Source organism: Streptomyces sp. NPDC092369 (assembly GCF_044755245.1).
Lineage (GTDB): Bacteria > Actinomycetota > Actinomycetes > Streptomycetales > Streptomycetaceae > Streptomyces.
The window spans coordinates 1-57,671 of sequence record NZ_JBIVQP010000007.1 but is presented as its reverse complement, the minus strand read 5'-3'; the positions used below and the strand labels follow the sequence as shown (position 1 = coordinate 57,671).

46 protein-coding genes (1 of these 46 running past the window's edge) are annotated in these 57,671 nt (G+C 70.7%); 30 read left to right on the top strand and 16 right to left on the bottom strand.

The features are described from left to right. Positions 1-522: the 5' portion of a DUF305 domain-containing protein gene (locus tag ACIQI8_RS35345; protein ID WP_402359881.1), read on the bottom strand. 129 nt of this gene lie to the left of the window's left edge; only the first 522 of its 651 coding nucleotides appear in the window; its start codon is at positions 520-522; its stop codon lies beyond the left edge, outside the window. Positions 523-714: 192 nt separating this feature from the next. Between ACIQI8_RS35345 and ACIQI8_RS35340 the strand changes: the two genes are divergently transcribed. Next, complete coding sequence (locus ACIQI8_RS35340; RefSeq protein ID WP_402359878.1) at positions 715-2,217, top strand: LVIVD repeat-containing protein; 1,503 nt, start codon at positions 715-717, stop codon at positions 2,215-2,217. Here the strand turns inward: ACIQI8_RS35340 and ACIQI8_RS35335 are convergent. Next, positions 2,205-2,909, bottom strand: a complete 705-nt coding sequence (locus ACIQI8_RS35335) for a TetR/AcrR family transcriptional regulator (RefSeq protein ID WP_402359875.1) — start codon at positions 2,907-2,909, stop codon at positions 2,205-2,207. The genes ACIQI8_RS35340 and ACIQI8_RS35335 overlap by 13 nt on opposite strands. A 254-nt stretch (positions 2,910-3,163) precedes the next feature. Between ACIQI8_RS35335 and ACIQI8_RS35330 the strand changes: the two genes are divergently transcribed. Beyond that, positions 3,164-3,412 (top strand): DUF2630 family protein, encoded by a 249-nt coding sequence (locus tag ACIQI8_RS35330; protein ID WP_124000994.1) that lies wholly within the window; start codon positions 3,164-3,166, stop codon positions 3,410-3,412. A 57-nt stretch (positions 3,413-3,469) separates the two neighbouring features. Here ACIQI8_RS35330 and ACIQI8_RS35325 read toward each other — a convergent pair whose 3' ends face one another. The 4 genes from ACIQI8_RS35325 to ACIQI8_RS35310 all read right to left on the bottom strand — a co-directional run bounded on the left by ACIQI8_RS35325 (position 3,470) and on the right by ACIQI8_RS35310 (position 6,554). Beyond that, positions 3,470-4,159: an HAD family hydrolase gene (locus ACIQI8_RS35325; RefSeq protein ID WP_402359871.1), complete on the bottom strand. Its 690-nt coding sequence runs from the start codon at positions 4,157-4,159 to the stop codon at positions 3,470-3,472. 9 nt (positions 4,160-4,168) lie between these two features. Next, positions 4,169-4,888: a phosphatase PAP2 family protein gene (locus ACIQI8_RS35320; protein WP_402359868.1), complete on the bottom strand. Its 720-nt coding sequence runs from the start codon at positions 4,886-4,888 to the stop codon at positions 4,169-4,171. Between the two features lie 93 nt (positions 4,889-4,981). Next, positions 4,982-5,917, bottom strand: coding sequence for a M56 family metallopeptidase (locus ACIQI8_RS35315; RefSeq protein WP_402359865.1), 936 nt, complete (start codon positions 5,915-5,917; stop codon positions 4,982-4,984). A gap of 94 nt (positions 5,918-6,011) precedes the next feature. After that, complete coding sequence (locus tag ACIQI8_RS35310; RefSeq protein ID WP_402359862.1) at positions 6,012-6,554, bottom strand: DUF5134 domain-containing protein; 543 nt, start codon at positions 6,552-6,554, stop codon at positions 6,012-6,014. Positions 6,555-6,743: 189 nt separating this feature from the next. On the opposite strand from ACIQI8_RS35310, the gene ACIQI8_RS35305 reads away from it, so the two are divergent. The 4 genes from ACIQI8_RS35305 (at position 6,744) to ACIQI8_RS35290 (ending at position 12,708) form a co-directional block, all read left to right on the top strand. Beyond that, on the top strand, positions 6,744-8,402 hold the full coding sequence (locus ACIQI8_RS35305; RefSeq protein WP_402359859.1) for an FUSC family protein: 1,659 nt from the start codon (positions 6,744-6,746) through the stop codon (positions 8,400-8,402). Positions 8,403-8,429: 27 nt separating this feature from the next. Continuing rightward, positions 8,430-8,972 carry a MarR family winged helix-turn-helix transcriptional regulator gene (locus ACIQI8_RS35300; RefSeq protein WP_402359856.1) on the top strand — a complete coding sequence of 181 codons (543 nt, stop codon included), beginning with the start codon at positions 8,430-8,432 and terminating at the stop codon, positions 8,970-8,972. Between the two features lie 139 nt (positions 8,973-9,111). Then, on the top strand, positions 9,112-11,673 hold the full coding sequence (locus ACIQI8_RS35295; protein ID WP_402359853.1) for a cellulosome protein: 2,562 nt from the start codon (positions 9,112-9,114) through the stop codon (positions 11,671-11,673). Positions 11,674-11,793: 120 nt separating this feature from the next. Beyond that, positions 11,794-12,708 (top strand): GNAT family N-acetyltransferase, encoded by a 915-nt coding sequence (locus tag ACIQI8_RS35290; protein WP_402359850.1) that lies wholly within the window; start codon positions 11,794-11,796, stop codon positions 12,706-12,708. A gap of 2 nt (positions 12,709-12,710) precedes the next feature. Here ACIQI8_RS35290 and ACIQI8_RS35285 read toward each other — a convergent pair whose 3' ends face one another. After that, the gene (locus ACIQI8_RS35285; RefSeq protein ID WP_402359847.1) at positions 12,711-13,103 is read right to left on the bottom strand and encodes a VOC family protein; all 393 of its coding nucleotides are present in this window, start codon (positions 13,101-13,103) and stop codon (positions 12,711-12,713) included. 69 nt (positions 13,104-13,172) lie between these two features. On the opposite strand from ACIQI8_RS35285, the gene ACIQI8_RS35280 reads away from it, so the two are divergent. Next, complete coding sequence (locus ACIQI8_RS35280) at positions 13,173-13,712, top strand: GNAT family N-acetyltransferase (RefSeq protein ID WP_402359844.1); 540 nt, start codon at positions 13,173-13,175, stop codon at positions 13,710-13,712. Between the two features lie 3 nt (positions 13,713-13,715). On the opposite strand, the gene ACIQI8_RS35275 is transcribed toward ACIQI8_RS35280, so the two are convergent. Beyond that, positions 13,716-14,399: a glycerophosphodiester phosphodiesterase gene (locus ACIQI8_RS35275; RefSeq protein ID WP_401726252.1), complete on the bottom strand. Its 684-nt coding sequence runs from the start codon at positions 14,397-14,399 to the stop codon at positions 13,716-13,718. Between the two features lie 344 nt (positions 14,400-14,743). Between ACIQI8_RS35275 and ACIQI8_RS35270 the strand changes: the two genes are divergently transcribed. The 5 genes from ACIQI8_RS35270 (at position 14,744) to ACIQI8_RS35250 (ending at position 19,362) form a co-directional block, all read left to right on the top strand. Further along, positions 14,744-16,141 (top strand): DUF6421 family protein, encoded by a 1,398-nt coding sequence (locus ACIQI8_RS35270; protein ID WP_402359841.1) that lies wholly within the window; start codon positions 14,744-14,746, stop codon positions 16,139-16,141. A gap of 41 nt (positions 16,142-16,182) precedes the next feature. Then, positions 16,183-16,929: an SDR family NAD(P)-dependent oxidoreductase gene (locus tag ACIQI8_RS35265; protein WP_402361317.1), complete on the top strand. Its 747-nt coding sequence runs from the start codon at positions 16,183-16,185 to the stop codon at positions 16,927-16,929. Beyond that, positions 16,926-17,996 carry a threonine aldolase family protein gene (locus ACIQI8_RS35260; protein ID WP_402359838.1) on the top strand — a complete coding sequence of 357 codons (1,071 nt, stop codon included), beginning with the start codon at positions 16,926-16,928 and terminating at the stop codon, positions 17,994-17,996. The genes ACIQI8_RS35265 and ACIQI8_RS35260 overlap by 4 nt, the downstream gene beginning before the upstream one ends. An 86-nt stretch (positions 17,997-18,082) precedes the next feature. Further along, positions 18,083-18,655, top strand: coding sequence for a transglutaminase family protein (locus tag ACIQI8_RS35255; RefSeq protein ID WP_402359835.1), 573 nt, complete (start codon positions 18,083-18,085; stop codon positions 18,653-18,655). 8 nt (positions 18,656-18,663) lie between these two features. After that, positions 18,664-19,362, top strand: a complete 699-nt coding sequence (locus ACIQI8_RS35250; RefSeq protein ID WP_402359832.1) for a B3/4 domain-containing protein — start codon at positions 18,664-18,666, stop codon at positions 19,360-19,362. A 53-nt stretch (positions 19,363-19,415) separates the two neighbouring features. On the opposite strand, the gene ACIQI8_RS35245 is transcribed toward ACIQI8_RS35250, so the two are convergent. Together ACIQI8_RS35245 and ACIQI8_RS35240 are read right to left on the bottom strand one after the other, a co-directional pair. Next, on the bottom strand, positions 19,416-20,144 hold the full coding sequence (locus ACIQI8_RS35245) for a lysophospholipid acyltransferase family protein (protein ID WP_402359829.1): 729 nt from the start codon (positions 20,142-20,144) through the stop codon (positions 19,416-19,418). Between the two features lie 201 nt (positions 20,145-20,345). Continuing rightward, positions 20,346-20,762 (bottom strand): DUF4395 domain-containing protein, encoded by a 417-nt coding sequence (locus ACIQI8_RS35240; RefSeq protein WP_402359826.1) that lies wholly within the window; start codon positions 20,760-20,762, stop codon positions 20,346-20,348. Positions 20,763-20,837: 75 nt separating this feature from the next. On the opposite strand from ACIQI8_RS35240, the gene ACIQI8_RS35235 reads away from it, so the two are divergent. From ACIQI8_RS35235 to ACIQI8_RS35220, 4 genes are all read left to right on the top strand, one after another. After that, positions 20,838-21,251: a TlpA family protein disulfide reductase gene (locus tag ACIQI8_RS35235; RefSeq protein WP_402361314.1), complete on the top strand. Its 414-nt coding sequence runs from the start codon at positions 20,838-20,840 to the stop codon at positions 21,249-21,251. Positions 21,252-21,460: 209 nt separating this feature from the next. Continuing rightward, the gene (locus tag ACIQI8_RS35230; protein WP_402359823.1) at positions 21,461-21,976 is read left to right on the top strand and encodes a flavin reductase family protein; all 516 of its coding nucleotides are present in this window, start codon (positions 21,461-21,463) and stop codon (positions 21,974-21,976) included. 250 nt (positions 21,977-22,226) lie between these two features. Beyond that, complete coding sequence (locus ACIQI8_RS35225; protein ID WP_402359820.1) at positions 22,227-23,015, top strand: electron transfer flavoprotein subunit beta/FixA family protein; 789 nt, start codon at positions 22,227-22,229, stop codon at positions 23,013-23,015. Between the two features lie 55 nt (positions 23,016-23,070). Beyond that, entirely contained in the window at positions 23,071-24,033 is a 963-nt protein-coding gene (locus tag ACIQI8_RS35220; RefSeq protein WP_402359817.1) for an electron transfer flavoprotein subunit alpha/FixB family protein, read from the top strand. An 82-nt stretch (positions 24,034-24,115) separates the two neighbouring features. Here the strand turns inward: ACIQI8_RS35220 and ACIQI8_RS35215 are convergent, their stop codons facing one another. Further along, entirely contained in the window at positions 24,116-25,045 is a 930-nt protein-coding gene (locus tag ACIQI8_RS35215; protein WP_402359814.1) for an endonuclease/exonuclease/phosphatase family protein, read from the bottom strand. 284 nt (positions 25,046-25,329) lie between these two features. On the opposite strand from ACIQI8_RS35215, the gene ACIQI8_RS35210 reads away from it, so the two are divergent. Both ACIQI8_RS35210 and ACIQI8_RS35205 read left to right on the top strand, forming a co-directional pair. Further along, positions 25,330-26,634, top strand: coding sequence for a DUF6986 family protein (locus ACIQI8_RS35210; RefSeq protein WP_402359811.1), 1,305 nt, complete (start codon positions 25,330-25,332; stop codon positions 26,632-26,634). 95 nt (positions 26,635-26,729) lie between these two features. After that, positions 26,730-28,685, top strand: a complete 1,956-nt coding sequence (locus ACIQI8_RS35205) for a protein kinase (RefSeq protein ID WP_402359808.1) — start codon at positions 26,730-26,732, stop codon at positions 28,683-28,685. Here ACIQI8_RS35205 and ACIQI8_RS35200 read toward each other — a convergent pair. Both ACIQI8_RS35200 and ACIQI8_RS35195 read right to left on the bottom strand, forming a co-directional pair. Beyond that, complete coding sequence (locus tag ACIQI8_RS35200) at positions 28,631-29,449, bottom strand: hypothetical protein (protein ID WP_402359805.1); 819 nt, start codon at positions 29,447-29,449, stop codon at positions 28,631-28,633. The genes ACIQI8_RS35205 and ACIQI8_RS35200 overlap by 55 nt on opposite strands. Before the next feature lie 7 nt (positions 29,450-29,456). Next, positions 29,457-30,536 carry a LacI family DNA-binding transcriptional regulator gene (locus ACIQI8_RS35195; RefSeq protein ID WP_402359802.1) on the bottom strand — a complete coding sequence of 360 codons (1,080 nt, stop codon included), beginning with the start codon at positions 30,534-30,536 and terminating at the stop codon, positions 29,457-29,459. 207 nt (positions 30,537-30,743) lie between these two features. Between ACIQI8_RS35195 and ACIQI8_RS35190 the strand changes: the two genes are divergently transcribed. Continuing rightward, the gene (locus ACIQI8_RS35190; RefSeq protein WP_402359799.1) at positions 30,744-31,691 is read left to right on the top strand and encodes an ROK family protein; all 948 of its coding nucleotides are present in this window, start codon (positions 30,744-30,746) and stop codon (positions 31,689-31,691) included. A 46-nt stretch (positions 31,692-31,737) separates the two neighbouring features. On the opposite strand, the gene ACIQI8_RS35185 is transcribed toward ACIQI8_RS35190, so the two are convergent. Further along, positions 31,738-33,735, bottom strand: coding sequence for an NPCBM/NEW2 domain-containing protein (locus ACIQI8_RS35185; RefSeq protein WP_402361311.1), 1,998 nt, complete (start codon positions 33,733-33,735; stop codon positions 31,738-31,740). Positions 33,736-34,023: 288 nt separating this feature from the next. Here ACIQI8_RS35185 and ACIQI8_RS35180 point away from each other — a divergent pair, with 288 nt between their 5' ends. Further along, entirely contained in the window at positions 34,024-34,236 is a 213-nt protein-coding gene (locus tag ACIQI8_RS35180; protein WP_402359796.1) for a hypothetical protein, read from the top strand. Between the two features lie 150 nt (positions 34,237-34,386). Continuing rightward, positions 34,387-35,427, top strand: a complete 1,041-nt coding sequence (locus tag ACIQI8_RS35175) for an NUDIX domain-containing protein (RefSeq protein ID WP_402359793.1) — start codon at positions 34,387-34,389, stop codon at positions 35,425-35,427. 30 nt (positions 35,428-35,457) lie between these two features. Here the strand turns inward: ACIQI8_RS35175 and ACIQI8_RS35170 are convergent, their stop codons facing one another. Beyond that, positions 35,458-36,813, bottom strand: coding sequence for a dipeptidase (locus ACIQI8_RS35170; RefSeq protein WP_402359791.1), 1,356 nt, complete (start codon positions 36,811-36,813; stop codon positions 35,458-35,460). Positions 36,814-36,947: 134 nt separating this feature from the next. On the opposite strand from ACIQI8_RS35170, the gene ACIQI8_RS35165 reads away from it, so the two are divergent. Further along, positions 36,948-38,276 (top strand): geranylgeranyl reductase family protein, encoded by a 1,329-nt coding sequence (locus ACIQI8_RS35165; RefSeq protein ID WP_402359789.1) that lies wholly within the window; start codon positions 36,948-36,950, stop codon positions 38,274-38,276. Positions 38,277-38,289: 13 nt separating this feature from the next. On the opposite strand, the gene ACIQI8_RS35160 is transcribed toward ACIQI8_RS35165, so the two are convergent. Further along, positions 38,290-38,763: a nitroreductase/quinone reductase family protein gene (locus tag ACIQI8_RS35160; RefSeq protein WP_402359786.1), complete on the bottom strand. Its 474-nt coding sequence runs from the start codon at positions 38,761-38,763 to the stop codon at positions 38,290-38,292. A gap of 168 nt (positions 38,764-38,931) precedes the next feature. On the opposite strand from ACIQI8_RS35160, the gene ACIQI8_RS35155 reads away from it, so the two are divergent. The 8 genes from ACIQI8_RS35155 to ACIQI8_RS35120 form a co-directional block, all read left to right on the top strand. Beyond that, on the top strand, positions 38,932-39,642 hold the full coding sequence (locus ACIQI8_RS35155; RefSeq protein WP_402359783.1) for a TetR/AcrR family transcriptional regulator: 711 nt from the start codon (positions 38,932-38,934) through the stop codon (positions 39,640-39,642). Between the two features lie 165 nt (positions 39,643-39,807). Further along, positions 39,808-41,043, top strand: a complete 1,236-nt coding sequence (locus ACIQI8_RS35150; protein ID WP_402359780.1) for a sensor histidine kinase — start codon at positions 39,808-39,810, stop codon at positions 41,041-41,043. Further along, positions 41,040-41,705 carry a response regulator gene (locus ACIQI8_RS35145; protein ID WP_402359777.1) on the top strand — a complete coding sequence of 222 codons (666 nt, stop codon included), beginning with the start codon at positions 41,040-41,042 and terminating at the stop codon, positions 41,703-41,705. The genes ACIQI8_RS35150 and ACIQI8_RS35145 overlap by 4 nt, the downstream gene beginning before the upstream one ends. 238 nt (positions 41,706-41,943) lie before the next feature. Next, on the top strand, positions 41,944-42,249 hold the full coding sequence (locus ACIQI8_RS35140; RefSeq protein ID WP_402359774.1) for an MbtH family protein: 306 nt from the start codon (positions 41,944-41,946) through the stop codon (positions 42,247-42,249). 31 nt (positions 42,250-42,280) lie between these two features. Further along, complete coding sequence (locus tag ACIQI8_RS35135) at positions 42,281-44,332, top strand: ABC transporter ATP-binding protein (RefSeq protein WP_402361308.1); 2,052 nt, start codon at positions 42,281-42,283, stop codon at positions 44,330-44,332. A gap of 369 nt (positions 44,333-44,701) precedes the next feature. Beyond that, positions 44,702-45,355 (top strand): response regulator transcription factor, encoded by a 654-nt coding sequence (locus tag ACIQI8_RS35130; protein WP_402359771.1) that lies wholly within the window; start codon positions 44,702-44,704, stop codon positions 45,353-45,355. A 1-nt stretch (position 45,356) separates the two neighbouring features. Continuing rightward, positions 45,357-46,643: a sensor histidine kinase gene (locus ACIQI8_RS35125; RefSeq protein WP_402359768.1), complete on the top strand. Its 1,287-nt coding sequence runs from the start codon at positions 45,357-45,359 to the stop codon at positions 46,641-46,643. A 335-nt stretch (positions 46,644-46,978) separates the two neighbouring features. Next, the coding region (locus ACIQI8_RS35120; protein WP_402359766.1) for an amino acid adenylation domain-containing protein at positions 46,979-57,671 on the top strand (10,693 nt) is incomplete at its 3' end.

Genomic DNA, 57,671 nt, shown 5'->3' with positions numbered 1-57,671 from the left:
ATGGGTGATCATCAGGGTGAGGAAGAGCTGATCGAAGGCTTTGCCGCGAGCCGCGCGCAGGTTCTTCAACTGGGCCTCGGTCGCCATGCCGGGCATCGCGGCGTGATCGTGCGCGCCGCCCGTCCCGCTCTTGCCGTGCGTCTTGAGCCAGGCCCGCATGGTGGAGATCTCCGGGCCCTGGGACGCGGCGATCCGCGCGGCCAGCTTCTCGACCTGGGTCGACTCGGCCCGGTCGGCGACGAGTTCGGTCATCTCCAGGGCCTGGGAGTGGTGCTGGATCATCATCCGCGCGTACGTGACGTCGGCCGAGTTCGGCGAGTCGTCCTCGGCACGCTGCTCTTCGGCGTCCGCGGCGGACAGGGTCCGGTTCTCCTCGCCCGGCTTGCCCGGCGCGATCACCGAAGGGCCGCTCGCCGCGGGTGACTTGGCGTCCGAGCCGGAGCCCGAGTCGCAGCCGGCGACCGCGAGCAGGGCCAGAGCGGCCAGCGCGGCCGGGACGAGGGACGCTCGGCGGATGGGCACAACGACCTCCTGTGGCAGGTGTGTTGGGGGACACCTCGTGAGTGCTGATGAACGTCCTAGCACGCTTCCGCGGTGGGATGATCAAAAACCTTCATTACGAGTACGTTGCCCACTGTTGATATGTGCATGGTGAAGACGATACTTCGGAGGTGCGTGAACCGTTCCGACACGAACGGAACCAGGGAGGAAACAGTGATCCTGTTCAACGATTCCCGAACGCGGCTCAGACGCGTGGGAGTTGCCACGGCCGCCGCCGGACTGCTCGCGGCGCTGCTGACCGCGGTCCCGGCCGCCGCGACCCCCGACCCGGGGGACGGCACGGCCACCGGGAAGGAGGTGTCCAACAGCGCGCAGGCCGAGGCGCGGGCCGCCATCGCGAGCGGGGAGATACCCGGCCAGGACGAGATCGTCCACTCGGCCAACATCAAGCCCCTGGCGAACATCCCCAAAGAGGCCTTCACCGGCCTGAATTCGGACCTCGCCTTCCAGGGCAAGTACGCCTTCGCCGGCAACTACGACGGCTTCCGCATCTTCGACATCAGCAACCCGAAGGCTCCGAGGACCGTCGCGCAGGTGCTCTGCCCGGGTTCGCAGAACGACATCTCCGTCTCCGGCGACCTGCTCTTCCTCTCCACCGACTCCTCGCGCAGCGACAGCAGTTGCAACAGCACCACGCAGCCCGCGACCGAGAAGTCCTCCTGGGAGGGCATGAAGGTCTTCGACATCAGCGACAAGCGCAACCCGCGGTACGTCGCCGCCGTCGAGACCGCCTGCGGCTCGCACACCCACACGCTGGTGCCCGAGCGCAAGAACGTCTACGTGTACGTCTCGTCGTACTCGCCGAGCGCCACCTACCCCGACTGCCAGCCGCCGCACGACGGCATCTCGGTCATCAAGGTGCCGCGCAAGCACCCCGAGAAGGCGGCGGTCGTCGGCTTCCCGGTACTCTTCCCCGGTGAAGGCCCCGACGGCGGCGGCAACCCGGGCGGACCCACCAACCCGGGCGTCTCCAAGACCACCGGCTGCCACGACATCACGGTCCTGCCGTCCAAGGACCTGGCGGCCGGGGCGTGCATGGGCGACGGCATCCTGTTCTCCATCAAGGACCCCGAGAACCCGAAGGTGATCGACCAGGTCCAGGACAACGTCAACTTCGCCTTCTGGCACTCGGCCACCTTCAACCAGAAGGCCAACAAGGTCGTCTTCACCGACGAGTTGGGCGGCGGCGGTGCGGCCACCTGCAACGCGGCCATCGGCCCGAACCGCGGCGCCGACGGCATCTACGACATCGTCGGCAAGGGCGACAAGCGCAAGCTGGTCTTCCGCAGCTACTACAAGATCCCGCGTGCCCAGGCAGACACCGAGAACTGCGTGGCCCACAACGGCTCGCTGATCCCGGTCAAGGGCAAGGACCTCATGGTCCAGGCCTGGTACCAGGGCGGCGTCTCCGTCTGGGACTTCACGGACTCCTCCGCCCCGAAGGAGATCGCCTACTTCGAGCGCGGCCCGCTGAGCACGCAGACCCTCCAGGTCGGCGGCTCGTGGTCGGCGTATTACTACAACGGCTACATCTACTCCAACGACATCGCCAAGGGCTTCGACGTGCTCAAGCTCAGCGACCGGCGCACGGACCAGGCGAGCCGGGTCAGGCTGGACGAGCTCAACGTCCAGTCGCAGCCGGACTATTTCGACTGACCTGACCGTCCCGACGGGTCGGTCCGCCCGGCCGGCCCGTCGCCGGTAGCGAAGAAGCGTGAAAGATCGGTCTCGCACGTCCCGCCGGACGCCTCCTGGGCGTCCGGCGGGAACCCCATCTCCCAGTCCAGCCGATAGCGCTTGAACAACTCGGCCCGCAGAGTGGTGAGTTGCATCGGCACGTTCGGCAGCACCATCGCGTAGACGGACCCCATGAGCAGGGACCGCAGCATCGGGTAGTCCGTGTCGACGTTCCGCGAACCGTGCCGGGCGACGGTGTCCCGCAGCAGCTCGGCGAGCCGCTTCTGCTCCGGGCACTGCACGAAACCCTCCGACTGCAGCAGCCCCGCCATGTGCTGGCGCATCAGCACCGGCCGGTCCCGCGCCAGCCCCAGCACCGCGTCGATGGCCCGCGCCATCCGCTCCCGCCCGTCCTCGGTGCGCGGCTCGCGCTCCAGCCCCTCCTGCAGCGTGCGGTGCATCACCCGGTGCACGGCGGACTGGACGAGCTGGCGCTTGCCCGGGAAGTAGTACGACACCAGACCACGCGCCGAACCGGCTCTGTCCGCGATGTCGGCGAGTGTCGTCGCCTCGTACCCGCGCTCGCCGACCACCTCCAGAGCGGCCTGCAGGAGCCGCTCCCGGGAACGTCTCCGCAACTCTTCATTGACCGAGGCGCTGCGCGGGGACATGCTGTAACTCCTGTGTTGACTGGTTGCCAGCCAACTATACTCAGCACGTCCCGTCCGGCGCCTGGAAAGGCCTGGTCAGGGCAGCCGTCCGTCTGGGGCGACGCGGGGGATCGTCTCAGGCGGGCGGCCTCTTCGCTCCGATGGTGTCCTGAGGCTACTTCCGGGACGGGTCGTGACCTGCGGAACTTCTGTCGCACGGCTTCCGAACCGTCCCTAGAGTGGGCACGAGTGCCGAGTTGAGGAGTGTGCGGGAGATGGAACAGGACCAGCAGATCCTGGCCAGGATCACGGCGATGGTCGAGGACGAGCACAAGCTCCGCGCCGCCCTCGCGTCCGGCGAGATCGACGACACGACGGAACACCAGCGGCTCGGCGAGCTGGAGCGCGAGCTCGACCGCTGCTGGGACCTGCTGCGGCAGCGGCGCGCCAAGACGGAGTACGGGGAGAACCCGGACGAGGCGAGCGCGCGCCCGGCCTCGCAGGTGGAGGGCTACCAGGGCTGACCGCCCCGTCGGGCGCGGTCCCGGGCCGTCCGCGGCCGCACCCGACGCCCGCCGGGCTCAGCCCACCAGCCCCAGCACCGGACGCAGCCCCTCCGGCCGCCGCTCCACCGGCAGGTGATCCACCAGGTGGACCCGGCAGCCCAGGGCCGCCGCACCGCCGTCTGCCTCCGGGCTGTCGCCGACCATGAGCGTGTCCTCGGGGGCGACGCCGAGCGCGTCACAGGCAAGGGCGAACAGCCGGGTGTCCGGCTTCTGGATGCCGTGCTCGTACGACAGCACGTACGCGCCCACGTACCGGTCGAGGCCGTGCGCCCGGAAGACCGGCCGCAGGTCCCACCCGATGTTGCTGACCACCCCGACGGCGATCTCACGTTCCCGCAGCGCGCGCAGTACTTCGACGGCATCGGGATACGGCGACCAGGCGACCGGCGCCATGTGCCGCTCGTAGAGCGCGTCGTACAACTCGGGGTCGGGGAGCGGCACGTGCCGGGCGGCGGCGGTGTACGCGGCCCGGTGCAGCTCCGCGCTCTCGTCCCGGACCCGCCACAACTCACCCAGTTCCGCGGGCAGTCGCTCGGGCTGCGCTCCTCCGGGTTGTGCCCCCGCCACCTCCAGCGCCTTCGCGGCCTGCGTCAACTCCGCTTCCGGGAGCGGGATTCCGGCCTCGTCCACCACGGCACGCAGCCAGGAGTCGGTGGGCTCGATGCGGAAGAGGGTGCCGGAGAAATCGAAGAGGACCGCGGTCATGCGTGGATCTTACGGGGCGGGATTCCGGCGCGCGGCGGGATCATCGCCGTAGGAACCGGTCGGACGCCCCGGTCCCCACCGCTCGTGCACCCCCACCGCGACCGCCACCACCGTCGCCCCCAGCAGCCACCCGCCCAGCACGTCCGACGGCCAGTGCACGCCGAGCCAGATCCGGGTCAGGCCGACGCCGAGGACGGAGACGATGGCCGTCACCAGGGCCGTACGCCACAGGGCTCGGCCCGGGGCGTGGCGGTGCAGGAGCCACAGCAGAAGGCCGCAGGAGACCGCGGCGGTCATGGCGTGGCCCGACGGATAGGCCGCGTAGTGGGCGGAGTCGACAGGGTCGGGCCAGACGGGGCGCGGGCGGTCGAGGGCGGCCTTGAGGGACTGCTGCAGCACGGTGCCCAGGGCGCAGGTCGCCGTCAGCCAGAGCGCTGTCCACCAGGCCGAGCGGCGCCATACCAACCAGACCACGACCGCCGCGCACACGGCACGCATGGTCCAGGGGTCCCAGACCCAGTCCGTGAGGATCCGGAAGGCATCGGTCACGCCTCGTTCGTCCACCGCCCAGCCGTGGGTGGCGCGGGCGATGTCGTCGTCGAGGCCGGTCAGGGGGTGCCACTCGACCGCGACCAGGGCCAGCAGCAGCGCGGAGCACAGGGCCAGGGCGGTGGCGCTGCGGACGGCGGTGCTGTGCCGGGGCGGGGAGTCGACGGGCAGGGTGTGCATACACCGATCCTCGCCGACGGGTGGGGCGGGATGCCAATGCCGGGGCTGTGCCGGTCTCTGTTCCCGAAGGTGTCCCTGGGCCCGTTGCCGCGGTTATCCCAGCGCCCGCAGCCCCGGTACGAACGCCACCAGTACCGGCACCACGGGCACCAGCGCGGCCGTCGCCGTCAGGCCCAGCCGGCGGGCCGCGGTGAGGCGGTCGGGCGGGGCGAGGAGTCGGTCGACGCGGTACGGGACGTGGGCGTGCGGGGTGGGCGAGGGGCCGAACACGCCCCGGTCCTCGTTGAGTTCGACGAGCGCGAGCGCGGTCGTGAGGCGGCCGTGGCGGCGGGAGGCCATGTCGTCGGCGGAGAGTTCGACCAGGCGGTGCATCTCGTCGCGGAACGCGGCGAACACCGGCACTTGCGGGAACCCGCCGGCCAGCGCCCCTGAGCAGTGCAACAGCCAGTCGTGCCGGGCCAGTTCGTGCCACCGCTCGTGCGCGAGGACGGCGTCCAGCTGCCGCCCCTTGAGCCGCCGCAGCGCTTCGGTGGTCACGACGAGTCCCGGCGTCGCACCCGGCAGCCACCACGCGTCCGCGCGCTCGCCCTCCAGTACCACCAGCCGACCCCGTATCGGCTCCTCGCCCGGCAACAGCGGTGCCCGCACGAGGAGTTCGGTCCGGTGTCGCCGACGGCGCGCCCGCGCCCGCAGGACCTCACGGACCAGCATCGCCGCGCTCCATGCCCCGGCGCACGCCAGCGTGACCGCGGTCGCCGCCGCCCAGGGGCCCGTGGCCCCCAGCGCGTACGCCTCCATCACACCCCGTGGGGCGCCGGCGAACACATGGCCGCGCACCGCCTGCCAGGCCGCCGCCGCGCTCAGCGTCATGGACAGCGCACAGCAGAGCAGTACGGCCGCCACCACGCACTGCCACACCCACAGGGCCACCACGGGTTCACGGTCCGGCCAGTCGGCCCGGGCGAGCAGCCTCGGGGCGACCACGGCGGCCAGAGCGCCGAGCAGCAACAGTGCTGCGGGGACCATCATGGCGATCACCCTATGAGCGCGAGGCCGCTCGGCACACGGTCCCGCACGTCAAAGTGACGCAGGCAACGGCGCTGTGCCCCCGGCGGCAGGGGCGTCAGAGGGTGAGCAGCATCGCCACCATCCCGATCCCCATCGACAGCCGGCACGCCCGCGCCAACTCCGGCCGGTCGCCCCAGCCGACGCTTCCGCCACCGGCGGTCACGGGTATCAGGCGGACGCCGGAGAGCAGCACGTACCCGGTGAAGTAGAGGAGCAACACCCCGGTCACCAAAGGGACTCCGGACGAGACGCCGTGCTCGGCGTGGTGTCCGGGGGAGACGGTCATCACGACCGCCATGTAGACCATGGCCGAGACGCCCACCAGATGATGCAGGTGGTGCGGGCTCGTACGCGCCGCCCACAGCGCGCGCAGCCCGGCGGCGCCGAAAACCGCGGCGTAGAGGGGCCAGGTCCAGGACGGCGGGCTGAACACGGCCGCCGGTACGGCCATCGCGGCCATCCCGAAGCCCATCAGCGCCTCGCCGCCCGCGGCCCTGCGTTGCTCCTCGACCCTGCTGCGCATCCGCAGCAGACAGTAGGCCCCGGTCGCCGCGCACAGCGCGACCAGCAGCCAGCCGGACGAAGCCGGTCCGTGCACGCGCACCTCCTCGCTCGACGGTGTCGGACAGTCCGTCGATGCCCACGACACGCAGCGCGCACGCGAGCGCAAGGGTGTACACGGGGAGCATTCGCCGGAGCGCGGCGGGTGGGGGAGAGGTGGTGGGGCTGCCCGGGGCGCCTCCACCTCTATCGTTTACGAGTAAAACACCTGCTAAGGTAATTCTTCATGAGCAGTGCGCCCCCCGCCCCCGCCGCCCCGCGCGTCCGCCCTCTCCCGCTGGTCGGCGTGTTGCGCATGGGCCGCCCCTCGGACATCTGGTTCAAGCCCGCACTGAGCGTCATCGCCTCGGCGGCCCCGCCCAACCTGACCCTCATGGCGCTGGGCCGGCTGGATCTGGCGATGTACACGATGGCCGGGTCGCTCTGCGCCCTGTACGCGCACAACCGTCCGTACGCCGCCCGGGCCCGCGCCCTGGCCTGGGTGGTGCTCGGGATGCTCGCCGGCCTCGCCGTCGCCCTCACCACGGCCTCCCTCACCGGCAGTGCCCTCGTGCTGGTCGCCGTCGGCGCCCTGCTGGCCGCCGCGCAGAAGGCGGTGTGCGACGCGACCCGCATCGGGCCGCCCGCCCATGTGATCTTCACCTTCATCTCCTCGGCCGCCCTCTTCGCCCCGCAGAGTCTCGGCCGAGTCCCCGGTCACCTGGCCCTGGCTGCGGCGGCCGGCGCCTGGGCCTGGCTCGTCGGCATGGCGCCGGTCCTGCTGCGCCCCCACGGACCGGAACGCCGAGCCACGGCACAGGCGCTCAACACGGTTGCCGCGTACGTCGCCGGCCGCGCCACCGCCGTCACGGGCGACGGCCACGACCGCCCCCGAGCCGCGGCAGCCGCCGCCATCCAGGCGGCCTGGCAGTCCGTCCTCGCCACCGGCCCCCGCTCCGCCCGCACCCGGCATGCCTTCGAACGCCTCCTCGTCCGCGCCGAGCTTGCCTTCGCCGCGCCCGCCGACACCGACCCGGAGCGGCTGCGGACCTGGGCACGCGAACTGTGCGGCAGCGGACCCGTCCCCATGGCTGCGACCCCTGAAGCGTCCGACGAACTCCTCGGCGCCGAGGCCGAACTCGCCGCCCCCGCACGCCCGTTGTGGGACCGCCTCGGCCCCCTGGCCCCGCTCGCCGTACGCACCGCGCTCGGCTGCGCCCTGGCCGGATACGTCTCCCTCGCCCTCGGTGTCGGCCGCCCCTACTGGGCGTTGGTGACCGCCGCTTCCCTCTACCAGGCCAACATCGCCCTTACCTGGACGCGCGGTGTCCAGCGGGTCGTCGGCAACCTCGCCGGTGTCCTCGTCTTCGCCGCCGTCGTCCCGCTCGCCCACCTCGCCCCGGCCGCCCTCGTCCTGAGCGTCCTCGCCTTCAACTTCGGTGCCGAGGCGCTGATGAGCCGCAACTACTGGCTCGGCAGCGTCTGCGTGACCCCGATGGCGCTGCTCGTCACCGAGTTCGCCGGATTCGAGGAGCCCGGGCGGCTGATCACCGAGCGGGTCGTCGACACGCTCGTGGGGGCGCTGGTCGGCTTCGTGGCCGCCGTCGCCGTGACCAACCGGCGCGCGGGCGACCGCGTCGAGAACGCGCTGGCCGCCGTGGAGGGCGCCGGCGAACGCGCCGCCCGTCTTCTCGCGACGCCCAACCCCGCCCCTGCGGCCCTGGAGTCCGCCCGTCGCGGCCTTGCCGCCGCCCTGGTCGACCTGCGCGCCACGTTCGACGCGGCGTCCGGCGAGTGGTGGCAGCGGGCCCTGCCCCAGGAGCGGGTCGTGCGCGCCGAACAGGCCGGACACCGTACCCTCGCCGAGACGGCACGGCGCCCGGGGACGGCACCTGGACGCGCGTAGGAGCACGACCTCGGAGGGCGTACGACCATGACGGCAAGCAACCGGGAGACGGACTCGCGCGCCCAGGGCGGCGACACCGTCTCCGGGGTCGTCCGGCAGTGGCAGGCCGTCCACCCCGGCCTCGACACCGGGCCCATGGAGATCATCGGCCGGGTCAACCGCTGCGCCGCCCTCCTTCAGCAGGCCGAGGACGCGCCGCTGCGCCGGGCGGGCCTCAGCCGCCCCGAGTTCGAGCTGCTCGGCGCGCTGCGGCGCACCGGCCACGAGCTGACCCCCGGCGAACTGGCCCGCGAGACCTTCTCCTCGGGCGCCGCCGTCACCAAACGCCTCAAGCAGCTCACCGAGCGCGGCCTGGTCGAGCGCCGCGGCGACAGCCGGGACCGGCGCGTCGCCCACCTCCGCCTCACCGACGCGGGTCGCGACCTCGTCGACGCGATCCTGCCCGAACAACTCGCCTACGAGACCGCCGTACTGTCCGTCCTCGACCCCCAGGGCCAGGGCGAACTCGCCGGACTGCTGCGCGAGTTGCTCGGACGGCTTGAGGGCAGCGCGGGCGCGCTGCGGGTCTGAGCGTCCGCGCGCCGACCTGGTTCCCGAACGCCCCCAAGCCTCCCCGCCATTGACGTGATCGACAAGCTGTCTCTACCTTCGAGCAGGTCGGTTCGGATCATCGACCGGTGTACGGGATGTCGAACGAAGGAGGGGTGCCGTGGCAGTGGACCGGCTCACCGTCGACCTGGGCACGCGGACGGGCCCCTTCCACGGCGGTGCCAGTGGCACGCTCTACGGGCTGTACGGCGACGGAGTGCCGAGCCGCGCCGTCGTCGAGGGCATGTACGTCCGCACGGTCACCACCAAGGCCCAGGACGGCGTCCAGCACCCCGGCGCCGACGCCCTGGAGATCCTGCCGTCCTTCGTCGCGGCCGGCGGCCGGGACGTCTACGTCTATCTCACCGACATCCACCGCGGCTTCCCCTACGAGTGGCCGGGCGCCACCGGCGAGGAACGGCTCGCCGCCTACCTGGAGAGCATCCGCCGTCAGGTCGGACAGGTGCTGACGCTGGGCGCGCTCAAGTCCCATGTCGTGTACGTCCCGTTCAACGAGCCCGAGGGCAACATGTTCGGCACGGGGGAGTGGAGCTACGACCAGGTCTCCTGGCGCACCGAGCCGCAGCCCTACTTCGCGGCCTGGCAGCAGGCGTACCACCTCATCAAGGGCCTGGACCCCGAGGCGCGTGTCGCCGGGCCCAACACCTGCGAGCTGTACCCCGAGGTGCGCACCTTCCTGGAGTTCGCCAAGGAACAGGGCGTGCTTCCCGATGTGATGACCTGGCACGAGCTGTCCTCGCCGGACGAGGTCCGTAGGAACGTCGCCAAGTACCGGGAGCTGGAACGGGAGTTGGGCATCGGCCCGCTGCCGGTCAACCTCAACGAGTACGCGCACAACTACCACTTGTCCGTCCCCGGGCAGATGATCCAGTGGATCGCCGCCGTCGAGGAGTCCAAGGTCGACGCCGACATGGCGTACTGGAACATCGCCGGCAACCTCAACGACTCCGCCGTCGAGGCCAACAAGGGCAACGGCCAGTGGTGGTTGTTCAACGCCTACGGGCAGTTGACCGGGAACACCGTGCGCGTGACCGCGCGGCATCCCAACGTGCAGTACACCCTCCAGGGCGTCGCCGCGCTCGACCGGGAGAAGCGGCAGTCCAGGGTGCTCTTCGGCGGGGCGGCGGGCGCGGCAGAGCTGGTCGTCGAGGGGATCGACGCGGAGCTCTTCGGGCCGACCGTCCACGCGCGGCTGCTGGAGATCCCCTGGAGCGGCCAAGTCGGCGCCTCCGAAGCGCCGTTGCGACTGCTGGACGGTGAACTGCCCGTCGTGGACGCCACGGTGACCCTGTCCCTGGCCGACCTCGACGCGATGTCCGCCTACCAACTGATCCTTGCCCCCGGTGGCAACGGAGCCGCACCCCTGCCGCCGTCACTCGTCTGGCGACGGACGTACGAGGCCGAGGACGCGACCTACACGGGCTCCGGCTACTCAAGGAACGGTCCCGAGGGATCCCCGTCCGACGTCGACAGGTTCGCCACGTCCGGTGGCCATCACGTGGGCGGCCTGCGCACCGACTCCGACGGCGTGCTGAGCTTCGACGTCGAGGTCCCGCGCGAGGGCACGTACGAGGTGCGCGTCTTCGCCAACTCCCACAACCTGGCCGACCTGGTGCGGGAGCACGGACCCACCAACGTCTTCCTGCGCGTGGACGGCGAACGACCGCGCGAACTGCTGCTGCCGCTCGGCTACAAGTGGGCGGTGTGGGGCCACACCGACACCGAGGTCGATCTCACGGCGGGCCCGCACCGCATCACGCTCGCGGCCCGGGACCCCGAACTCGGTGCGACCGAGGGCGACGCCGTCATCGACAAGCTCGACCTGCTCCTGCGCGAGGACCGGGACTGGGACGTGTACGACGCCGAGTACGCGGCGCTCGATGCGGGCGCCCGCATCGACTACGACCACCTGGGTGCTTCGGGCCCCGGCACCGTCGTGCTCCCGCGCGGCGGCACCGTCACCTTCTGGGTGCACGCGGCCGACGACGGCGAGGCAACGGTGACCGTCGACCTGCTGGGCCCCGGAGAGGGCCAACTCACGGTCAACGGCGAGGAACTGGGCCCGGTCCGGCGCGGTCCGGTCCCCCTCTTCCTGGCCGGAGGGATCAACAAGGTGACGGTGACCGGGGGTTCGGAGCGCCTGGTCGTCGACCGGCTCAGGATCGGACCCTCGCGCGGACTGCTGCCCACGACGGTGTACGCGGCCGAGGAAGGCGTCCTCACCGGCACCGTGAAGGCGGCCGCACACTCCCGCGCGACCGGTGGCAAGGCCGTCGACGGCATCGGCGCGGGCCCCGGCAACGCGCTCACGCTGACCGTGACAGCCGCACGCGCCGGTCGGCACGCCCTCACGATCCGCTACTCCAACGGCGAACAGGCCCCCGCGACCCACTACAACCCGGACCCGATCTGCCGTCACGCCGACATCTCGGTCAACTTCGCCGACGAGGCCGCACCGCACCGCGTTCTGTTCCCCACCACCTTCCACTTCAACGACTTCCGGCACCTCTCCGTCCCCGTCACCCTCCACGAAGGCACCAACACCCTCACCTTCACCGCCGACGAACTCCCCGACTTCGACGGCCGATCGACCAACCCGTACGGCCAACGCTCGGCCTACGCCCCGGTCATCGACCAGGTCACGGTGACACCGCTCGCCTGACCCACCGGCCCGGCCCGGCCGGCGAACTCCCTCGCGCCAGGCCCCGACACCGGCGTACCCTCACCCCGTACCGCATCGCATGGCGGCCTCCAGCCCATCAGCCTGACCCGGAGGTCCCGCATGCCCGCGCCCACCGTGCGCCCCTTCCACCGCGCCGACCGCGACCAACTCACCGATCTGGTCAACGCTCATGTCTCCGCCGTCCTGCCCGGTGTCTCCGTATCGGTGAACACCGTCCTCAGCGGACTGGAGCGGCAGCCCGGCGAGTTCATCACCGATCCGTGGGTGAGCGAGCGGGCGACCCTCGTCGTCGAGTCGCGGCGCCATGTCGTGGGCGCCGCCCACCTGTTGCGCTACCGCGCCGACGACGAGGTCGGCGAGACCTGTCGGGACGCCGGCGAGATCGACTGGTTCGTCTGCCATCCGCCGGCCTCCTTCCGGCCGGACGCCGAGCGGGCCGCCGACCAGCTGATGACCGCGTGCCTGGCCCAACTGGCCAGGTGGGACGTGCGCGTTCGGTACGCCGACGGTTCCGTGCCCGCCCCCGCCGTCTACGGGCTGCCGCGCAACTGGCCGCATGTCCGGGCCGTGTACGAGCGGGCGGGCTTCCGGCACGTCGGCGACACGGAGGTCGTCCTGATCGCCCGGGTGGCCGACCTGCCGGCGTCCGCGGCCGAGCCCGGGACGACGTACGAGCGCACCTTGGGGGAGTGCGGAACCCGCATCACGGCGTACGCCGACGACCGCGCGCTGGGGTTCATCGAGGTGGACACGGTCCACGCCCGTCCCGAGCGGCACGCGCGCGTGGCCGGTCTCGCCGACATCGGCAATCTGTACGTCGCACCAGGCGCGCACGGCACGGGTCTGGAGCGCCGGCTGCTTGGCGAGGCCGCCGACTGGCTTCGGCTGAGCGGCGCGGACCGACTCCTCGCCTACGAGGCGGCCACCGACCGGGCGGCACTCGACCTGCTGCGTACCGCCGGATTCCGGGAGCTCACCCGTACCGACCGGCACTGGGAGCACCGACCGGGGTGAGGTCAGATCCCGGGCCGGGAACGGATCGGATGGTCGGCCGGTACCTCCACCAGCACGATCGGAGTCCCGTCCGGGTCCTCGATCCACATCTCGATCAGCCCCCAGGGCTCCTTCACCGGCGGCCGGACGACGGCGACCCCCTTGGCCCGCAGCTCCTCGTGCGCCGCCGCCGCGTCCGCGACCTGGAGCCACAGCCGCACGGCCGGGGAGGGCGGGGTCTCGGAGCGGCCCGAGACCTCCAGGAAGCCGCCGCCGAGGAAGTAGACGGTGCCGCGTTCGGGGCCCGTGCCGAACTCGCGGTAGACGGCGAGGCCCAGCTGATCGCCGTAGAAGACCCGGGAGCGCTCGGGGTCGGTGGGGCGGAGGAGGATTCTGCTGCTCAGTACATGCACCATGCACCCTGACCCTAGTGGCGGCGTTAGGCTCGTCCCTGCCCGCGCCGCGCCACCGATCGGAGCCGCCCCATGGACACCGCCGCCACCGGACTGACCTTCCGTGACGCCACGGACGCCGACGTAGACGCCCTGGTCGCGCTGATCGAGTCGGCCTACCGCGGCGACGACAGCCGGGTCGGGTGGACCACCGAGGCGGACATCCTGGAGGGGCAGCGCACCGACCCGGAGGGAGTGCTCGCCGTCATCCAGAAGGCCGACGGCCGGTTGCTCACGGTCGAGCGGGAGGGCGCGATCATCGCGTGCTGCCAGCTCGAACACCGCGGTGACCACGCCTACTTCGGGATGTTCGCGGTCAGCCCGAAGCAGCAGGGCGGCGGACTCGGCAAGGTGATCATCGCCGAGGCGGAGCGCGTGGCCCGCGAGACGTGGGGCGTCACGGAGATGCACATGACGGTGATCTCCGTGCGCGACGACCTGATCGCCTGGTACGAGCGCCGCGGCTACCGCCGTACGGGACGGATGACGCCGTTCCCGTACGGCGACGAGCGGTTCGGTGTGCCGCAGCGTGACGACCTGCAGTTCGAGCTGCTGGTCAAGGAGTTGGCGTGACGTTCATGCGGTGAAGCGGCCGGTGCGCTTGATCTCGGGGTAGTCGGTGGTCGCGCCGTCCAGCTCCAGGGCGCGCACCAGTCGCAGATGGTCCTGCGTGTTCACCACCCAGCCGATGATCCTCAGGTCCGCCTTGCGGGCCTCCTCGACGACCTCCAGGGTGACCCGGCGGATGTTGAGGCAGAGGGTCGTCGCCCCGGCGTCGACGGCCCGGGTGACGATGTCGGGTCCGAAGCGGCTGCCGATCAGGGCCGTGCGTACGCCGGGCACCAGCCGGCCGATCTCGGCGACGGCCTCGTCGTGGAACGAGGACACCTCGACGCGGCCGGCCAGATCCCGCGCCAGCAGCACCTCGGCCAGCGCCCGCGCCGCCGCCACGTCCTTGATCTCGGCCTGCAGCGGCGCCTTGACGGCGTCCAGGACCTCCTCGAAGACCGGGACGCGCTCACCGCGGCCCGCGTCCAGGGTGCGCAGCTCGGCGAGGGTCTTCTCGGCGATCGGACCGGTGCCGTCGGTCGTACGGTCGACATCGGTGTCGTGCATGACGACGAGGGCGCCGTCCTTGCTCAGGTGCAGGTCGAGTTCGATGACGTCGAGACCGCCCTGTTGGGCGGCGACGAAGGAACGAAGGGTGTTCTCGGGTTCGACACCCATGATCCCGCGGTGACCGATGGTAAGGAAGTTCAAGGTTCAACTCGCTTCCGTCGACGGCGGCTCAAAGCCCGCGCGGACCGGAGCGGACGGCCGCGCGGGCAGATCCGCAGCCTAATGGCCAGGCCCCGCGATGTACCCGTGCGTACACAGGAGATCGGGGTGACCGCGAGAGGCGCGGATTGACCGATGGCCGGTTTCGGCATCCGGCTCCCCGGGTAGCGGCGCGAGGTCCCTTCGGTGGCCTGGGAGGCTTCCGGCGGGAAAAAGTTCTGTTACGAACAAGGGCGGCAGGATAATCTCCCAAGATCCCCCTTGCTGGGAGGAAGCTCGTATGTATACGGTTTCCATACGCGAGGTTCTCCCGTGGAGGATGGGGCATGACGGAAATTCTTGTGCAGGCGGCCGAGGGAGAGCGGATCACTCCCGCGACCAGGGTGGTCGAGCACCCGGCGTGGCCGGTGCTCAAGGACGCCGTGGAGCGGATCCGGCCATGGCAGTCCAAGGACGGCTCGATCGACTTCGAGGCCGAGGGCGCGCCGGCCCGCGCGGACGCGGAGGACGCCGTACGACGGGTCGTGGCCGCGGTGGACGAGCTGTCCCCGCTGCTTCCGCACGACCGCGCCTATCACGAGGCCCTGGCCGCCGACCTGCGCCGCTGGGCCGACGGCGGTTTCCAGGTGCCCGACTTCCTCGACTCGCTGCTGGCCTTCCAGCCCGCGGCCAACCGTGCGGACGGTCTGCAGCACCTGGTCGTCTTCCCGATGTACACGCAGAACGGCAACCCGGACCGCAACCTGGAAGCCGTCGTGCTGCGCATGGTCTGGCCGGACTGGCTGGCCGAGCTGGAGCGCACGCGGTATGACAACGCGCTGTTCTGCGGCATCACGTTCGAGGACTTCACGGCCGGCTACGACACCAACTCCGCCGTTCTCTTCCCGGAGACGATCGCCGTGCGCCAGGCGCCGGAACGGTTCTCCTGGGGTGGCATCTTCTGCGACCGCGAGGCCGCCCGCTTCCGCCGGGTCACCGAGGCCGCCGTCGACATCCTGGGCGTCGAACTGCCCGCGGACGTCGCCGCGATGGTGCACGACCAGAAGCGCTGCGAGGAGGCCTTCGTCCTGTGGGACATGGTCCACGACCGCACCCACAGCCACGGCGACCTGCCCTTCGACCCGTTCATGATCAAGCAGCGCCAGCCGTTCTGGATGTACGGCCTCGAAGAGCTGCGCTGCGACCTCACCGCCTTCAAGGAGGCCGTCAAGCTGTCGGCCGACGGTGTCCCGCAGGCCCGTGACGTGCAGTACGCGGTCCTCTTCGACCGCATGTTCCGCTTCCCCGTCACCGGCGAGCGCGTGCGCAACTACGACGGTCTCGGCGGTCAGCTCCTCTTCGCCTACCTGCACAAGCACGACGTCGTGCGCTGGACCGACAACAAGCTGCACATCGACTGGCAGCGCGCCCCCGAGGTCACCAACCGGCTGTGCGCCGAGATCGAGGACCTCTACCGCGCCGGCATCGACCGCCCCAAGCTCGTCCACTGGTTCAAGGCCTACGAACTGGTCTCCACCTATCTCGCCCCGCACCCGGGCTCCCGCTGGGCCAAGGGCCCCGACGCCCTGGACCTGAGCCTGCCGCCGCGGAAACTCGTGGATGACGTGCTTCCGGACGAGTTTCCCCTGAGCATGTTCTATGAGGCCCTCTCCAAGAAGCTGAAGAACGTGATCGCCGAGACCAAGGGCATCACCGCGGAGAGCGCCGAGCGGATCGCCGCGTGAGCGACCGCACCACCAGAACCACTGCTCAGGAGGCGAAGAACATGGGGAACGGCGCTCTCAGCGGTGCGGTGATCGCGGTGGCCGGCGCGGGCGGACCCGCGGGCAGGGCGGCACTGCTGCGCCTGGCCGAGGCCGGCGCGACCGTCGTCGGCGCGGACAACGACCCGCAGCGGCTCGCGGAGGCCGTGGACGCGGCCCGCTACGCCTCCGGCGGAGCCACTGTCACGGGCGAGCCGGTCGACCTGCTGAACCTGGAGTCCACCCGCGACTGGGCCACCCACATCGAGAAGGAGTTCGGCCGCGTCGACGGCCTGGTCCACCTCGTCGGCGGCTGGCGCGGCAGCGAGACCTTCATCAAGACCAGCCTCGACGACTGGGACTTCCTCGAACTGCTGCTGATCCGCACGGTGCAGCACACCTCCCTGGCCTTCTACGACGGCCTGCAGCGCAGCGACCGCGGCCGGTACGTGCTGATCAGCGCCGCCGGCGCGACGAACCCGACCGCGGGCAACGCCTCGTACGCCGCCGCCAAGGCCGCCGCCGAGGCCTGGACGCTCGCGCTCGCGGACGCCTTCCGCAAGGCGGGGGGCACCGACGAGCCGGCCTCCGCGGCTGCGATCCTGGTGGTGAAGGCGTTGGTGCACGAGGCGATGCGCGCCGAGCGGCCCAACGCGAAGTTCGCGGGCTTCACGGACGTCAAGGACCTGGCCGACGCCATCGTCGGCGTCTGGAGCGAGCCCGCCGCCGAAGTGAACGGAAAGCGCCTGTGGCTGACCGAGCAGCCGTGAACCCTCCCCGCACCGACGCGCGTCGCCACCACGACCCGGAGACCCGCGGCTTCGCCAGCGACAACTACGCGGGCGCCCACCCGGAGGTACTGGCAGCCCTGACCCTCGCCAACGGCGGCCACCAGGTCGCGTACGGCGAGGACGACTACACCGACAACCTCCAGGCGATCATCCGCAGCCACTTCGGAGCCACCGCGGAGGCCTTCCCGGTCTTCAACGGCACCGGCGCCAACGTCGTCGCGCTCCAGGCGGTCACCGACCGCTGGGGCGCGGTGATCTGCGCCGAGAGCGCGCACATCAACGTCGACGAGGGTGGCGCCCCCGAGCGCATGGGCGGCCTCAAACTGCTCACGGTGCCCACGCCCGACGGCAAGCTCACGCCCGAACTGATCGACAGGCAGGCGTACGGCTGGGACGACGAGCACCGTGCGATGCCGCAGGTCGTCTCGATCACGCAGAGCACCGAACTCGGCACGCTCTACACGCCGGACGAGATCCGCGCCATCTGCGACCACGCCCACGCGCACGGCATGAAGGTGCACCTGGACGGCTCCCGCATAGCCAACGCGGCGGCCTCCCTGGACGTCCCGATGCGGACGTTCACCAACGCGGTCGGCGTCGACATCCTCTCCCTGGGCGGGACGAAGAACGGTGCGATCTTCGGCGAGGCGGTCGTCGTCATCAACCAGGACGCCGTCAGCCACATGAAGCACCTGCGCAAGCTGTCCATGCAACTCGCCTCCAAGATGCGCTTCGTATCAGTGCAGTTGGAGGCCCTGCTCGCCAAGGACCTCTGGCTGCGGAACGCCCGCCACGCCAACGAGATGGCCCAGCGCCTGGCCGAGGGCGTCCGCTCGGTGCATGGCGTGGAGATCCTCTATCCGGTGCAGGCCAACGGCGTCTTCGCGCAGCTCCCGAACGACGTCAGTGAACGGCTGCAGCAGCGGTTCAGGTTCTACTTCTGGGACGAGGCCGCGGGGGTCGTGCGCTGGATGTGCGCGTTCGACACCACGGAGGACGACGTGGACGCGTTCCTGGCGGCGCTCAAGGAGGAGATGGCGCGGTAGCCGTACCGAGGACCTGGATGAATAAGTATGCGGTCAACTGAAAAGTCATTGACGCTCAGGTGATCGCTTTCCTATGCTCTGCAGGCATGGAGCTGATCCAGAACACTCCCGATCTGTCCGCGTACTTGGCCGCTGACGAGGTCATCGACCATGAGCATCCGCTGGTGCGTGAGACGGCGGCGCGCTTGGCCGGGAAGGCTGCGGACTCGTATGCCTATGCGCGGCTCGCCTTCGAGTTCGTGCGGGACGCGATCCCGCACTCGCAGGACTCCGGTGATCCTCGGGTCACCTGGCGCGCCTCCGACGTCCTGGAGCAGGGCACCGGCATCTGCTTCGCCAAGTCGCACGCCCTGGCCGCACTGCTGCGGGCCGAGGACATTCCGACGGCGCTGTGCTACCAGAAGTTCGACGTGGTCCACGGCCTGGTCGCCGTGCGCTTCAACGGTGCCTGGCACCGGCAGGACCCTCGGGGGAACAAGCCGGGCGTGGATGCGCAGTTCTCCCTGGACGGTGAACGGCTGGCCTTCGCGCCCGACCCCGAGTTCAATGAGCTGGACTATCCGGTACTGTACGCTGAACCGCATCCGGTCGTGCTGAACGCCCTCAGGGCCGCCCCCGACCGGCCCCACCTGTGGAAGACGCTCCCGACCGCACTCTGAGGCAAGCCATGACCCTCTCGCTGACCGTGTCCCCCGACGTCCGCGCCCTCGCCCCCGGCTTCACCCATGTCGCGATCGAGGCGCACGGACTCGTCAACGGCCCCAGCACCGAGGAGAGTTCGGCCCTCCTCGACGACGCGGCCCGCCGCCTCGCCGCCCGTCTGGAGGGCCGCGCCCCGCACGAGGACCCGCACATGGCCGCCTGGCGCGAGGTCTACACGGCGTTCGGCTCGAAGCCCTCGCGCACCCGCAACTCGGCGGAGGCGCTGGCCAAGCGAGCCCTGTCGGAAGCCGGCCTGCCCCGGATCAACGTGCTCGTCGACCTCTACAACGCCATCAGCGTCGCCCACCTGATCCCCGTCGGAGGCGAGGACCTCGACCGGATCAAGGGCGGCATGCACCTCGTACGGGCCGCCGGGGACGAGGACTTCGTGACCGTGGCCGGGGGTGAGGAGACTGTCGAGCATCCCGACGCGGGCGAAGTGGTGTGGCGCGACGAGACCGGCGTGACCTGCCGCCGCTGGAACTGGCGCCAGGGCCCCCGCACCCGCCTCACCGAGGAGACCGTCTCGGCGCTCTTCCTGCTGGAGAGCCTGGCCCCGATGCCGGTCACCGAGGTCGAGGCGGCGGGCGCCGAACTCGCCGAGCTGCTGGGCAAGTTCAGCCCGGGGGCACGGATCGACGTGCGTCCGGCGACCGGGGCCTGAACCGGGCCGATCGGCGGAGGCGTGCCGACAGACGTCGGACCGACGGTCCTACGTCAGTGGGCCTCCGCCGCCTTCACTTCTTCCGGCGTAGGAGCCGTGCCGCCCAGATGGGCCGGCATCCACCAGGTGTCGTTGGCGTCCTTCGGACGGACGGGGTAGGCGCGCTGGGCGGCCTCCAGGAGTTCCTGGACGCGCTCGCGCAGTTGGCGGGTGATGGCGCCCGCGTACTTGTCGCGGGAGGCCTCGATCGCCTCGCCCACGCGGATCGTGATCGGGATGTGGCTGCGCTTGAAGTTGCGCGGCTGGCCCTTGGTCCACAGGCGCTGCGTGCCCCACACGGCCATTGGGATCAGCGGTACGCCGGCTTCCTGCGCCATGCGAGCGGCACCCGACTTGAAGCTCTTGAGCGTGAACGACGGAGAGATCGTGGCCTCCGGGAAGACCCCGATGACCTCGCCGGACCTCAACGACTCCAGCGCGTGCGCGTAGGCCGTCTCGCCCTGCTTGCGGTCCACCGGGATGTGCTTCATGCCGCGCATCAGCGGGCCGGAGATCCTGTGCCGGAAGACGGACTCCTTCGCCATGAAGCGAACGAGACGTTTCTGCGGGAGGGCCGCCAGGCCGTCGAAGACGAAGTCCAGGTAGCTGATGTGGTTGCTCACCAGCACGGCGCCGCCCGAGCGCGGGATGTTCTCCGAACCCTGGCAGTCGATCTTCAGGTCCCACGCCTTGAACAACGCCTGGGCGAAACCGATGACGGGACGGTAGACAAGCTCTGCCATGGACGGAGTGGACCCTTCCTTCTCGGCCAGGGGAGTGAGCTCCCGGCGGGAAAGCTACGCAGCCGTAGGTTTACGGCATCTCGCAGATCGTGCCCCAAGAACGGCCGGGGAGCCACCCCCAGTGCCTGTGAACCGCGAGATCCTCGTCACGTCGGCGCCCAGTGATCCACCTCGGGCTTTTAAGTGCCCTTTACTTCCTCATCACTCCGCGCGGGCGGTCACGCGGCGCAGGACCAGGTACATCTCGCAGCCCAGGCAGTACCCGAACGCGCTGTTGAGGAAAGCCGCCGCCAGCGCGGCCCCCGTCGCCGCCAGTCCGAGCCACTGCGGACCCAGCGTGAAACCGACCAGCCCGACGACCGCGAAGCCCAGTCCGACCGCCTGCGCGAACCGCGGCGGCTCCGGCGGCTCGAACTCGGTCGGCGGCCCGATCCGGGGGCGTACGGCCTTCCGGAACACCCAGCCGTAGGGCGACCGTCCCACCCCGCCCGCCGCGCCGAGCGCGAACGCGAGTGTCTGCCAGGCGAGCAGCCAGACGTTCCCGGTGATCAGCACGACCGCCAGCACCACGGTCGTCAGAGCCGCGCCGAAACGGGGGCCCCGCACATCGATGTCCATGAATCAAGCATTCCGTACAGGGAACGATTTCAGCCAGCGGGAATCTTTGCAGTCTCGTGAATGCTTGTGCAGGTGATGACCGGACTCGTGGTGTGCGTGGCGGTGCTCGCGATGGCGAGCGCCTACGGAGTGCTGCATCGGCGGCGGAGCGGGAGGGTACGGGTGCGCGGGCGCGACGACGGAAAGCGGCTCGGCGCGGGCGAGTTGGGCGCGGACCTCGGCGAGCGCGCCACGCTCGTCCAGTTCTCCAGCGCCTTCTGCGCGCCCTGCCGGGCGACCCGGCGGGTTTTGGGCGAGGTCGCCCAACTGGTACCGGGCGTGACCCACGTCGAGATCGACGCCGAGGACCACCTGGACCTCGTCCGTGAACTCGACATCCTCAAGACCCCGACCGTCCTGGTCCTCGACGCCGGCGGCCGGATCGTCCGGCGTGCCACCGGCCAGCCGCGCAAGGCCGACGTCATCGCGGCACTGGGGGAGGCGGTTTGACGACTGTGTCGCGGACGGTGAGGCATCTCCCATATGCCGGAACGTACTTGACTGTGCGTACCACCTATCGTCAGCCTGACCGTATGCCTTCGGAACTCCTTCTCTTCGAGCGGGTCCACGTGGACCTCGCCCGCACCGCGAGTGCGCGCTGTCCGGGCTGCTGAGCAGCCACGGACCCGCTCGCCCCTCTTCCCAGAAGGAACAACTCCATGACGGCCACGCCCGACCTCGGCGCCCGTACCCCTCAACTCGCCTCTCCCGACCTGCTGCGGTCCGTCTTCCGCCGGCATGCGGCAGGCGTCGCCGTGATCACCGCAGCGGGTGACACCGGCCCGGTCGGCTTCACCGCAACCTCGCTCTCCTCCGTCTCCGCAGAACCTCCTCTGCTCTCCTTCGGCATCAGCACCGGCGCCTCCAGCTGGCCGGCGATATCGGCCACCGAGCACATCGGCGTCCACATACTCGGGGAGCACCAGCAGGAGTTGGCGGCCACCTTCGCCAGGAGCGGCGCCGACCGCTTCGGGGCGCCCACCGTCTGGCGTGAGGGTCCCGAAGGAGTTCCCGTCCTGGACGACGTGCTGGCCTGGCTCGTGTGCCGGGTCCACGCGCGCGTGCCCGCGGGGGACCACCGTGTCGTCCTCGCCGAGGTCGTGCTCGGCGACCCCGCCGGTCCCGGGCGCCCGCTCCTCTACCACCAGGGGCGCTTCAGCGGCCTGCGGGACTGAAGTCCCTGCCGCCGCCCGGCCGTCGTCGCGCCCCGGTCCGCCGCCGTTCTGCGGAGCCGTCGAGTTCCGATTACGCTGCGTTGCACAGGTCACAGTTCAAAGCGCTTGCTTAGCGGGCAGGAACTGGGTGTACTGGCGAGTAATATTTCGTTCGGAGCGCAGGCCGCCCCGACCGGGATCGGCCGCTTGAGGCGCCTATGCTGCCTTCAAGAGGCAGCCGAAAAAAAGACGAAGCAGTAGGAGAGCCGGCGTGAGCTTGAGGATCGTTGTCACTGTGAAGTACGTGCCCGACGCCACTGGCGACCGGCACTTCGCCGATGACCTGACCGTCGACCGGGACGACGTGGACGGTCTGCTCTCCGAACTGGATGAGTACGCGGTCGAGCAGGCGCTGCAGATCTCGGAGAACTCCGACGACGACGTGGAGATCACCGTCCTGACGGTGGGTCCCGAGGACGCCAAGGACGCGCTGCGTAAGGCGCTTTCCATGGGCGCCGACAAGGCGATCCACGTCGAGGACGACGACCTGCACGGCACGGACGCGATCGGTACCTCGCTGGTGCTGGCGAAGGCGATCGAGAAGACCGGCTTCGACCTGGTCGTCTCCGGCATGGCCTCCACCGATGGCACCGCGGGCATCGTCCCGGCCCTGCTCGCCGAGCGCCTGGGCGTCCCGCAGGTCACCCTGCTGTCCGAGGTCACGGTCGAGGACGGCGTCGTCAAGGGCCGCCGTGACGGCGACACCGCCTCCGAGCAGCTGGAGGCCTCCCTCCCCGCGGTCGTGTCGGTCACCGACCAGTCGGGCGAGGCGCGTTACCCCTCCTTCAAGGGCATCATGGCCGCCAAGAAGAAGCCGGTCGAGGCCTGGGACCTGTCCGACCTGGAGATCGAGACGGACGAGGTCGGCCTCGAAGGCGCCTGGACCGCCGTGGACTCCGCGGCCCAGCGCCCGGCGCGCACCGCGGGCACGATCGTCAAGGACGAGGGCGAGGGCGGCAAGCAGCTCGCCGAGTTCCTCGCGGGCCAGAAGTTCATCTAAGGCCCAACTCGCTTTCCTCCCCTCAGACTTCGCAAGCACGCAGGAGATCATCCCCATGGCTGAAGTTCTCGTCTACGTCGATCACGTGGACGGTGCCGTCCGCAAGCCCACCCTGGAGCTGCTGACCCTGGCCCGCCGCATCGGCGAGCCCGTCGCGGTCGCGCTCGGCGCGGGTGCCGCCGACACCGCCGCCACGCTCGCCGAGCACGGCGCGGTGAAGGTGCTGACCCACGACGCCGCTGAGTACGCCGACTACCTCGTCGTCCCCAAGGTCGACGCCCTCCAGGCCGCCGTCGCGGCCGTCTCCCCGGCCGCCGTGCTGGTGCCGTCCTCCGCGGAGGGCAAGGAGGTCGCCGCCCGTCTCGCGCTGCGCATCAAGTCCGGCATCCTCACCGACGCCGTCGACCTCGAAGCAGGCGACGAGGGACCGGTGGCCACCCAGTCGGTGTTCGCCGCCTCCTTCACCACCAAGACCCGTGTCAGCCAGGGCACCCCGGTCATCACCGTCAAGCCCAACTCCGCCGCCGTCGAGGCCGCTCCGGCCGCCGGCGCGGTCGAGGCCCTGGACGTCACCTTCTCCGAGCAGGCGACCGGCACCAAGGTCACCGCCCGCACCCCGCGCGAGTCGACCGGGCGTCCGGAGCTGACCGAGGCCGCGATCGTGGTCTCCGGTGGCCGAGGCGTCAACGGCGCCGACAACTTCGCGATCATCGAGGCCCTCGCCGACTCCCTCGGCGCGGCCGTCGGCGCCTCGCGCGCCGCGGTGGACGCCGGCTGGTACCCGCACACCAACCAGGTCGGCCAGACCGGCAAGAGCGTGTCCCCGCAGCTGTACATCGCCAACGGCATCTCGGGCGCGATCCAGCACCGGGCCGGCATGCAGACCTCGAAGACGATCGTGGCGGTCAACAAGGACGCCGAGGCCCCGATCTTCGACCTCGTCGACTACGGCGTCGTCGGCGACCTCTTCGACGTCGTCCCCCAGCTGACCGAAGAGATCAACTCCCGCAAGGGCTGAGCCGGTCGGGGCCGACCCCCTGATCCGTGCGACGGCTGTACGAGGCCCCCGCGACCGTGCCGACGGTCGCGGGGGCCTCTGCTCATGCCAGGGTGAGCGAGACCTGCACGGGCAGGTGGTCGCTGGGGAACTGGCCGTTGAGGGAGAAGGTGTTGATCGTCGCCCGGTTCGTCCGTACCCCAGGTGAGGTCAGGATCCAGTCGATGCGGTCGCCGTTGGGTCTGGGCTCGCTGAAGCTGTGGAACGTCCCGTACAGGGGGCTGCGTTGTTCCGCCACGTCCCAGGTGTCGACGAGCCCGGAGCCCACCAAGGTGTCGTAGGCGGGGTTCTTGTGCGCGGCGACATTGAAGTCGCCGGTGACCACCACGGGCAGGGCGCGGTCGAGCTGTGCGATCCGCTGGGTCATCAGCGCGGCGCTGCGTTCGCGCGCGTACTGGCTCACGTGGTCGAAGTGGGTGTTGAGGACGTAGAACTCCCGTCCCTCGTCGGCGAGATCGCGGAAGCGGACCCAGGTGACGATGCGGGGGAAGGCGGCGCCCCAGGTGTTCGAGCGGATGGTCTCCGGGGTGTCGGAGAGCCAGAAGGTGTAGTGCTCGAGCGGGAGCAGGCGCCGGAGGTCGTAGTAGATCGCCGTGGACTCGTCGCGGCTGCCTCCCTCGCGGCCGGTGCCGACCCACTCGTAGTAGCGGCCCAGGTCGGCGTCGATGTCGCGCAGTTGCTGGTAGAGGCCTTCCTGGGTGCCGATGATCTGGGGGCGCGCGCGGTGCAGCAGTTCGCGCATCACCGGCCTGCGGTCCTTCCAGCTGTTGGGCTCCGAGGTGCTGGCGAAGCGCAGGTTGAAGGTCATGACGTCGAGGAGAGGTGCCGGGCGTGCTCGGCGCAGTCGCGGCCCGGCGGTGGCCGGCGACGCCGATGACGCGGGGATCGCGGCGCTGGAGAGGGGCACGGTGACCGCCGCGGCCAGCACGGCTTTCAGGCCCAGACGGCGGGTGACTCGGCGGGGGCTCGGCACGGAGGCTCCTTCGGTGGCAAAAGGCCGGACGAGTCGTGCGTACGGGTAGGGCGAGTCGTGCGTACCGGTAGGCGAGGCGTGCGGGTGCGGGCTTGCGTGCGCGGTGGGTCGTGCGTGCACAAGGGTGGTACCCGGGGGTGATACCCACGGATGAGATCGGCGTGAACATGCCGGGATGGCCGCGTGGCTCCTCGTGGACACGGTGTTGACCATCCCGAAGGTGCCCCGATAACTTCATTCAACGGATTGTTGATTCCGTACAGTGGAAAACAGGAGGGTGCGGGATGGGTCAGGGCCAGCAGGAGAACGTGTCGACGAGCCTCGCGGGCGCCGTCAGTGAGGAGATCAGCGCCTCCCTCGTCCCGGTCGACGCCGAACTGGAGCGCCGCTACCCCGGAGACCCCGGCACCCGCCAGCCCGTCCACACCGTGTACGTGCCCGGTGACGTCTTCGCCGCCGACACCATCCGCTCCTGGGGCGACCGGGCGCTCGCCGCCCTCGACGAACACGCCCCCGACGCCGCCTCCTTCGCCGCGGTCCTCGGTCTGAGCGACGAGCTCGCCGAGCCCGTCCACGCGCGCGTGCGGGCCAAGTTGGAGCGCGAGCCCATCGAAGACCTGCGCGTCGACTTCGAGGACGGCTACGGCCCCCGGCCGGACGCCGAGGAGGACGAGGCGGCGGCCCGCGCGGCCCGGCTGATCGCGGAGGCGTACGCGAAGGGGACCGCGGCGCCGTACATGGGCATCCGTATGAAGTGCATGGAGGCGTCGGTGCGGGACCGGGGCATCCGCACCCTCGACATCTTCCTCACCGGCCTGATCGAAGCCGGCGGTCTGCCCGACGGGCTGGTCCTCACGCTGCCCAAGGTGACCTACCCGGAGCAGGTCACCGCCATGGTGCGGCTCCTGGAGGCCTTCGAGAAGGCGCGCGGTCTGGAGCCCGGGCGGATCGGCTTCGAGATCCAGATCGAGACCAGCCAGTCCATCCTCGCCACCGACGGCACCGCCACCGTCGCCCGCATGATCCAGGCCGCCGAGGGCCGCGCCACCGGACTGCACTACGGCACCTTCGACTACAGCGCCTGCCTCGGTGTCTCCGCCGCCTACCAGGCCAGCGACCACCCGGCCGCCGATCATGCCAAGGCGATCATGCAGGTCGCGGCGGCGGGCACGGGCGTGCGGGTCTCGGACGGCTCGACCAACGTGCTGCCCGTGGGGTCGACCGAGAAGGTCCACGACGCCTGGCGGCTGCACTACGGGCTGACCCGACGGGCCCTCGCCCGCGCGTACTACCAAGGCTGGGACATGCACCCCGGCCACATCCCGACCCGCTACGCGGCCGTCTTCGCCTTCTACCGCGAGGGCTTCGAGCAGGCCGCCCTGCGCCTCACCCGGTACGTCAACCGGGCCGGCGGTGACGTCATGGACGAGCCCGCGACCGCCAAGGCCCTCGGCGGCTATCTGCTGCGCGGTCTGGACTGCGGCGCCCTCGACATCGCCGAGGTGTCCCGCGCGACCGGGCTGACCCGGGCCGACCTGGAAGGCTTCGCCGCGCCGCGCCGCGGCGACCTGACGGTCTCGGCCAAGTAGCGGCCCTGTCACAGCCGTCACCTGCGGCTGGCGTTGTCACCCGCGCCCCGTAGTCTGTACCGCACGCATTGACGTGTCACAGGAACGGGGCAGCGGTGTCTTCGGGGGACTCCTTCAACGGAAATGGTCAGACGGACGGAATAGGCCGGCTGCTCGCCGGGCGCTATCGCATCGTCGCCCAGCTCGGGCGCGGCGGCATGGGCGTCGTCTGGCGGGCGATCGACGAGGTCCTGGGCCGCGAGGTCGCGGTCAAGGAACTGCGCACGTACAGCGACGCGGACGCGCCCGAACTCGCCGATCTGCGGCTGCGGATGCAGCGCGAGGCCCGTGCGGCGGCCCGGATGCGGCATCCGGGAGTCATCGCGGTGCACGACGTGGCGGAGGTCGACGGCCGCCCGCTGATCGTCATGGAGCTGGTGGACGGCCCGTCCCTGGACGACGTCCTGCGCGACCGCGGCACCCTGGACCCGCGTGAGGCGGCCGGGATCGGTGCCAAGGTGATGGACGCGCTGGCCGCCGCCCATCGTGCGGGCGTCCTGCACCGCGATGTGAAGCCCGGCAACATCCTCCTCGAGCGCTCGGGCCGCGTCGTGCTCACCGACTTCGGCATCGCGACCATGGACGACCCGGGCGACGGCTCGGCCACCCACCTCACCCGCAGCGGCGAACTCGTGGGCTCCCTCGACTACTTGGCCCCCGAGCGCGCCCAGGGCTCCGACCCGGGACCGGCCTCCGACGTATGGGCCCTGGGCGCCACGCTGTACGCGGCGGTCGAGGGCGCCTCGCCCTTCCGCCGTACGTCGACGTACTCGACGCTCACGGCCATCGTCGACGAGGCTCTTCCCGAGTCCCGCGCCGCGGGTCCGCTGCGTCCCGTCCTGCGACAGCTCCTGGCCAAGCGCCCCGAGGACCGCCCGACTGCCGAGGCGGCCCGCCACCTGCTCCAGGCGGTGGCGGACACGGTCCCCACGGACGTCCGGACGACGACCCTGCGGGAGAGCGGCGCGCCCGCGGCACCGCCGCGCGCGGAGACCGAGGTCAGCCTTCCCTCGGTGCCGCCGGGGTTCGGGCCGGTGGAGCCGGTGGCGGGACAGGACGTCGACACGGGCGTCTCGACGGACTCCGGGGCGCACGGGCAAGTGGGCCCGGCAGGTGGGCAGTTCGGCCCGGCCGCCGCGGGATTCGGCGCCGGGGAGCAGGCCGACCACGGCTTCGGGACGCCGGAGTCCGGGGCGCTGACCCCGGCGGCCGGCGGAGCGCCTGTGCCGGGCTTCGGGCCTGTGGTCCCGGGGCCCCCGGACTCCTCCGAGACCGGCACCATGGCCCCCGCTTCCGCCCGCCGCCGCAGGGGCAAGGTCCTGCTCGCGGCCGTCGCCGTCACGCTCGTCGTCGCGGGGGCCGGCACCTCCGTCGCCCTGTTGAACAGCAACAGCGACGACAAGAAGCAGACGCAGTCGGGTGCGTCCGTCGACGCGGACGGCACCCCCGCCTCGGCCGTGACCGGCAGTCCCGACGCCGCCCGCTCGGCCGACGACAAGCCCAGCGAGCAGGGCGACAAGGGCTCGCCGAGCGCGTCCAAGGGACCCGGTGGGAAGTCCGACGGAACTCCCACCCACTCCGGCACCACCCCGGCTCCGAGCAAGACCTCCGGGAGCGGCGGCACGACAGGCGGCGGCTCCGGCGGCGGCGGGACCACGGGCGGCGGCTCCGGCGACGGTGGTACGACGGGCACGGGCGGCACCACCGGCGGGAGCGACCCCACCGAGGACCCGGCCTGCACCTCCATAGGCGGCGGAAAGTACAACTGCACGGTCTGGCGCACCACCAAGTCCTACACGGCCTCCGGCACCGAGGTCGGCGTCCTCGGCTCGGGCACCAACTACTTCTTCTGCCAGGCGAACCTGGGCCGCCGCGAGACGTACGGCGAGTGGACCAACGTCTGGTGGGCGAAGACGGACGACGACAGCGGCAACACGAACGTGTACGTCAGCGACGTCTACATCAAGGGCGGGGACAACGACTCGCCCGTCCCGGGGCTCCCGATCTGCTGATCCGGTAGGAACCTCTCCAGGCCGGAGACCGTCACCCGCTTCTCCCGCGCGAACAGGCGCGTGCCCCGCTCGCACAGCCGGCGGTCGGCACGCGCCCGCGCGCAGAACTCCTCGGGTGTGACACCGAACAGCTCCCTCAACCGCGCTGATCCCACGAGGAGTTCGGTGAGCAGCTCCCGCTGGCCCGGGTGCGGGCGGGGGGTGCCGGTGCCGTCGTGCAGGACTCCGCGCCGGTTGACGTAGGCGTACGCGCCGGCCAGCTCCGTGCCGTCCGGCTGCTCGATCCGTACCGTCGGCGAAGGCAGCCAGGCCCGGCGGTAGTTGCCGTCGGGCAGCGGCACCCCTTCGCTGGCGTCCACGACCGCGAGTTGCTCGCCGTCGAGCCAGATCACGAACAACTCCCGTACCGCGCCCGGGGCTTCGACAGGTGACGCCGACACGTAGCCCATGCGGCTGACGTGTGCGGAGACCCCCACGTCGAGGCCTGTGACCCGGGTCCGCACCATCGGGATGGGCGAGGTGATCCCGTACTCGGCCATTTTGTGGCGGAGTTGACCCGGGCAGGCGTTGGAGCCGACGGCCAGGACGGGCGCGCGGTTCTCGTGCACCAGGCGGTCGAGCGGCAGGAAGGGGGTGCCTTCGAGCGGCACGAAGCGGTCGCCGTCGAGCAGGCCCGACTCCGTCGGCCACGCCCCCGGATAGAGCAGCGGACGGTCGCGCGGGGCCTCCGCCAGGCCCAGTGCCTCCAGTGTGCGGTCGGGCATGCGCGCCTCAGACCGACGGGGGCACTTCGCCCGAGCCGCGGGCGATCAGGCGGGTCGGCAGTTCGATGCGCTCGGGGGCGATGAGGGTGCCGTCCAGCTGGCGGAAGAGGCGCTCGGCGGCCGTGCGGCCGAGGGCGGCCGCGTCCTGGGCGATGACGGTGACGCCCGGCTGGAGCAGGTCGGCGAGCTCGAAGTCGTCGAAGCCGACCAGGGCCACCGGACGGCTGTGCTCGGCGAGCACGCGGACCACGGTGACCGTCACGCGGTTGTTGCCCGCGAAGATCGCGGTGACGGGATCGGGACCGGAGAGCATCTCCTCGGCCGCCCGGCGCACCCGCTGCGGGTCTGTCACGCCCAGGGACATCCAGGAGTCCTCGACCTGCGTCCCCGCGTCCTCCAGGGCCGCCCGGTAGCCGCGCAGGCGCTCGGCGGCCGTGTGGATGCGGGGCATGTCACCGATGAAGCCGATCCGGCGGTGGCCGTGCGCGACGAGGTGGGCGACGCCGTCGCGGGCGCCGCCGAAGTTGTCGGAGAGGACCACGTCGGCGTCGATCCGCCCGGCCGGACGGTCCACGAAGACCGTGGCGACGCCCGCCTTGAGTTCGGGCTCCAGATAGCGGTGGTCGTCACCGGCCGGGATCACCACCAGGCCGTCCACCCGTCGCGCGCACAGCGCGAGGGCCAACTCCTGCTCGCGGTCCGGGTCTTCGGCGCTGGAGCCGTTGATCAGCAGGGCGCCGTGCGCACGGGCCACTTCCTCGACCGCGCGGCTGAGCGGGCCGTAGAACGGGTCGGCGAGGTCCTCCAGGACCAGACCGATGCTCGCGGTGCGGCCCTTGCGCAGCACGCGCGCGCTGTCGTTGCGCCGGAAGCCCAGCGCGTCGATGGCCTCCTGGACCCGGCGCTCGGTCTCCGGGGTGACGCCGGGCTCGCCGTTGACCACGCGGGACACGGTCTTCAGGCCGACGCCGGCCCGTGCGGCCACGTCCTTCATGGTGGGACGATTGCCGTAACGAGTGGCGTTGAGGTGGTCTGAGCGACGGGCGGTCTCTGGCACGATGCGCTGTCCTGTCCTTGTTCGTCCCATGGGGATGCGTCGGACCATGAGGTTGTATGAGGATGTGGCGTCGAGCATAGAGCCTGGACAACGTTGTCATATGCGAGAGAGACTGTCCACCGCAAACTCCGGCCTGCGCCCCCACCGCGAGACCGGACCGCACTTCTCCGTGGTTGAAAGGGGAACTTTCCCTGGGCCGACGGAGACCCAATTGGTTGACGGGGAGATCCGACACTGATGCACACCGACTTCGTGGCCGCGCTCGACATCGGCGGCACCAAGATCGCCGGGGGGCTGGTGGACGGCCACGGCCGGATCGCGGTGCGTGCCCAGCGCGCGACGCCCGCGCAGGACGACGGCGAGACCGTGATGGGAGCCGTGGCGGAGGTCCTCGGCGAACTCACCGCCGCACCCGAGTGGGCACGCGCCACGGCGCTCGGTATCGGCAGCGCGGGCCCGGTGGACGCCAAGGCGGGCACCGTCAGCCCGGTGAACGTGCCGGGCTGGCGCGACTTCCCTCTGGTCCGTCGGGTCCAGGAGGCGGCCGGCGGGCTGCCGGTCGAGCTGATCGGCGACGGTGTGGCGATCACGGCGGCCGAGCACTGGCAGGGCGCGGCCCGCGGCCACGACAACGCGCTGTGCATGGTGGTCTCCACCGGCGTCGGCGGCGGCCTGGTCCTCAACGGCCAGCTGCACCCGGGCCCGACCGGGAACGCGGGCCACATCGGCCACATCAGCGTCGACCTCGACGGCGACCTGTGCCCGTGCGGCTCGCGCGGCTGCGTGGAGCGCATCGCGAGCGGCCCCAACATCGCGCGGCGGGCCCTGGAGAACGGCTGGCGGCCGGGCCCCGACGGAGACACATCGGCCGCCGCGGTGGCCGCCGCCGCCCGCACCGGCGACCCGGTCGCGGTGGCCTCCTTCGACCGGGCCGCCCAGGCGCTGGCCGCCGGCATCGCGGCCACGGCGACCCTGGTGGAGATCGACATCGCGGTGATCGGCGGGGGCGTGGGCAAGGCGGGCGACGTACTGTTCACGCCGCTGCGCAAGGCCCTGGGCGACTACGCGACGCTCTCCTTCGTGCAGGGCCTGCAGATCACGCCGGCCCAGATGGGCACGGACGCCGGTCTGGTGGGAGCGGCCGCGGCCGCGCTCGCCCGGCGGGCGGACGCGGCCACGGTCTGAGGGCCCTGGGCAGGAACGTTCCCGTGCTGCTGGGCCCCGCGGGGGCTCAGCAGCTCAGCTGCGCCCCCGCCCAGTCCGCGTGGTCGGAGTCGTACCCGTCCCCGCCGTTGGTGACGACCAGGTGGATCACCTCGGCGCCGGTCACGTCCGCGGTGATCGGCTGGGCGGGCATCGCGTTGGTGAGGGTGCCGGTCGAGGCGACCTTGGTGCCGTCGGCCCAGATCTCGAAGGCGACGGAGCCGTTGGCGCCCTTCTCGTCGTCGACGCCGACGTCCGCGGTGACCTTCTCGCACGCCTTGCCGGTGTAGAACTCGACGTCGCTGTCGGCGTGTACGCCGAGTCCCTTGGCGTACACGACTCCGCCGAGGGTGATCGGATGGCCGTCGCCCGCGTCGCTCTCGCCGTTGCTGGTGTTGCGCTCCACCGGCCCCCAGCCACTGGTGGCCGACAGCCACGGCAGATCCCCGAGCCCGGACGTACCCGCGGGCGGCGCCACGACCACGGTCGTGGTCACCGGCAGGACGCTGTCGACGCGCTTGCCGCTCGGCGAGCGGTAACTCGCCTTCAACTTCAGGTCGTACGACCCTGTCGGCGTCCCCTGCGGCGCGGTGAGCGACCATTTGCTGCGCAGCGAGCGGCCCGTCCTCAGCTCCTTGGCCTTGGTCGACGAGGTCGCCTTGATCTTCCAGCCCGCGGGTCCCGTCAGCGCCACCGAGACGTGCTCGGCCGACGTGCGGCCGAGGTCGGTGACCGTGGAGGTCAGCGAGACCTTCTTGCCCGCCTCGACCAACGGACTGCCGCCCAGGCCGAGTTCGACGGCCGGCGGGTTGGTGGCCCACTTGCGGTCGGCGGAGATCCGCAGCAGGACCGTGCCGTGCGCCGGGACGGTGGCCGCGATGGTGCCCGCGGTGTTGAAGCTCTTGTGCTGCCACAGGTCGCGCTGCGTGTAGGCGTGGGCGCGGGGCAGGCCGACGGCGGTGGCGGTCGTGGCGATGCGCTGGGCGCTGCCCGACTCGTTGAAGAGCGCGACCGCGCGGCTGCCGTCCTTCATCTGCTTGCTGACGACCCAGCGCCCGCCCTCGGAGGAGACGACCGTGCCCTGCTTGCCCAGCGGGTCCTGGTCGACCGCGACGACCTCCTTGTTGTCGAGGATGTCGAAGGTCGCCTGGGTCGCCTTGCGCAGGTCCGAGCCGATGAGCAGCGGGGCCGCCATGATCGACCACATCGAGAAGTGCGTGCGGTACTCGGTGTCGGTCATGCCGCCGTTGCCGACCTCCAGCATGTCCGGGTCGTTCCAGTGCCCGGGTCCCGCGTACTGCGCGAGTGGCAGGTTCTGCTTGAGGATCGACACCATCGAGCCCCAGTTGTCGCTGATGTCACCGGTCGTACGCCACAGGTGGCCCACGTCCGCCGCCCACTCCCAGGGCTTGTTCTCGCCCCATTCACAGAGGCTGTAGACGATGGGGCGGCCGGTCGCCTTCAGCGCGTCGCGCATGGTGTTGTAGCGCAGCTTGGCGTCCACGCCCTGGTTGTTGCAGTTGTCGTACTTGAGATAGTCCACGCCCCAGTCGGCGAACTGCTGGGCGTCGCTGTACTCATGGCCGAGCGCACCGGGGAATCCCGCGTCGTTGCACGTCTTCGTGCCGGCGCTGGTGTAGATCCCGAGCTTGAGCCCCTTGGAGTGCACATAGTCGGCAACGGCCTTGATCCCGTGGGGGAACCGCACCGGATCCGGTACGAGCTTGCCGTTCGCGTCCCTGCTCGGCAGCGCCCAGCAGTCGTCCAGGTTGACGTACTGGTAACCGGCGTCCTTGAGACCCTTCGCGACGAACAGGTCGGCGATTCCCTCCACCATGGCCTCGTTGAACTCCGGGCGGCAGTTCGTGGAGTTCCAGTTGTTGAAGCCCATCGGCGGGGTGAGGGCGAGGCCGTCGGCGAGGGCCGGCGCGGCAGGCCGGGCGGGAGGCTCGGCGGCGGGTGCGGCCACGGCCGGCGCGGCGAGCCCCGCCGCGCACAGGAGGCCCGCCGTGAGCGCTCCGACCATTCTTCGTCGGGTGGTGCGGGTGTCGAGGTGATGCATCGTTGCAGTCCTCCGAACGCGCGAAAGATGGGATGACGTCATGTTCGTGTCATCCATGCGCGTTTACGGTAGGACGTGTCCGACTGTGTTGGAAGAGGTGCGGTAACGGTAGTTCGGGTTGATGGTCCGGACCGGAAGCGCGTAGAACATCGGAGCTTCTCGGGGTTTTCTGTGAACCGCCAGTCAGCAGGCGACACGGGGTGCGTGATCCCGGTGCGTGACCCCTGCCCGGTCCGCGCAGTTGAACCGGGCATGAAGAAGCGCAGCATGCTCGCCATCGCCTCCCTCGCCACCGGGTTCGTCGTCGCCGCGATCAGCCCGTCGCACCAGGGCGACCACCAGGTACTCGGTGACCAACAGTCACTGGGTGGCCTCAGCGTCGACGACACCCTCGGCGCGGTCGCCGGCACCATCAGCAAGGACAGCTTCGCGGACGCCGACAAGACCCTGGGGCAGAACGGCTGACGTCACCTTCCGTCCCGACAGGGCGCCGATGTCCCCACCGTGACGGTGGGCATCGGCGCCCCTCTTCGTGCGCCCTCAACTGCGGCTGGTTTCCGTGGCAGGGTGAAACGGGCAAGCCTCAGGGGGCCAATAGAAGAGGGGGAACTGTCCGTGATCGTCTGGATCAACGGAGCGTTCGGTGCCGGGAAGACCGCCACCGCACGGGAACTGATCGACCTGATCCCGAACAGCACGCTCTTCGACCCCGAGGTCATCGGCGCGGCGATGACGCACCTGCTGCCGCCCAAGCACCTCGCCGAGGTCGGCGACTTCCAGGACCTGCCGATCTGGCGACGCCTCGTGATCGACACGGCGGCCGCGATGCTCGCCGAACTCGGCGGCACCCTCGTGGTCCCGATGACCCTCCTGCGCCAGGAGTACCGCGACGAGATCTTCGGCGGTCTGGCCGCGCGCCGCATCGCCGTCCAGCACGTCCTGCTGGCTCCGGCGGAAACGATCCTGCGGGAGCGAATAGCCGGGCGGGAGGTCCCACCCGACCTCCCCGACGGCGAGCTGCGGCAACGTCAGTGGGCCTACGACCACATCGAGCCGTACCGCGCCGCCCTCGCCTCCTGGCTCACCGCCGACGCCCACCCCGTCGACTCCGGGACCCTCACCCCGTACGAGACCGCCCTGCGGATCGCGGAGGCGTGCGGGCGTGGGGAGGTGCCGGTCTGCGACATCGTGCAGACGCCCGAGCCCACCGCCGAGACGCTCGCCGCCGGGGTGCTGCTCTTCGACGAACAGGACCGGGTGCTGCTCGTCGACCCCACCTACAAGGCCGGCTGGGAGTTCCCCGGCGGTGTCGTCGAACCCGGCGAGGCCCCCGCCCGCGCCGGCATGCGCGAGGTCACCGAGGAGACCGGCATCCGCCTCGCCGACGTACCGCATCTCCTCGTCGTCGACTGGGAGGCTCCCGCACCGCCGGGCTTCGGCGGACTGCGTCTCCTGTACGACGGTGGGCGCCTCGACTCCGCGGAGGCGGCCCGCCTGCTGCTGCCGGGACCCGAACTGCGCGAGTGGCGCTTCGTCACCGAGGAGGAGGCGGCGGACCTGCTCCCGCCGGTCCGCTACGAGCGGCTGCGCTGGGCGCTGCGGGCCCGGGAGCGGGGCGCCGCGCTCTATCTGGAGCGCGGCATCCCCACGCCGTGACGCCGCCGACCTGCCGGAATGCGAAGGGAGTCAGCTCGCCGCGTAGTTCCGCAGGAACAGCGCCTCCGCCACCGACAGCCGCTCCAACTCCTCGGGGGACACACTCTCGTTGACCGCGTGGATCTGTGCCTCCGGCTCGCTGAGACCGATCAGGAGGATCTCCGCGCTCGGGTAGAGCGAGGCGAGGGTGTTGCACAGCGGGATGGAGCCGCCCTGGCCGGCGTACTGCATCTCCTGGCCGGGGTAGGCGACCGCCATCGCCTCGGCCATCGCCGCGTACGCCGGGCTGGTCGTGTCGGCGCTGAACGCCTGGCCCTGGCCGGTCTGTTCGATGTGCACCCGGGCGCCCCACGGCGTGTGCGCCTCCAGGTGGGCCTGAAGCAGCTTGGTCGCCTCGGCGGCGTCCACGCCCGGCGGCACCCGCAGGCTCACCAGCGCACGTGCGCTCGCCTGCACGGACGGCGTCGCACCGACGACCGGCGGACAGTCGATGCCGAGGACGGTGACGGCCGGGCGCGCCCAGATACGGTCGGCGACCGTGCCCGAACCGATCAGCTGTACGCCGTCCAGCACCTTCGCGTCCTGCCGGAACTGCTCCTCCTCGTACTGAAGACCCTCCCAACCGGCCGCGGGGGCAAGCCCGTCGACGGTCGTCGAACCGTCCTCGGCGCGCAGCGAGTCCAGTACGCGGATCAGGGCGCCCAGCGCGTCCGGGGCGGCGCCGCCGAACTGGCCGGAGTGGAGGTTGCCTTCGAGGGTGTCGATCCGCAGGCGCAGGAGCGTCATGCCACGCAGGGTGGTGGTGACCGTGGGCAGACCGACCCGGAAGTTGCCCGCGTCGCCGATCACGATCGTGTCGGCCGCCAGCAACTCCGGGTGCTCCTCGGCGTACCGCTCCAGACCGCCGGTGCCCTGCTCCTCCGAGCCCTCGGCGATGAACTTCACGTGGACCGGGGCACCGCCGTCGGCCTTGAGGGCCCGCAGCGCGAGCAGGTGCATGATGACGCCGCCCTTGCAGTCGGCCGCGCCGCGCCCGTACCAGCGGCCGTCGCGCTCGGTCAGCTCGAAGGGGGGAGTGGTCCAGCCGCTCTCGTCGAGCGGGGGCTGCACGTCGTAGTGGGCGTAGAGCAGGACCGTCTTCGCGCCCTCGGGGCCGGGCAGATATCCGTAGACCGACTGCGTGCCGTCGGGGGTGTCGAGCAGGGCCACGTCCTGGAAACCCTCGGCGCGCAGGGCGTCGGCGACCCAGGTCGCGGCGCCCTCGCTCTCGCTCCTGGGGAACTGGTCGAAGTCGGCCACCGATTTGAACGCCACCAGTTCGGCGAGCTCCGCCTGGGCCCTCGGCATCAGCGAGGCGACGGTCTCGGCGACCGGATTCGACGACATGGGCACGCTCCTTGTGGGTGCGACGTTGTACTGGTGAAGTGCTGTGATCCTCCCACAGCGGTCCGCGGCGACGCCCGCCGTAGGATGCGGGAGACAGGTGCGGCAGGCGGCGTGATCGGGAGTAACGGACCATCGTGAGCAGCGAGAACTCTTCGGCGGACGACGGACAGCGGGTGTGGGACGTCGTCGTGGTGGGTGCGGGGCCCGCGGGGGCCTCCGCCGCGTACGCGGCCGCGGTGGCGGGGCGGAGCGTGCTGTTGCTGGAGAAGGCGGAGCTGCCCCGGTACAAAACGTGCGGCGGGGGCATCATCGGACCCTCCCGCGACTGTCTGCCACCGGGCTTCGAACTCCCGCTGCGCGACCGCGTGCACGCGGTGACGTTCTCCAACAACGGTCGCTTCACGCGCACCCGCCGCTCCAGGCAGATGATGTTCGGGCTGATCAACCGGCCCGAATTCGACCAGCAGTTGGTCGAGCACGCGCAGAAGGCGGGCGCGGAGCTGCGTACGGGCGCCACCGTGCAACGCGTCGAGCAGCACGGCTCGTCCGTGCCGGACCGGCGTACGGTCGCCGTCGTGCTGCAGGGCGGCGAGACGCTCCTCGCCCGTGCTGTGGTCGGCGCGGACGGCAGCGCCAGCCGCATAGGAGCGCACGTCGGCGTGAAGCTCGACCAGGTGGACCTCGGCCTGGAGGCGGAGATCCCGGTACCCGAGACCGTCGCCGAGGACTGGAAGGGGCGGGTGCTCATCGACTGGGGCCCGATGCCCGGCAGTTACGGCTGGGTCTTCCCCAAGGGCAACACGCTGACGGTGGGCGTGATCTCGGCGCGAGGTGAAGGCGCGGCGACCAAGCGGTACTTGGAGGACTTCATCGCCCGGCTCGGCCTCGCCGGGTTCGAACCGAGCATCTCCTCCGGGCACTTGACGCGCTGCCGGGCCGACGACTCGCCGCTCTCGCGCGGACGGGTGCTGGTCTGCGGGGACGCGGCGGGGCTGCTGGAGCCGTGGACGCGCGAGGGCATCTCCTTCGCGCTGCGCTCGGGGCGGCTCGCGGGGGAGTGGGCCGTGCGGATCGCCGAGGCGCACGACGCCGTGGACGCCCGGCGCCAGGCGCTGAACTACGCGTTCGCGATCAAGGCGGGCCTCGGGGTGGAGATGAGCGTCGGCAAGCGGATGCTGGCCATCTTCGAGCGCCGTCCGGGCCTGTTCCACGCGGCCCTCACCGGCTTCCGACCGGCGTGGAACGCGTTCCGGGAGATCACCCAGGGCAAGACCTCCCTCGCCGAGCTCATGCGCTCGCACCCCATGGCCCAGCGCGCCCTGACCGCGCTCGACAAGCGTCCTGTGGAGGGCGGTTCGGTCGACGCGGGCGGGGAAGCGGGCGCGGCGGGAGAGGCCGGCGCGGTCGGTGGCACCGGTGGTGTCGGTGGAACCGGTGCGGTCGGCGAGGGCGGTTCCTCCTGACCGTGCGGTGGGGTCACTTCGCGACCGTGATGCGGAAGACAGGGTGATCCGGCGCGGCCGCGATGATCTCCTCGTCGGTGGACTTCGCGGTGACGCCCTGGAAGTACTGGTTGACCTCCCAGCCCCACTTCTCCAGGTAGGTCCGCAGGATCGGGAGCTTCTCGGCATCGGGCAGCTCCTGCGCGGTGAACGTGCGGATCCTGCGCCCGACGCGCAGCTCGCCGCCGCCGGCGACCCGCATGTTCCGCACCCACTGGGAGTGGCCGCGGGCCGAGACGATGTACTGCGTGCCCGCGTAGATGTGCGGGTTCACCGGGACGCGCTGCATCCGGCCGCTCTTGCGACCGCGCACCGACATCTCGGCGGAGCCCATGAGGCTGATTCCGTGCCGGGCCATCCAGCCCAGGACGCTGTTGAAGCGGACGGTCAGCGGGCTGCCCTTGAGGTAGTACGGCGCGGGCGAGGATGCGGACGCGGACTCGGACATGGTGGTCTCCCCTCAGCGGGAGAGCGTCGCTCACTTTTGTGAGCACTGCTCTCGCTTGTGGTGTCAGTCTGCATCGGATCAGCGATCCAAAGCAAGAGCGGTGCTCTCTTTTTAGCGCGGCGCTCACATCTGTGTGCAGTGCTCCACTTTCATGGCACACTCGCGAGCATGAGCACCGCACAGGGCGCCCGTGCCAGGGCCAGGATCGAAGTCACCGCGGCCATCAAGGACGAGGCCCGCAGACAGCTCGCCGCCGAAGGCGCCGCCAAGCTGTCGCTGCGCGCCGTGGCCCGCGAGCTGGGCATGGTCTCCTCCGCGCTCTACCGCTACTTCCCCAGCCGCGACGACCTGCTCACCGCCCTCATCATCGACGCGTACGACTCCGTGGGAGAGGCGGCGGAGGCGGCGCGCGACGCGGCGGCGGCGGCGGAGGAGGCGGGGGGCGACGTGGCCGGTCCCGTGGGGCGGTGGGTCGCGGCGTGTGAGGCCGTGCGCCGCTGGGCCCTCGCGCATCCGCACGAATACGCGCTGATCTACGGTTCGCCCGTCCCCGGGTACGTCGCCCCCGACACAACCGTCCCGCCCGCCTCCAGGGTCGGCCTGGTCCTGATCGGCATCGTCCGCGACGCCCTCCGGGGTCCCGGACTGACCATGCCCCCGTTGTCCGAGGAACTGCGCCCCGAGGCCGAGCGGTTGGCCGCCGACATCGCCCCCGACCTCCCGCCGGCCGTGGCGACGGCTCTGGTCGCGGCCTGGGCGCAGCTGTTCGGGCTGATCGGGTTCGAGCTGTTCGGCCAGTTCCACCGGGTGGTGGAGGACCGGGAGGCGTTCTTCCGGCACGGGGCGGGCCGGCTCGCCGCGAGTGTGGGGTTGCGCTGACGCGGGGCCAGGCTCTCGGCGAACCTGGTCCGGGCTCTCGGCGACCCCGGACCAGGTCTCGGCGACACCTCGGCCGCCGACGGCTGACGTACTTCCCCGGGAGTACCCGTGATCACCACGCCTGGCGGACGCCGGGCCGGGACGGTGACGTCTAGCGTGGCGGGCATGGAAGAGCAGCGTGTGCGCGGGGGCGGCCCGCCCCAGTGGTGGCGGCACGGGCCGCCGTGGCCGAACCGCTGGAACGAGGAGCAGCGCGGCGCCCGCTGGCCGTGGCGCTCCACCCTGGTGCTCACCGTCTTCGTGCTCGCCGGGTCGAACTACGCGGCCCACCAGCAGGTGCACGAGCGGGCCGAGCTCAACGCCTTCGCGCGCGTCCTGCTGATCGTCGGCTCGGGACTGCTGCTGTGGCGGCAGCGGCATCCCGTGGCCGTCGTCTTCGGCACGTCCGCCGCCGCCATGGTCTACCTGGGCGCCGGTTTTCCGTACGGACCGGTCTTCCTCACCGTCGCCCTGGCCTGCTTCAGCGCCGTCGTCGCCGGGTACCGGCGGGCCGCCTGGGGCGCGGTCGGGATGCTGTGGGCGGGGCACGTGCTCATGGCCCACTGGCTCTACCGCTGGCTGCCGCCGTCCGGAGACGCTGCGGCGCGCTGGGGACAGGAGGTCGTCATCGCCACCTGGGTGGTGGCGATCGTGGCGGTCGCCGAGCTGGCCAGGACGCGGCGCGAGCAGTGGGTCCGCGAACGCGCCGAGCGGGCGCAGGCGGCGAAGCGCCGGGCCGACGAGGAGCGGCTGAGGATGGCCCGCGAACTGCACGACGTCCTCGCGCACAGCATCTCCGTCATCAACGTCCAGGCGGGCGTGGGACTTGCCCTGCTGGACACCGATCCCGAGCAGGCGCGCACCGCGCTGACCACCATCAAGGCGGCGAGCAAGGAGGCGCTGGGCGAGGTCCGCCAGGTGCTCGACACACTCCGCACGCCGGGGGACGCGCCGCGCGCACCGGCGCCCGGCCTGAGCCGCCTGCCCGAACTGGTCGAGCAGGCCGGGAGCGCGGGCCTGACGGTGGACGTCGAGGGCAAGCCGCCCCGCCTCGCGCCCGGCACGGACCTGGCCGCCTTCCGGATCATCCAGGAGGCGCTCACCAATGTCGTACGCCACTCGGGCTCGCGCCACGCGCGCGTGCACCTCGTCCACGACGCGCGGGAGCTACGGCTGCGGATCGACGACGACGGGCCCGCGACCGGTGCCGACGCGGGCGGCGGCGGCAATGGGCTGGCCGGAATGCGGGAACGGGCCGTCGCTCTGGGTGGCACGATCGAGGCGGGCCCGCGCCCTGACGGAGGGTTCCGGGTGCTCGCCGTACTGCCGTTGAAGGTGAAGGCCAAGGAGGACGACCGGTGATCCGCGTACTGCTCGCCGACGACCAGTCACTCGTGCGGGCCGGCTTCCGGGCGTTGCTCGACGCGCAGCCGGACATCGAGGTGGCGGGGGAGGCCTCCGACGGTGAGGAGGCGGTGCGGAAGGTGCGTGAACTGCGCCCCGACGTCGTCCTGATGGACATCCGTATGCCGCTGCTCGACGGACTGGCGGCGACCCGCCGCATCACCGACGACGGCGCTCTCGAAGGCGTCAAGGTGGTCATGCTCACCACCTTCGAACTCGACGAGTACGTCTTCGAGGCGATCCGTTCGGGTGCCTCCGGCTTCCTGGTGAAGGACACCGAGCCGGAGGAACTCCTGCGTGCGGTACGGGCGGTGGTCGAGGGCGACGCGCTTCTGTCACCCGGAGTCACCCGCCGCCTGATCGCCGAGTTCGCGGCCCGCTCCAAGGAACCCGCCGCCGCGGACGCCCTCGGTCAACTCACCGAGCGGGAGCGGGAGGTGATGGCCCTGGTGGGCATCGGTCTCTCCAACGAGGAGATCGCCCGCCGCCTGGTCGTCAGCCCCCTCACCGCGAAGACCCACGTCAGCCGCACGATGGTGAAGCTGGGCGCCCGCGACAGGGCCCAACTGGTCGTCCTGGCCTACGAGTCGGGGTTGGTGCGCCCGGGCTGGCTGGGCTGACCAGTCTCCCGGAAAAGGGCGCCGGCCGAAAGTCCCTGTCCGACTGTCCAAGTGTGCGTATCCGGCACTTGGACAGGCTCCGGAAATCATTTCCCGCACCCTTTGGATGCGATCCGAATGTCCTTTGCGCGACCCGTAATCGGTGACGCGTGACCTCGGTTTGTCCAACCTTGTGTGCCCTGTGACCCGCGACTACCTTGAGCGAGTCCAGGCAGGCCCCAATTGATTGGGAGTGGTCATGGCAAACCCGTTCGACAATGAGGACGGATCGTTCTTCGTGCTGGTGAACGACGAGAACCAGCATTCCCTATGGCCCGCCTTCGCTGAAGTGCCGAACGGCTGGCGAGTGGTGTTCGGTGAGAGTCCGCGGAAGGACTGCATCGATTACGTCGAGAAGAACTGGACGGACCTGCGTCCCCAAAGTCTCATCGACGCCATGAACAAGGACGCCGCGAACAAGGACGCCGCGAACAAGCAGAACGTCGCGGGCGAGCAGAGCACCGCGAACACCCAGGACGTCGAGTCCGCTCAAGCCGCCCGTTGACGGCGCGGAACAAGAGGAGATTCCCGTGGCCATGATCGGCGGCTCCGGGCCGGTGACTTTCGGCGGCGTGGGGCCGGACCCGTCCGGAGCCAAACAACGCGTCAAACCCGGCACGGCCAAACGCATTCTGCCCTACACCAGGCCGTACCGCTTCAGCATCGGTCTGCTCCTGGTCATCACGACCCTGAACGCCGCCATCACCGTGGCTCCCCCCGTGATGTTCAAGTACCTCATCGACGACGGCATCGCCAAACGCGACACCTCCCTCGTGATGTGGCTCGCCCTCGCGATCGGTGCGCTCGCGGTGGTCGGACTGGTCGTGGGGTGGGCGGAGACCTGGTATTCGGCCCGGGTCAGTGAGGGCCTCATCTACGAACTGCGCACCGAGGTCTTCGACCATGTGCAGCGCCAGCCTCTGGCGTTCTTCACCCGGGCCCAGACCGGCGCCCTGGTCAGCCGGCTCAACACCGACGTCGTCGGAGCCCAACGAGCCCTGACCACCCTGCTGTCGACCGTCGTCTCCGCCGGACTGACCCTGGCGTTCGTCCTGGTGACGATGTTCCTGCTGTCCTGGAAGATCACCCTGATCGGCCTGGTGATCGTGCCGCTGTTCATCCTTCCCGGCAAGATCATCGGGCGCAGGCTGCAACGCCTCATGCGAGCCCACATGCAGGTCAACGCCGAGATGGGCTCGTTGATGAACGAGCGGTTCAACGTGACCGGGGCTCTCCTTGCCAAGCTCTACGGCCGCCCCGCCACCGAGGCCGGCCTCTACGCGGAGCAGGCGGGCCGGGGCCGTGACCTCGGCATCCAGACCGCGGTCCACGGCAAGATGCTCTTCCTGTCGATGATGCTCCTGGGCTCACTGGCCACGGCCGCGGTCTACGGAGTCGGCGGAAAGCTCGTCATCGAAGGGTCCTTCTACATCGGCACCCTCGTGGCTCTCGCGACGCTGCTCACCCGCCTGATGACCCCGATCACCCAACTCTCCAACGCCCAGGCCGACGTGATGACCGCCCTGGTCAGCTTCGACCGGCTGTTCGAGGTCCTCGACCTCAAGCCGCTCATCTCCGAGAAGCCGGGAGCCAAGTCGCTGCCCGCCTTCGGCAGCGGCAGCGACAACGGCGACGGCACCGCACCGGCCATCGAGTTCGACGACGTCTCCTTCCGCTATCCCCGCGCCCGCGAGGTCTCCCTCGCCTCGCTGGAGTCGATCGCCCTGCCCTCGCCGGAACGCGTGGACGACTCCTGGACCCTGCGGAACCTCAGCTTCACCGTGCCGGCCGGCAAACTCACCGCGCTGGTCGGACCCTCCGGCGCGGGCAAGACCACGATCACGCACCTGGTACCGCGCCTGTACGACCCCGTCGAGGGGACCGTCCGCATCGGCGGCCAGGACCTGCGCGACCTCACCCTGGCATCGCTGCACGAGACCGTCGGCATGGTCACCCAGGACGCGCACATGTTCCACATGACCATCCGTCAGAACCTGCTCTACGCCCGCCCCGACGCCACCGAGGTCATGCTCGTCGAGGCATGCCGGGCCGCACAGATCTGGGACCTGATCCAGGCGCTGCCCGACGGATTCGACACCGTCGTCGGCGACCGCGGATACCGCCTCTCCGGCGGCGAGAAGCAGCGCATGGCGATGGCCAGGCTGCTGCTCAAGGCCCCGCCCGTCGTCGTCCTGGACGAGGCCACCGCACACCTCGACTCGGAGTCGGAGGCCGCCCTGCAACGCGCCCTGAAGACCGCGCTCATCGGCCGGACCTCCCTGGTCATCGCCCACCGGCTCTCCACGATCCGCGACGCCGACCAGATCCTCGTCATCGACAAGGGCCGGGTCCAGGAGCAGGGCAACCACGAGGAACTCCTGGAGCGCGGCGGGCTCTACGCGGAGCTCTACCGCACCCAGTTCGCGGGCCACGGACGCGCCAACGGGCACACCAAGCCGGTCCCGCAGCCGGCGGTCGGACCGCAGTCCTTCGGCGGCGGAGGCGGCGACCCCCTCCCGCCCCTTCCGCCCCCGGGCTCCGGACCCGCCCCGATGATCCTCGGCGGGCCGCCCCCGGCGCAGCGGTGACCCTGCCGCGCCCGCCCGCAGGAACCGTGTCCGGAACGCGCCCGTCGCGTTCCGGACACGGTGCCATGCCCCGGCCCTCCTTCCGCGACCGTCCGTTCACGGAAGGAAAAGCCGGGCCACCGCACCGGCCCCGGCAGTACGCTGAACGACGTACGGGCCGGCCACCCACACGGACGTGGCCACGCACACAGGGCCACACAGGGACGACTGTGTGGGTACGACCGCGCAGACCACGTGGCTACGACCACGCAGACACGACACGCGGACGCTGTGACCGGGGTGTGACCACGGTCCGGGCAGGCTGACCGGCATGAACAGCCTGTGCCGCCCGGCTCCCCGGTCATGAAGTGCCGCGCCGGGGGTGAAGAGTTGAGGGTTCTCGTCGTCGAAGACCATGCCGAACTCGCGGAATCGGTGGCACGCGTGCTGCGTCGCGAGGGGATGGCGGTCGACGTCTCCTACGACGGAGCCGACGCACTGGAGCGCGCGACGGTCGTCGACTACGACGTCGTCGTACTGGACCGGGACCTCCCGAAGGTCCACGGCGACGCGGTGTGCGGCGTGCTCGTGGAACAGGAGCACCGGGCCCGCGTCCTGATGCTGACGGCGTCCGCCACGATCGCCGACCGGGTGGAGGGCCTCACCCGCGGCGCGGACGACTACCTGCCCAAGCCCTTCGCCTACGCCGAGCTGGTCGCCCGGATCCGCGCCGTCGCCCGGCGCCCCGAGCAGGCACTGCCTCCCGTCCTGGTCCACGGCGACCTGCGCCTGGATCCGGCCCGCCGGGTGGCCACCCGCGCGGGCACGCAACTCCGGCTCACGCCCAAGGAGTTCGCGGTCCTCGAATGCCTGCTGGCCGCACAGGGCCGGCCCGTCTCGGCGGAGGAACTCCTCGAACGCGTCTGGGACGAAGCCGCGGACCCCTTCACCAACACCGTCAAGACCACCGTGAACCGGCTGCGGCCGAAGCTCGGGTCACCGCCCCTGATCGAGACCGTCCCCCGCGGCGGCTACCGGATCTGAGATGCCGATGCGCCTGCCCAGCCCACTCCGTCCGATCACCGCGGGCGTCCCGGCACGCCTCCTGCCCCGACGCGTCCGTATGCGCCTGACGGTGCTGTTCGGCCTGCTCTTCGTCGCTTCCGGCGCGGTCCTGCTCGCCATCACCTACTTCCTCGTCTCCCGCCGCAAGGGCAACATCACCATCTTCAACCAGGGCGTCGGCGGGCTGCCCATGCCCGACGGCGGCAGAGGCGGCATGGAAGTGCTGCCCGGCCAGTCCCCGCCCCCGTGGGCCGAGGGTGTCGCCCGGGAACTGCGCGAACAGGCCGTACGACAGCACGCGTTGGAGATGCACCACCTCCTGGTGCAGTCCGGCATCGCGCTGGCGATGATGGTCGGCATCTCCATCGTGCTCAGCTGGCTGGTGGCCGGCCGCATCGTGCGGCCCCTGCGCACGATGACCTCCACCATCCGGCAGATCTCCGCGCGCAACGTCCACGAGCGCCTCGACGCCAAGGGCCCCTCCGACGAACTCAAGGACCTCGCCGACACCGTCGACGGACTCCTGGGCCGACTCCAGACCGCCCTCGACTCCCACAAACGCTTCGTCGCCAACGCGGCTCACGAACTGCGCACCCCGCTCACCCTGGAACACGCGCTGCTCGAAGAAGCCCTCATGGACGACGACACCGACACCTTCCGGACCACCTTCGACCGCCTGCTCGTCATCAGCAGGCAGCAGGCCCGCCTGCTGGAGTCACTGCTCACCCTCTCCAGCAGCGAACGCGGCGTGGAACACCCCGAACCACTGGACCTGGCCGCACTCGCCGAGGACGTCCTGCTGTCCTTCGAGACGGAGATCGACCGGCGCGGACTGACACTGGAGACCGACATCCGGCCGACCGGCATCTCCGGGGACCCCGCCCTCATCCAGCGCCTGGTCGCCAACCTCCTCGACAACGCCATCGACTACAACCTGCCCGCCGGCCGCGTCGAGATGGCCACCGGCACCGACCCCACCGGCCGCCCCTTCGTCTCCGTCTCCAACTCCGGCAACGACATCCCGCCCGAACAGGTCGACCGGCTCCTGGAACCCTTCCAACGCCTCGTCCGTACCCCGGACGACGGCCATCACGGCCTCGGCCTCTCCATAGTCCGCGCCATCGTCACCGCCCACGGCGCCGAACTCGTCGCCCGCGCCCGCCCCGGAGGCGGCCTGGTCATGGAGACCTACTTCCCGGGACGCGTACCCGCCCCGCCGACCGGCATCGGCCAACACCCCGCCCGCAAAGTGGTCGCCCGCCTGTAGGAAACCCGAACCGGAGAATCCTTTTCCGGCATACGCGCCCGGCCCGCGAGCCCTCGCGGACCGGGCGCTTTTTGATGTGTCCAACTGAGCAAAACAGCTTGTTGGACACACTCCTCCGTCCCGAATCCGCACACACTGTCGCCAATCAAATGTCCGTGAGAGCATGAACGCGGGCTGGATCATGCCCGTTGTCGATATCCGATATCGATTGCTCATCCGCGACACACGAATCGCGCCCTGCTCGGATTTTCAGGCCCGGGGGAATGATGAACGGTCAGGCTGATTACGAACTGCCTCTCTTTGATTCCCAAGAGGGAATTCTGCTGGCGCAGCGCATGGAAGACTCGCGCCGGCTCTACAACGTCGGCCAGTACGTCGAAATCGCCGGGGCCGTGGATCCGCATCTCTTCGAGCGCTCCGTGCGACAGGCCGTCGCCGAGGCGGAGATCCTGCGCGTGAAACTCGTGACGGACGGCGATCGCGTCACCCAACGGTTCAGTGCCGAGCCGCAGACAGGGACAGGACACGAGCCTCTGCACCAAGAGGCCCTGCACCACGTGGATCTCAGCGCGGAAAGCGCTCCCGACGAAGCCGCCGAAGCGTGGATACGCGCCGAACTGCACCAGGTCGGCGACCCCACCGAGAGCCGGCTCTTCTCCCACACCCTGCTCCGCCTCGCCCCCGAGCGGTACGGCTGGTTCCAGCGCTACAACCACCTCCTCATGGACGCCTACGGCTGCTCCCTCATCGGCCGTCGCGTGGCGAAGATCTACACGGCCCTCCTGACCGGCGACACCTGCCCGCCCCCCAGGCACGCACCCCTCCGCGAACTGCGCCGCCAGGAATCCGCGTACCGCGCCTCCGAGGAGTACCGCAGCGATCTCCGGTACTGGACCGAGCACTTCGCCGACCGGCCCGAACCCGCGAGCATCCCCGGACGGCGCTCCGACGGCACCGACGGCGTCCTGCGACAGACGGGCCACCTCCCGCCGCCCGCCGTAGAGGCGCTGCACCGGGCGGCCGCTCTCACCGACGTCAGCTGGCCGCGGCTCGTCGTGGCGGCGGTCGCCGCCTTCACGAGCCGACTCGCCGACACCGACGAGGCACTCCTCAGCCTCCCACTGTCCGTCCGCACCACCGCGCAAGCCCGACGCACCCCGGTGACGACGGCGAACGTGCTCCCGCTGCGCCTGCCCGTCACCGCCGACACCACGTTCGCGGAACTCGCCAGCCGAGCCGAGCGGGAGGTCGACGGCGCCGTCGAGCACCAGCGCTTCCGCGGCGAGTGGCTGCGCCGCAGCGCCGGCTGGCCCACGGGCAACCGTTGGCAGTTCGGCCCCTACGTCAACATCATGCCGATCGGCGAGACGCTCCGCTTCGGCGAGCACCGCGCCGTCGTGCACGAGCGGTCGAGCCGACGCGTCGAGGAGTTCGGCGTCCTCGTCAGCGGCTGGTCGGACGCCGAGGGAATGCGGGTCACCTTCGAGGCCAACTCGTCCCTCTACGACGCCCAGTGGCTCCGCTCGGCCCACGCCTCTTTCCTGCACTTCCTTGAACGCGTCGTGGCGGACCCCTCGTCGCCGGTGGGTCGGGTCGAGACGTTGGCCGAGCGTGAACGCGAGCTGGTGGTGGGGGAGTTCAACGACACGCGGCAATCCGTGGTCGGGGATTCGCTGCTGGATCTGTTCGGTTCTCATGTGCGGGCGGTGCCGGGGGCGGTGGCGGTTCGTTCTGGCAACGAGGGTTTGTCGTATGGGGAGTTGGATGCGCGCTCGGATCGGCTTGCGCGGTTTTTGGTGGGTGCTGGGGTAGGTCGTGAGCGGGTGGTGGGTCTGTGTCTGCCGCGTGGGGTCGACATGGTGGTGGGGGAGTTGGCGGTGTGGAAGGCGGGTGGTGCCTTTGTGCCGTTGGATCCTGACTATCCCTCGGACCGGTTGCGGTTCATGGTCGAGGACAGTGGTGCGGGTGTGGTGCTGGCGACGGCGGAGACTCTGGCCCGGGTGCCGGCGGGGCCGGCCCGTGTGGTTCTGCTGGAGGAGGTGCCTGAGGCACCTGAGGCGAGTGCACTGCCGGGTGTGACAGATCAGGGTCAACTGGCGTATGTGATCTACACGTCGGGTTCGACGGGGCGTCCGAAGGGTGTGGCGGTCGCTCATCGTGGTGTGGTGAATCTGGTGCAGGCGATGGCGTCTGTTCTGGGTGCGGGTCGTGGTGTGGTGACGTTGCAGTTCGCGTCGTTCAGTTTTGATGCGGCGATCCTGGACGTGGCGGTCGTGCTGGGGTCGGGCGGGACATTGGCGGTTGCCACTGGTGAGGAGCGTGCGGAGCCTGGCGCGTTGGCTGGGATGGTTGCCGCGCACGGTGTGAGCACGGCCAGTGTGGTGCCGTCCCTTCTGGGAGTGCTGGATCCGGAGCAGGTGTCCGGTATGAACACCTGGGTGCTGGGCGCGGAACGCCTCACCTCGGATCTGGCGGCGCGTTGGGCGCCTACGGCGAAGATCTTCAACACCTACGGCCCGACCGAGGCCACGGTCATGGTGACGGCCGGTGCAGTGACCGGAACCGTCACGCCTTCCGCTGAGGCGCCGGCTATTGGCCGCCCGTTGTCCAACTCGCGTGTGTACGTGCTGGATTCGTTTCTGCGGCCGGTGCCTCCGGGGGTCACGGGGGAGGTGTATGTCACGGGTGCGGGTCTGGCCCGTGGCTATGTCGCCCGCGCGGATCTGACGTCGGAGCGGTTTGTGGCCTGCCCGTTCGCGGACGGTGGGCGTATGTACCGCTCGGGTGACTTGGCCCGCTGGAGCACTGATGGTGAGTTGTTCTTCGTCGGTCGGGCGGATGCGCAGGTGAAGGTGCGTGGCTTCCGTATCGAACTCGGCGAGATCGAGGCCGTGTTGACGGCGCATCCTGCTGTTGCTCAGGCCGTGGTCGTGGCGCGTGAGGACGGTCCCGGCGACAAGCAGCTCGTCGCGTACGTCGTCTTGCGGGCCCAGGGGGTCGAGGTACCGGAGCTTCGGGAGTACGTCGGTGAAGCTCTGCCCGAGTACATGGTCCCGGCGGCCTTCGTGTCGTTGGACGCGCTGCCCCTCACCGTCAACGGCAAAGTCGACCGGGCCGCGCTGCCCGCTCCCGATCGCGGTGAGGGAAGTTCCGCCGGTCGCGCGCCGCAGGGCGTGGTCGAGGAACTTCTCTGCGCGCTGTTCGCTGAGATCCTCGGGCTGGAGCGGGTGGGCGCGGACGACGGGTTCTTCGAGTTGGGCGGCGACTCGATCATGTCGATGATGCTGGTGTCGGCGGCTCGGCGGGCCGGCGTGGCCATCACCGCCCGGCAGGTGTTCGAGCGCCGTACTCCGGCGTCTCTGGCCGCCGTGGCCGTCCTCGCGCCGGACGTGCACGTGGGCGGCGGGGACCCCGGTGTGGGCGAGATTCCGCTGACCCCGGTCATGCGGGAACTGATCGACCGGGTCGGCCTCGACCGACTGAGCGGGGTCGTACAGTCCGGCGCGGTGTCCACTCCGCCCGGCCTGCGGTACGACACGCTGGTCCGCGCGGTCCAGGCGGTGGTGGACCACCACGACGTACTCCGTGCCCGGCTGGAGACAGAGCCGCAGCGGCTGGTCGTGGTCGAGCCGGGCACGGTGTCGGCCGCTGCGTGGGTACGCCGTGTCGATGCGACATCAGCCGACCCGACGGACCTTGTGAACCTGATGGAAAGTCAGATACAAGATGCCGTAAGCCGGTTGGACCCGCTCTCCGGGACCGTCGCGCAGGTGGTGTGGCTCGACTGCGGGCCTGATGCTCCCGGACGCCTGCTGCTGACCGCGCACCATCTCGTGGTGGACTCCGTGTCCTGGCGGGTGCTGTTGCCCGATCTCGCCCATGCCTACACGGAGTTGGCGGCCGGACGCGAGCCCGTCCCGACACCCGTATCCACGTCGTTCCGGCACTGGGCGCGCCGGCTGACGGAACAGGCCGCGGGCGAGGCCCGGTCGGCGGAACTGACGCAGTGGACCCGGCTGCTCGGCACGTCGGAGCCGCTGCTCACCGAACGGCCCGTCGACCCCGGCCGTGATCTCGTCAACACCGTACGGCGGGTCTCCGTGACTGTGCCGTCCGAGGTGACGGCCGCGTTGTTGACCGCCGTACCAACCGCCTTCCATGCCGGCGTCGACGACGTGCTGCTGACCGCGTTGGGCGCGGCCGTCGCCGAGTGGCGTGGTGCGCCGCAGGACGGCGGGCTGCTGGTGGACGTCGAGAGCCACGGGCGGGAGCCACTGACCGAGGGAATGGATCTGTCGCGCACGGTCGGCTGGTTCACCGGTGTGCATCCGGTCCGGCTCGACCTCGGCACGACCGATCCGGCCGAGCTGCGGTCGGGCGGTCCGGCGGCCGGACGGGCGCTCAAGCGGGTCAAGGAGCAGCTGCGGGCGATACCCGGCGACGGCCTCGGCCACGGCCTGCTCCGGTACCTCAACCCCGAGACCGCGGCCGTACTGGCGCAGCTGCCGTCGGCCCAGATCGGCTTCAACTACCTGGGCCGTTCCACGGCAGCCACGCGGCCGCACTCGGGAACACCCGCCCAGGCACAGGCGTCCTCCGACGCGACCGCCTGGACGCCGACCGGTGAACTCGCGCTCACCGCCGGTTCCGACGGGAAGTTTCCCGTGATGCACGCGGTCGAGGCGCTCGGCGAGGTGCACGACCACGCCGACGGGCCCGAACTCACGCTCACCGTCGCCGCGCCCGGCCGGCTGCTCGACGGAGCGGCGGCACGCGCCCTGGTGGACGGCTGGGCGGCGATGCTGGCCGGCCTTGCCGCGCATGTGACCCGCTCCGGCGGCGGTGGCCGTACCCCGTCCGACTTCCCGCTGGTCGCACTCGGGCAGCATCAGGTCGAGGCGCTGGAGTCCGACGTCGAAGGGCTCACCGACGTCTGGCCGCTCGCGCCGCTTCAGGAGGGCCTGCTGTTCCATGCCCTGTACGACGAGCAGGCCGCGGACGTGTACGTCGAGCAGATGGTCCTCGGGCTCGACGGCCCACTGGACGCCGAGGTCCTGCGGGCCTCTTGGCAGGCTGTTCTGGACCGGCACCCGAGCCTGCGGGCCGGATTCCGGCAGGTCGCCGGGGTGGAGCGCCCGGTGCGGGTCGTGGTGGACGAGGTCGTGCTGCCCTGGCGGCAGGAGGACCTCTCCGGACGGGACGAGGCCGACGCCTGGGCGGAGTCGGAGCGCCTCGGGATCGAGGAACGTGCCCGCCGCTTCGACGTGACAAGGCCGCCGCTGCTGAGGGTGCTTCTGGTCAGGACGGGGCCCGACCGCCACCGCATGTTGGTGACGCTGCATCACCTGGTGCTCGACGGCTGGTCCCTGCCCGTGTTGCGCCGGGAGCTGTGGGCCTGCTACGCGGCGGGCGGCAGCGCGGCGGACCTGCCCGCGGTGACCTCTGAGCGGACCTATCTGTCCTGGCTGGCCCGGCAGGACGAGCAGGCGGCCCGGGAGGCCTGGCGCGCGGAACTGGCCGGACTCGAGGAGCCGACCCGGATCGCACCCACGGACCGCGACCCGGGTGCCACGTCCGAGACCGTGTCCTGCGAGGCCTCGGGCCAACTAGTGGAATCCCTCGGCGAGTTGACCCGCGGCCGGGGCGTGACGCTGAACACCGTCGTCCAGACCGCGTGGGCCCTGGTGGTCGGCCAGCTGACCGGCCGCGACGACGTGGTCTTCGGTGCCTCCGTCGCCGGCCGGCCCGCCGACCTGCCGGGCATGCAGACCATGCTCGGCCTGTTCATCAACACCGTCCCGGTACGTGTGCGCCTCGACCCGCGACAGACCGTCGCCGACACCCTCGCCGGCCTCCAGTCACACCAGTCGGCCCTGCTCGACCACCAGAGTCTCCGCCTCAGCGAGATCCACCGCCTCGCCGGACCGGGCGCGACCTTCGACACGCTGTTGGCCTTCGAGAACTATCCCTCCCGCATGAACCCCGCCACGGCCTCGGGGACCGACGGACAGGCCCCCGAGGGCGTGTCCCTCACCGAGGCCTGGATGCGCGAGTCGGTCAACTACCCGCTCGGCCTGGTGGTGGACCCGCTCGACGGACTCCGCGCACGCCTCACCTACTGGACGGACGTCCTCGACCACCCCGCCGCGACAGCCTTGCTCGATCGGTTCCTGCGCGCTCTGGAACAACTCGCCGCCCACCCGGACGCACCCGTCGGCCGCCTCACGCTCATGGACGACGACGAACGGCACACGCTCACCGAGGAGTGGAACACCACAGCCCGGCCGGTCCCTTCGGAGTCCCTGCCTGAGCTGTTCCGCGCGCGAGCGGAACAGACCCCGGACGCGGTGGCCGTGATCGGTACGGACCGCGACTGGACGTACGCCGAACTCGCAACGACAGCACAGCGGGTGGCCCGCGCACTCACCGCGCGAGGGGTGCGCCGCGGCGACCTGGTCGGGGTGGCACTGGAGCGCTCACCCGCCTTCATGGCCGTCCTGCTGGGCATCCTTGAGGCGGGGGCGGCCTACGTACCCGTGGACCCGGACTGGCCGGAACAGCGCCTGCGGCTGATGCTGCGGGACACGGTCCTGACCGTGACGGATACGCATACGGGCACGGACACGGATACCGATACAGCGGCGGCCAACTCCCACACGGACTTGGACGTCGTACAGGTCGGAACGCTCCTCGCGGGAACCGACGCGATCACCCGAACCGGAGCCACCGACCCACGCCTGACAGCTCAGGACGCGGCGTACGTGATGTACACGTCCGGATCGACCGGCGTTCCCAAGGGAGTTGTGGTCACGCACGGCGATGTGGTGGCCCTCGCACACGACCACCGTTTCGCACACGGGCACGAGACCGTTCTGATCCATTCCGCCCAGACCTTCGACGCCTCCACCTACGAACTGTGGGTGCCCGTCCTCAACGGCGGACGCTCGGTGATCGCCCCGCCCGGTGTCCTCACCCCGGCGCTCGCACGAGAGTGGATCGACCGGCACGGGATCACCGCGATGTGGCTCACCGCCGCGCTGTTCCACCTGTTCGCCCAGGACGACCCCGGCTGCCTGCGCGGGCTGCGCGAGGTGTGGACCGGAGGAGACGCGGTGCGGTCCGAAGCGGTCCGACGGGTGCGTGAGGCCTGCCCCGGCCTGGTTGTCGTGGACGGCTACGGCCCCACGGAGACCACGACCTTCGCCACCTCCCACCGCCTGGACCCGATGGCACCGGTGCCGCCGGTCATGCCCGTCGGACGTCCGCTGGACAACATGCGCGCCTTCGTCCTGGACACGTTCCTGCGACCGGTTCCCGCCGGTGTGCCCGGGGAGTTGTACGTCGCCGGCGCGGGAGTTGCGCGCGGCTACCTGGGGCGCGGGGCGCTGACCGCGGAACGCTATGTGGCCTGCCCGTTCGCCCCAGGCCTGCGCATGTACCGCACCGGAGACCTGGTCCGATGGACCACCGAGGGCGAGCTGGTCTTCGTCGGCCGGGCGGACGCGCAGGTGAAGGTGCGCGGCTTCCGCGTTGAACTCGGCGAGGTGGAAGCGGTGTTGACCGCTCATCCGTCCGTGGGTCAGGCCGTGGTCGTGGCCTGGGAGGACCGGCCCGGAGAGAAGCGGCTCGTCGGCTACCTGGTCCCCGAGGACCCGGACGTAGATCCGGCGGAGGTACGTGGGTATGTGGCCCAGGCCCTGCCGGAGTACATGGTCCCGGCGCTGGTGGTCGTCCTGGACGCCTTGCCGCTGACCGTGAACGGGAAAGTGGACCGCGCGGCTCTGCCCGTGCCGGACTTCGCGAGTCAGGTGTCCGGACGGACGCCGGTGGGCCCCGTCGAGGGCCTGCTGTCCGGCCTGTTCGCCGAGATCCTCGGGCTGGAGCGGGTGGGCGCGGACGACGGGTTCTTCGAGTTGGGCGGCGACTCGATCATGTCGATGCAACTGGCGTCGAGGGCCCGGCGCGCGGGGCTGGTGATCACACCTCGGCAGGTGTTCGAGGAGAAGACCGTCGAGCGACTGGCGACCGTCGCGGAGTCTCTCGTCACCGGTGACGGCGCGCCCACGGGAGACGTGGGTGTGGGCGAGGTGCCCTGGACGCCTGTCATGCGTGCCCTGGGCGAGCGGATCGTCGGACCGTACTTCACCCAGTGGGTGGTGGCCGGTGCACCGGCGGAACTGGATCTGACGGTGCTGGGCCGGGCAGTGGGCGCGGTGGTCGACGGTCACGACATGTTGCGGGCGCGGGTGGTCGGGGACGACTTGAAGCTGGTGGTGGGTGAGCCGGGTTCGGTGGATGCGGCGGGCTTGGTCACGCGGGTAGAGGCGGGTGCCGGCGAGGAGTTGGACGCGGTGGCGGGGCGTGCGGCTCGTGAGGCGGTGGGCCGTCTCGACCCGGCGGCTGGAGTGATGCTCCAGGTGGTGTGGGTGGATGCGGGTCCGGGTCGGGTGGGCCGACTGGCGCTGGTGGTGCATCACTTGGTGGTGGACGGTGTGTCGTGGCGGATTCTGCTGCCGGATCTGCAGGGTGCGTACGAGGAGCTGGTGGCCGGTCGTTCGCCTGTGCTCGATCCGGTGGGTACGTCGTTCCGCCGCTGGGCCGGAGTACTGGCCGAGCAGGCTGTCAGTCCCGAGCGGACCGCCGAACTCGACGACTGGTTGCGGGTGTTGGGCGAAGAGCGCCCGGCACTGGGTCGTCGCCGGTTGGATCCGGCGTTGGATGTGGCCGGCACGATGCGACGCCGGGAATGGGTGGTGCCCGCCGACGCGGCGGCGACGTTGGTGGGTCGCACGCCGACGGCGTTCCACTGCGGTGTGCATGAGGTGTTGCTGTCGACGCTGGCTGGGGCGGTGGGCCGATGGCGTCCCGAGGCCGCGGACCTGCTGGTGGACGTGGAAGGACATGGCCGCGAGCCAGTAGGGGATCTCGATCTCTCGCGCACGGTGGGGTGGTTCACGAAGATCCATCCCGTACGGCTCGACGTCACCGGAGTCGATCTGGCGGACGCCGCTGTGGGAGGCGTCGCGGCCGGTGACCTGGTGAAGGCGGTCAAGGAGCAGTCTCGCGCTGTCCCCGGCGACGGGCTCGGGTTCGGCCTGCTCCGTCACCTCAACCCGGAGACGGCAACTGTCCTGGCCGACGCGCCGGCTCCGCAGATCGGTTTCAACTACCTGGGCCGATTCGCGGCCGGCACCGGCACCGACAGGGAGTCGGTGAGGGCGTGGGAGATGGCCGGCGAGACAGCTGTCGCCGGTTCCTCCAATCCCGACTTGCCGGTGGCCCACGTACTGGAGGTGCGGGCCGTCGTACGCGACACCGCCGATGGTCCCGAGCTGAGCCTGACGCTGAGTTGGCCGGCGGGCGTCCTGGCCGACGTCGAGGCAGCGGCACTGGGCGAGACCTGGGTGCGGATGCTGACGGGGTTGGCCGCCCACTCCGAGGCCGCCGGTGCGGGTGGTCATACGCCGTCGGACTTCCCGTTGGTGGAGGTGTCGCAGGCGGGTGTGGTGGAGCTTGAGGGTGTGGTGGGGGATTTGGTGGATGTGTGGCCGTTGTCGCCGTTGCAGGAGGGGCTGCTGTTCCATGCGGCTTTTGATCAGGACGGTCCTGATCTGTATGAGGGGCAGCGGTCTTTGATTGTTGAGGGGCCTTTGGATGTGGTGCGGTTGCGGTCGGCGTGGGGGGTGGTGGTTGATCGGCATCCGGTGTTGAGGGCGAGTTTCCATTCGGGTGTGGCGGTGTCGGGTGGTGCGGTCCAGGCGGTGTCGGGGCGGGTCACGGTGCCCTGGACCGAAGCCGATGTATCGGCGCTGACCGAACCCGAGGCCACGGCCGAGATACGCCGCCTGGCCGCCTCAGAGCGGGCCGAGCACTTCGACCTGACCAGGCCGCCGATGCTCAGGCTCCTGCTGGTCCGGGTCGCCCATGACCAGCATCGCTTGGTGATCACGAGTCATCACATTGTGCTGGATGGTTGGTCGTTGCCGGTGTTGGTGGGTGAGGTGTCGGCGGCGTATGCGGCCGGTGGCAGTGGGCGTGGGCTGCCGGTGGTCGGGTCGTATCGGGAGTATCTGGCGTGGTTGGCGGTGCAGGACAAGGAGGCTGCGCGGGCGGCGTGGCAGCGGGAGTTGGCGGGTGTGGACGGGCCGACGTTGGTGGTGTCGACGGAGTCGGTGCGGTCGGTGGTGATGCCGGAGCGGGTGCGGTTCTCGCTGGAGGAGGAGTTGTCGCGGGGGCTGGTGGAGGTGGCTCGGGCGCATGGTCTGACGGTGAACACGGTGGTGCAGGGTGCGTGGGCGTTGGTGCTCGCGCGGCTGGCCGGGCGGGAGGATGTCGTCTTCGGGGCGACGGTGGCCGGCCGGCCTCCGGAGTTGCCGGGTGTGGAGTCGATGATCGGTTTGTTCATCAACACGCTTCCGGTGCGGGTGAGTTTGGACGGTGCTCAGTCCTTGCTCGGTCTGTTGGCGGATCTTCAGACGCGTCAGTCGGTGTTGATGTCGCACCAGCATGTGGGGATGCAGGAGATCAATCAGTGGGTGGGTGAGGGGGCGTCCTTCGACACGTTGGTGGTGTACGAGAACTACCCGCGCGCCGCCAGCGAACCCCCCTCCGGCCCCGACGCCATCACCATGCGGTCCGCCGGCATTCCGCTCGACGCGGGTCACTACCCGCTGAGCCTTGTCGTGGATCCGGGCCACGCAGGTCTCCACACCGAACTCGTCTATCGGCCGGATGTGTTGAGTCGGGTGCGGGCGGGTGAGGTGTTGGCGTCGTTCGTGGGGGTGTTGGAGCAGTTCGTCGCGGACTCGTCCCGGTTGGTGGGACGGGTGGGTGTGGTGGGTGCGGGTGGGCGTGAGCTGGTGGTGGAGGGGTGGAACCGGACGGCGGTGCCGTGGGTGCCTGGGGTGTTGCCGGAGTTGTTCGCTGCTCGTGCGGTGGTGTCGCGTGAGGCGGTGGCTGTGGTGGGTGGTGATGAGTGGTTGTCGTATGGGGAGTTGGAGAGTTGTGCGGCTCGGTTGGGTCGGTTGT

Coding starts and splice junctions, on each gene's coding strand:
- ACIQI8_RS35335 (WP_402359875.1), bottom strand. CDS start 2,909: ATGTCCCCGCGCAGCGCCTCGGTCAATGAAGAGTTGCGGAGACGTTCC.
- ACIQI8_RS35330 (WP_124000994.1), top strand. CDS start 3,164: ATGGAACAGGACCAGCAGATCCTGGCCAGGATCACGGCGATGGTCGAG.
- ACIQI8_RS35325 (WP_402359871.1), bottom strand. CDS start 4,159: ATGACCGCGGTCCTCTTCGATTTCTCCGGCACCCTCTTCCGCATCGAG.
- ACIQI8_RS35320 (WP_402359868.1), bottom strand. CDS start 4,888: ATGCACACCCTGCCCGTCGACTCCCCGCCCCGGCACAGCACCGCCGTC.
- ACIQI8_RS35315 (WP_402359865.1), bottom strand. CDS start 5,917: ATGATGGTCCCCGCAGCACTGTTGCTGCTCGGCGCTCTGGCCGCCGTG.
- ACIQI8_RS35305 (WP_402359859.1), top strand. CDS start 6,744: ATGAGCAGTGCGCCCCCCGCCCCCGCCGCCCCGCGCGTCCGCCCTCTC.
- ACIQI8_RS35300 (WP_402359856.1), top strand. CDS start 8,430: ATGACGGCAAGCAACCGGGAGACGGACTCGCGCGCCCAGGGCGGCGAC.
- ACIQI8_RS35290 (WP_402359850.1), top strand. CDS start 11,794: ATGCCCGCGCCCACCGTGCGCCCCTTCCACCGCGCCGACCGCGACCAA.
- ACIQI8_RS35285 (WP_402359847.1), bottom strand. CDS start 13,103: ATGGTGCATGTACTGAGCAGCAGAATCCTCCTCCGCCCCACCGACCCC.
- ACIQI8_RS35280 (WP_402359844.1), top strand. CDS start 13,173: ATGGACACCGCCGCCACCGGACTGACCTTCCGTGACGCCACGGACGCC.
- ACIQI8_RS35270 (WP_402359841.1), top strand. CDS start 14,744: ATGACGGAAATTCTTGTGCAGGCGGCCGAGGGAGAGCGGATCACTCCC.
- ACIQI8_RS35265 (WP_402361317.1), top strand. CDS start 16,183: ATGGGGAACGGCGCTCTCAGCGGTGCGGTGATCGCGGTGGCCGGCGCG.
- ACIQI8_RS35255 (WP_402359835.1), top strand. CDS start 18,083: ATGGAGCTGATCCAGAACACTCCCGATCTGTCCGCGTACTTGGCCGCT.
- ACIQI8_RS35250 (WP_402359832.1), top strand. CDS start 18,664: ATGACCCTCTCGCTGACCGTGTCCCCCGACGTCCGCGCCCTCGCCCCC.
- ACIQI8_RS35245 (WP_402359829.1), bottom strand. CDS start 20,144: ATGGCAGAGCTTGTCTACCGTCCCGTCATCGGTTTCGCCCAGGCGTTG.
- ACIQI8_RS35240 (WP_402359826.1), bottom strand. CDS start 20,762: ATGGACATCGATGTGCGGGGCCCCCGTTTCGGCGCGGCTCTGACGACC.
- ACIQI8_RS35235 (WP_402361314.1), top strand. CDS start 20,838: ATGACCGGACTCGTGGTGTGCGTGGCGGTGCTCGCGATGGCGAGCGCC.
- ACIQI8_RS35230 (WP_402359823.1), top strand. CDS start 21,461: ATGACGGCCACGCCCGACCTCGGCGCCCGTACCCCTCAACTCGCCTCT.
- ACIQI8_RS35220 (WP_402359817.1), top strand. CDS start 23,071: ATGGCTGAAGTTCTCGTCTACGTCGATCACGTGGACGGTGCCGTCCGC.
- ACIQI8_RS35210 (WP_402359811.1), top strand. CDS start 25,330: ATGGGTCAGGGCCAGCAGGAGAACGTGTCGACGAGCCTCGCGGGCGCC.
- ACIQI8_RS35200 (WP_402359805.1), bottom strand. CDS start 29,449: ATGCCCGACCGCACACTGGAGGCACTGGGCCTGGCGGAGGCCCCGCGC.
- ACIQI8_RS35195 (WP_402359802.1), bottom strand. CDS start 30,536: ATGGGACGAACAAGGACAGGACAGCGCATCGTGCCAGAGACCGCCCGT.
- ACIQI8_RS35190 (WP_402359799.1), top strand. CDS start 30,744: ATGCACACCGACTTCGTGGCCGCGCTCGACATCGGCGGCACCAAGATC.
- ACIQI8_RS35185 (WP_402361311.1), bottom strand. CDS start 33,735: ATGGTCGGAGCGCTCACGGCGGGCCTCCTGTGCGCGGCGGGGCTCGCC.
- ACIQI8_RS35180 (WP_402359796.1), top strand. CDS start 34,024: ATGAAGAAGCGCAGCATGCTCGCCATCGCCTCCCTCGCCACCGGGTTC.
- ACIQI8_RS35170 (WP_402359791.1), bottom strand. CDS start 36,813: ATGTCGTCGAATCCGGTCGCCGAGACCGTCGCCTCGCTGATGCCGAGG.
- ACIQI8_RS35160 (WP_402359786.1), bottom strand. CDS start 38,763: ATGTCCGAGTCCGCGTCCGCATCCTCGCCCGCGCCGTACTACCTCAAG.
- ACIQI8_RS35155 (WP_402359783.1), top strand. CDS start 38,932: ATGAGCACCGCACAGGGCGCCCGTGCCAGGGCCAGGATCGAAGTCACC.
- ACIQI8_RS35150 (WP_402359780.1), top strand. CDS start 39,808: ATGGAAGAGCAGCGTGTGCGCGGGGGCGGCCCGCCCCAGTGGTGGCGG.
- ACIQI8_RS35140 (WP_402359774.1), top strand. CDS start 41,944: ATGGCAAACCCGTTCGACAATGAGGACGGATCGTTCTTCGTGCTGGTG.
- ACIQI8_RS35135 (WP_402361308.1), top strand. CDS start 42,281: ATGATCGGCGGCTCCGGGCCGGTGACTTTCGGCGGCGTGGGGCCGGAC.
- ACIQI8_RS35125 (WP_402359768.1), top strand. CDS start 45,357: ATGCCGATGCGCCTGCCCAGCCCACTCCGTCCGATCACCGCGGGCGTC.